Below are 54,705 nucleotides of genomic sequence, written 5' to 3'. Positions count from 1 at the left end.
TGGTGACGATTCGCGGCCGCTGATCAGCGGACGCATTGATATCGAGGGGCTGACCTTTGCTTACCAGCCCGGACGACCGGTGCTGCATGATATCGATTTGCAGGTCGAAGGGCGGCATTTTGTCGCGCTGGTCGGGCATACCGGCAGCGGTAAAAGCACCCTTGCCAGCCTGCTGATGGGCTACTATCCGCTGGAGCAGGGCGACATTCGCCTCGACGGCCGTCCGCTCGCCTCCCTCAGCCACGGCGTGCTGCGCGATGGCGTGGCGATGGTGCAGCAGGATCCGGTGGTGCTGGCGGACACCTTCTTCGCTAACGTTACCCTCGGGCGTGATATCAGTGAGGAGGCGGTGTGGCAGGCGCTGGAAACGGTGCAGCTGGCGACGCTGGCCCGCAGCATGCCCGGGGGGATCCACAGCCGGCTGGGCGAGCAGGGCAACAACCTGTCGGTGGGGCAGAAGCAGCTGCTGGCGCTGGCACGGGTGCTGGTGGCCACCCCTAAAATTCTGATCCTCGATGAAGCCACGGCCAATATTGACTCCGGTACCGAACAGGCGATTCAGAGCGCACTGCGGGCGGTGCGGCGGCACACCACGCTGGTGGTCATCGCCCACCGGCTTTCCACTATCACCGAAGCCGACACCATTCTGGTGCTGCATCGCGGGCAGGCCGTGGAGCGAGGCAGCCATGAGCAGCTGCTGGCTGCCGAAGGACGTTACTGGCAGATGTATCAGCTGCAGCTGGCCGGTGAAGAGCTGGCGGCCGCTAACGCCCTGTGAGGGGGCGTTGGCGTTGCACCATCAGCAGGCGAAAAAATAGCCATTACCCCATCAATGCACTGGTCTAAAGCATAACGCACCGTTCTGGTGCGTTTTTTTTGAGCAACTGACTCAGTGACGCATTCTCTCCGCCGCCATAGACCCTGACCAGGCTGTTTGCTACGCCCAATCCTCCAGATATTTCTGATTTTCAACTGTTGGCATAGCCTTTGCTTAGTTAAAAGCGTGTCTGACAAACAAACAATTTCTAATTGCCGGAGGGGATCGAATGAAACTGGTTACCGTGGTCATCAAACCGTTCAAGCTGGAAGACGTCCGGGAAGCGCTGTCGTCTATCGGCATTCAGGGGCTGACCGTTACCGAAGTAAAAGGGTTTGGCCGTCAGAAAGGGCATGCGGAGCTGTATCGTGGCGCAGAGTACAGCGTGAACTTCCTGCCGAAAGTGAAAATTGACGTGGCGATCGCTGACGATCAGATTGATGAAGTGGTTGATGTGATCAGCAAAGCGGCCTACACCGGCAAAATCGGCGACGGTAAGATCTTCGTTGCCGAGCTGCAGCGGGTGATCCGCATCCGTACCGGTGAAACCGACGAAGCCGCCCTGTAAGTCCTGGCTAAACATTGTGATGGGAAAAGATAAAATGAAAAAACTTGCTCAGTTTGGCCTTGCCGGCATCGCCGCGTTACCGTCGCTGGCCTTCGCCGCCGCTCCGGCGGTTGCGGACAAAGCGGACAACGCCTTTATGATGATTTGCACCGCGCTGGTGCTGTTTATGACTATACCCGGCATTGCGCTGTTTTACGGCGGCCTGATCCGTGCCAAGAACGTACTGTCACTACTGACCCAGGTGGCGATGACTTTTGCTATCGTCTGCGTGCTGTGGCTGGTTTACGGTTACTCCCTCGCCTTCAGCGAAGGGAACGCCTTCTTCGGCAGCTTTAACTGGGCAATGCTGAAAGGCATCACGCCGACGGAAGTGATGGGGTCTTACTATCAGTACATCCACGTGGCTTTCCAGGCTTCATTTGCCTGTATCACCGTGGGCCTGATCGTTGGCGCTATCGCCGAACGTATTCGCTTCTCAGCCCTGCTGATCTTTGTGGTGATCTGGCTGACCTTCGCCTACCTGCCGATTGCGCACATGGTGTGGGCGGGTGGTTACCTGGCGCTGGACGGCGCGCTGGACTTCGCCGGCGGTACCGTCGTGCACATTAACGCCGCGGTGGCTGGTCTGGTTGGTGCCTATCTGCTGGGTAAACGTGCCGGGTTTGGTAAAGAAGCCTTCAAGCCGCACAACCTGCCGATGGTGTTCACCGGTACGGCGATCCTTTACTTTGGCTGGTTCGGTTTCAACGCCGGCTCTGCCGGTACCGCTAACGAAATCGCCGGCCTGGCGTTCCTCAATACCGTTATCGCTACCGCCGGCGCAATGCTGAGCTGGACCTTTGGTGAGTGGGCGCTGCGCGGTAAGCCTTCACTGCTGGGCGTCAGCTCCGGTGTGATTGCGGGTCTGGTGGGCATTACCCCGGCCTGTGGTTATGTCGGCGTGGGCGGTGCGCTGATTATCGGTGTGGTCGCTGGCCTGGGCGGCATCTGGGGCGTCACCACCCTGAAGAAATGGCTGCGCGTGGATGACCCATGCGACGTGTTCGGTGTGCACGGCGTCTGCGGTATTATCGGCTGCCTGCTGACCGGCGTATTCGCCTCCTCCTCTCTGGGCGGCGTCGGTTATGCGGAAGGCGTGACCATGGGCCATCAGGTGTGGGTACAGCTGTTCAGCGTGCTGGTCACCATCGTCTGGACCGCGGTCGTCGCCTTTATCGGTTTCAAAGTGGCAGACATGATTGTTGGATTGCGCGTGCCGGAAGAGCAGGAGCGTGAAGGTCTGGACGTCAACAGCCACGGCGAGAATGCCTACAACCAGTAAGTTTTCTCATGCAGTAACGTGATTGAAAAGAAGGGTAGTGCGCTAAAATAATAAGCATGACGGCGGGCCGAGTGGCCCGCCTTTTTTTTGCTTTACGGCTGGCGCTGGCGGATCACGCCCTCCTGCACGGTTGAGGCAACCAGCGTGCCCTGCTGATTGTAGAATTCTCCGCGCACAAACCCGCGGGCGGCGGAAGCGGAGGTACTCTCAATGCTGTACAGCAGCCAGTCGTTGAGATCGAAAGGCCGGTGGAACCACATTGAGTGATCGATGGTGGCCACCTGCATACCCGGCTCCAGGAAGCCTTTGCCATGCGGCTGGAGGGAAACCGGCAGGAAGTTGGAATCCGACACATAGCCAAGCAGGTATTGATGGATGCGGCTGTCCTGCGGCATCGGGCCGTTGGCGCGGATCCACAGCTGGCGTACCGGTTCATCCACATGCCCCTGCAGCGGATTATGGAAGGTCACCGGACGGATCTCGAACGGCTTCTCCGCGAGGAATTTATCGCGCATGCTGGCCGGGATCAGATGCGCCAGACGGGTAGCAATCTCATGCTCGGAGGGCAGGTTGTCCGGGCCGCTAACCACAGGCATGGTTTTCTGATGCTCGAAACCGCTTTCCGGCCCCTGGAACGAGGCGGTCATATAGAAGATCGGTTTGCCGTTCTGCACGGCTTTCACCCGGCGGGCGCTAAAACTCTGCCCGTCACGCAGGTTTTCCACATCGTAGATTATTGCCTTCTGGCTGTCGCCGGGGCGCAGAAAATAGCTGTGAAACGAGTGGATGCTGCGTTCGGGCGGCACGGTCTGCTTGGCCGCGTACAGCGCCTGTCCGACCACCTGGCCACCGAATACCTGGCGCAGACCCAGATCTTCACTTTGCCCGCGGAACAACCCTTCTTCCAGGCTTTCCAGATTCAGCAGATTTAACAGATTTTGTAACGCCAGGCTCATAGACGGCTTCCTCAGTAGTCGGATCGCTGACAGTTTGCGAGATCCGACCAGTTAGCGTCAACGATTGTTTGTGGCAATTGGCGGTCCTGAGTGAAATGTAACAAACGGGAGGTCTCCAGGAAATTTTCAGCAACTTGTGCCAGAATTAAATTCAGAAGAACAGCTATGATCTGTTTTCACGCGGCAGTATGCGCCGCAGGCATTGATTTAAGGAGAAACTATCAATGAAACTCTGGCATGTAGTTAGCACCGCTGCGCTGGTCGCGGCTATCGCGGGTTGTGCAGATAAAAGTAGGGATATTGCAACACCGACGCTGGGATCTCAGGTTCAGGGACAGCAGACGGCAATTCAACAGCCTAACGTGAGCGGTACGGTGTGGATCCGCCAAAAGATTGCGCTGCCGCCGAACGCGGTGCTTACCGTAACCCTGTCGGACGCGTCGCTGGCGGATGCACCGTCTAAGGTGCTCTCACAGCAGGTTAACCGTACGGATGGCAAACAGGCCCCGTTCCAGTTTGTACTGCCGTTTAACCCGGCGGAGATCCAGCCTAACGCGCGCATTCTGCTGAGTGCTGCGGTCACCGTTGACGGTAAAATGGTATTTATCACCGACAACGTGAAGCAGGTGATCACCAGCGGTGGCACCCGTCAGGATCTGACGCTGGTTCCGGTGCCGTCCGTACCTGTCAACACCCAGAGTGGGGCGACGTCCACCGTGCCAACGACTTCCCCGACCATGCTGACCCCGTCGTCCGCCGTTCCGGCCCCGACATCGCTGTAATCCATCGCGGCTAACGCCTTATTGCAACGCCCCTGATGGGGCGTTTTTTTATGGCTGCCAGCGGAAGCGGTGCAAATCAATAATACCGTCCGCCGATACCTCAACGCCTTCCTCCATTAGTGCCTGGCGCTGCCGGTTGAGGTCGTCACCTGCCAGCGAAATGGCGCCATTGCGGTTAACCACGCGGTACCAGGGGAGTTTACTGCCTGCAGGCAAACGTTTCAGCACGCCACCGACCTGACGCGCAGCGCGCGGGGATCCGGCCAGATGGGCAATCTCACCGTAGGTTGTCACCCGGCCGAAAGGAATAGCGGCCACAATTTGATAGACACGGTGTTGAAAGCTGTCGTGGGGGGCGGTCATGACACGATTCTCATGGTGGAAACAACAGCAACGATAAACCATCGCCTGCGGCTACGCCAGGCTACCCTGAAGTAATAACGCGCAACCTAAGGATGAATCGCGGTTAATTGCGCAAGAAAACAACGGTCATCCGGGGCTGGCTTGCAATTGCCGGGGGTATCATTGATAATGCCTGCGCTTCGGTTATCCGGGGCACTCAATGGGGGCCCTGTTGGTTCTCCCGCAATGCTAATTTGTGAACTCGGTCAGGTCCGGAAGGAAGCAGCCGTAACAGATGACGCGTGTGCCGGGATGTAGCTGGCAGGGCCCCCACCCAATTCTGCCTTGCCAGCCTGTTGTCACTCTCTGCCTGGCGTCCGCCTCAGCGAACAAACTTCCATACCGCGACGGGTATTTTGTCGTACAGCTTATTCATGGTGAGTTCAGCCAGACGATGGTCAGCCGCTGAATAAAATACCGCCAGTTCATCGTCCGTTAATTCGTACTTGTTCTTTTCAATCACGCGTTCCAGCGTATCAATCGAACGGCAGCGTCGCAGACGCATCAGATAATCAGTTTTTGTTAACATTTTGTCAGTCATTATTAAACCGTAAAAAAGAGTAGGGAGTTGCTAGAAAGAGTGGCTAGGTTGTATCTGGCCGGCTGCTGCGTCTTCTGCAAAAATGCTTAACAGTCGTTTAGCCGATTTTTGCCAGCGCTGCAGATCCTGAACATTAATGCCATAGTTGCTGAACAACATAAAGGTATCGTCGAGAAACTCATCAATCTGACTAATCAGAAGATGCTCTTCCACATGCTTGATTTTGTAATTCACTGTAAATGCAGCAATATGTTCAATCAGCTCGTTAAGCTGTAAATTGGTTGCTGAAGTGGGATCATTAACCCAGCCGTGATGACTGTCACCCAATGTTGCCATGCTTTCATCGTACAGGTTTTCACATAAGAATTTCAGCTGGGCAATATCATGCCTTTTCGGTGAGTATTCGTCCATCGTTTTCCCCTCCGCAGCGAGCGAAACATGCCGTTTAACAGAGCTTTTAAACAGGTTATGGCAGGAAGTGATAATTACTGCATTTTTAATGCGGCTGAAACAACAGCATTAAAAGGTTGAACAAAACACGAATCATTACAGTTCTTCAGACATCGTGCTGCGATCGTCGTCGATAAAATCAAAGGTCATCGCATTCGCCTGGCAGGTAACGTTGACCGAAAAGTTGGTCAATTCCTCTGCATCAATATCGAGACAGCCGTTAAACAGGTTCCAGCGAAAGCTGTAATTCATTTTATATCGCGTCTGGTCGATCGGTTCCAGCGAAATAATTTTTATACTATTTGGAACATAATGCGCATCAGATGAATACCATGCAAGTGAACCGATCAAATCGTTCTCAATTTTGGGAATAATCTGTTCGATTTCCTGCTTTAATTCTAGCGGGGTTCTTGGGGTTTGACGATATTCTAATGGTAAAGTTCTGTGCATTTTCCCTCCTGAAGGTTAATTTTTACTAATACCCCTCGACGTTTAATTTGGCAATATCCTGAGCATTGTCGGCTCGGTGCCAGCCTATCTTAATGATTTAACACTCGATTATCGGCTGCGGCCTGGCGATTTTTGTGGGGGATTATTCACTTACTTGAATAGAGTTAATACTACTCCATTCGGCATCGTAGCAGACGCAATGAAATAACTGGATACATTTTTATCTTTCCTCCGCGTCCCACAAGGGCGTACATTATTGTTATGTTATAACATATTAGTCTGACTCTGACATGAACCGACCCCCTTTCTTTATGCGTTTCGGCACGCTACTCAGCGCCCCGGCCTGGGCTCGCGCCGTAATGATGTTGATCGTTGTTCTGGTGCTGGTGCTGGCGACCCGTTGGGCGGGCGCCCAGTGATTCTCTTAAACAGTCTGATGGTGGGCTACCAGCGTCAGGCAGTTGCGCCGGCGTTGAGCGGTGAGTTTATCCGCGGAAGTATGACCGCGCTGGTCGGCGCTAACGGCAGCGGCAAGTCATCGCTGCTGAAAACGCTGTGCGGCATGCTGCCGCCGGTCAGCGGTTCTCTGAACTTTACCGGTTCCCGTCCGCAGATTGCCTGGCTGCCACAGCAGGCCGACATCGAAAAAAGCGTGCCCTTAACCGTTTTCGACCTGGTGGCCATGGGGTTCTGGCATCGCTGCGGCTGGTTTGGCGGCATCAGCCGCGCACAGCGTGAGCAGGTGATGCAGGCGCTGCAGCAGGTCAGAATGACCGCGTTTGCCGGAGCGTCACCGGCGACGCTTTCCGGGGGACAACTGCAGCGGATACTGTTTGCCCGTCTGCTGATCCAGGATGCCGAACTGCTGTTGCTGGATGAACCCTTCAGCGGCGTCGACAGCGACACCGTCGCCCTGCTGCTGACGCTGCTGGCCGAGCGCCACCGCGCGGGATGTACGCTGATCGTGGTGCTGCATGATATGGCAACCGTGGCTGAGCATTTTCCGCAGGTGTTGAGGCTGCATAGCGATCGCGGCGAATGGCGCAGCCGCGATGACGGCAGCAGCGGTGTACGCCCGGTGGCGCGCGGAGGGGCCTGCGCATGATGCTGATCCAGCCGTTCATCGAGTTCGGGTTTATGCGCCGCGCGCTGGTCGCCTGCGTGGCCCTGTCACTCAGCGCCACGCCGCTTGGTGTCTTTCTGCTGCTGCGACGTATGAGCCTGGTCGGCGACGCGTTGTCGCACGCGGTGCTACCCGGTGCCGCTATTGGCTACCTGATCTCCGGGCTGTCGCTGGTGGCGATGGGCGTGGGGGGCGCGATTGCCGGACTGACGGTAGCGCTGCTCTCCGGCGCGGTTAGCCGCTTTACCCCGCTGCGTGAAGATGCCAGCTTTGCCGGGTTTTACCTGGGATCGCTGGCGCTGGGCGTCACCCTGGTCTCGCTACGCGGCTCCAGCGTTGACCTGCTGCACGTGCTGTTTGGTTCCCTGCTGGCGGTTGATACCCCCTCCATCGAACTGGTCAGCGGCATCAGCAGCTTGACGCTGCTGGCGCTGGCGCTGATCTACCGCCCGCTGGTGATTGACGTGTTTGATCCGACCTTTCTGCGGGCGCAGGGGCGCTGGACTCCGGCGCTGGTACACGGCGTTTTTCTGCTGCTGGTGGTGATTAATCTGGTGGCCGGTTTCCAGGTGCTGGGCACCCTGATGAGCGTAGGGCTGATGATGTTACCGGCGGCCAGCGCCCGTTTCTGGAGCCGTCATCTCTCCGGTACCCTGGCCGCCGCCATGATGCTGGCGGTCACCGCCAGCATCGGCGGTCTGTATGCCTCATTCTGGCTCTCTTTACCTGCCGGCCCGGCGGTGGTGCTGGGGGCGGCGCTGCTGTTCTTTATTTCCATTTTATTTGGACCCTGCGGCGGCATTCTGACCGCGCGCGGTATCCTGTTTAAGGCAAAGGAGTAAACATGAAAAAATTACCAATCGTGATGGCGCTGTCTGCAGCGTTAATTGCCCCGGGCGTGATGGCGAAAACCGTGCAGGTGGTCGCCAGCTTTACCGTGCTGGCGGACATCGTAAAAAACGTCGGCGGTGAACACGTGGCGGTGAAGAGCCTGGTCGGCCCGAACGGCGATCCGCACAGCTTCGAACCGACGCCGAAGGACAGCCAGGCGCTGGCGCGCGCTGATTTAGTGGTGGTCAGTGGGCTGGGGCTGGAAGGGTGGATGGATCGCCTGATTAACGCCTCAGGCTATAAAGGCAGGACGCTGGTGGCATCAACCGGGATTGATACGCGAAAAATGGAAGAGGATGGCCAGACCATCACCGATCCCCACGCCTGGAACAGCATGCAAAACGGCGTTGTCTACGCGACTAACGTGATGAACGCCCTGATTGCCGCCGATCCGGACGATGCGGCGGCGATCCGTAAAAGCGGGCAGGCCTATATTCAGCAACTGCAACAGCTGGACAGCTGGGCGCAGCAGACGCTGGCCGCGGTGCCGCAGCAGCAACGTAAGGTGCTGACCAGCCACGATGCGTTTGGCTACTTCGGCCAGCGCTACGGCGTCAGCTTCCTCTCCCCGGTGGGCTTCTCTACTGAATCTGAAGCCAGCGCGTCTGACGTGGCCGGGCTGATTACCCAGCTGAAGAAAGAGCATATTCACACCTACTTTATCGAGAACCAGACCGATCCGCGTCTGGTGCAGCAGATCGCGTCGGCGACCGGGGCGAAGTCCGGCGGCGAGCTCTATCCTGAAGCCCTGAGCGAAAAAGGAGGAAAAGCCGACAGCTATGTGGCGGCGTTTAAGCACAACGTCAATGCTATGGTCGCGGGCATGAAGTAAGCGCAGAGGGCGGCTCAGAAGGCCGCCCCTGTTTGATCGGAAAGCCTCCCCGTTGCCTGAACCTGCCCCGTCTGCCCCATAAAAAAAGGAGGAAGCTTGCGCTTCCCCCTTTGCGATGACGACATGGCTTTGCAATCAACGTTGTTTTTTAACCCTGTACCGCTTTAAAGCGTGGGTTACTTTTGCAGATCACAAATACGCGGCCGTGGCGGCGGACGATTTTGCAATCTTTGTGGCGCTTTTTGGCCGAAGCCAGAGAACTCAGTACCTGCATGATCGGATCCTTATTTTTTCATCGCGCCAAGAAAACCGCCAAACCGCTGGCTGAAGCGTGCGGCGCTGCCTTCTTTAGCAAACTCTTTCTGTTTACCGGTGTAGTAAACATGTGAGGCGGAAGAGACGTCCAGCGGCACGTAGGGCATCTCTTTACCGTCGTGCTGGACGGTACGGTCAGTTTTAATGGTGGAACCCACCACGAAGTAAGCATCGGCGGTGGTGTCATGGAACACCACCTGGCGGTAGGCAGGATGGATACCCTGTTTCATTGGTCACTCCACATTGTGTGTTATGTTATACTATAACAATAGTATGCGCCGCCCGACAGGTAATTGCAACCCCTCGTCATCGGCGTATTTACCCTGCACGACAAAAAAGACCGCTGTTTTCGGGCCAAAAAAAAGAGGCCGCAAAAGCGGCCTCTCAGTCAAAGCGACGGACAACGGTTACGGATGCTTCACCGGATGGCTGTGCTCAATGTCTTCTTTATTCTTGCTAAAGCGGCGGCGAACCACCACAAAGAACACTGGCACGAAGAAGATCGCCAGCACGGTCGCGGTCACCATCCCGCCCATTACGCCAGTACCGACGGCGTTCTGCGCGCCAGATCCGGCGCCGGTGCTGATGGTCAGCGGCAGTACCCCGAGGATAAACGCCAGTGAGGTCATCAGGATCGGACGCAGGCGCATACGCACGGCTTCCAGCGTCGCCTCAACCAGACCTTTACCTTCCTTCTCCATCAGGTCCTTGGCGAACTCGACGATCAGGATGGCGTTCTTCGCCGATAGCCCTATGGTGGTGAGTAGCCCGACCACGAAGTAGACGTCGTTACTCAGGCCACGCAGCGTGGTAAAGATCAGCGCACCAACTACCCCGAGCGGTACCACCAGCATCACCGAGAACGGAATCGACCAGCTCTCGTACAGCGCTGCCAGGCACAGGAATACCACAATCAGCGAGATGGCATACAGCGCCGGAGCCTGGTTACCGGACAGGCGTTCCTGATAGGACATACCGGTCCACTGGTAGCCGATACCGGTAGGCAGTTTGCCGGCCAGTTGCTCCATCAGGTTCATGGCATCGCCGGAGCTCTTGCCCGGGCCCGGCTGGCCTAACAGCTCCATTGAAGGCAGGCCGTTATAGCGTTCCAGACGCGGAGAACCGTAGATCCACTTACCGGTGGCGAAGGTATCGAAGGAGACCATCTCACCGCTGCTGGAGCGGACATACCAGTTACCGATATCTTTCGGCAGCATACGGTACGGCGCTTCACCCATCACGTAGACTTTTTTCACGCGGCCGCGGTCAATAAAGTCATTAACGTACGAACCACCCCAGGTCGAACGCAGCGTGGTGTTAATATCGGACAGTGATACCCCCATCGCCTGCGCTTTTTCCTGATCGATAGTCAGTTTGTACTGTGGCGTATCTTCCAGACCGTTCGGACGCACGCCGACCAGCGTATCCGGATGCTCGGCAATCATGCCCAGCAGCTGGTTACGCGCTGCGGTCAGCTTCTCATGGCCAAGGCCACCCTGGTCGACCAGCTGGAAGTCGAAACCGGTCGCCGTGCCCAGCTCGATAATCGCCGGCAGGTTGAACGGAATCACCATCGCATCGCGGATCGACGACAGCGCACCAAATGCCCGTCCGGCAATCGCCGGGACTTTATTCTCGGCACCTGGTCGGTCTTCCCACGGTTTCAGGCTGACAAAGGCGATACCGGTGTTCTGACCACGACCCGCGAAGCCAAAGCCGTTTACGGTAAACACGGAGTTTACGGTGGCTTTTTCTTTGTTCAGGTAGTAGTCGGTCACCTGATCCAGCACCTTCTGGGTACGCTCCTGCGTCGCACCCGCTGGCAGCTGGGCCATGGTCAGGAACACACCCTGATCTTCTTCCGGCAGGAAGGAGGAGGGCAGGCGCATAAACAGTACCGCCATGCCCACCACGATCAGCAGATAGAGAACCAGGTAGCGGCCGGTGCTGCGAATGATATGGCCCACGCTATCGGTATAGTGATGGGTACTCTTATCAAACATGCGGTTGAACCAGCCGAAGAAACCGGTGGTTTTACCGTGGTCGCCTTTAGCAATCGGCTTCAGCATGGTGGCACAGAGCGCTGGGGTCAGCACCAGGGCGACAATCACCGACAGCACCATCGCTGAAACAATGGTGATCGAGAACTGACGGTAGATAACCCCGGTCGAGCCGCCGAAGAAGGCCATCGGGATAAATACCGCAGACAGCACCAGGGCAATACCGACCAGCGCGCCCTGAATCTGATCCATCGACTTACGGGTAGCTTCTTTTGGCGGCAGGCCCTCTTCGGCCATCACACGCTCAACGTTCTCCACCACCACGATGGCGTCATCAACCAATAGCCCGATTGCCAGCACCATACCAAACATGGTCAGGGTGTTTATCGAGTAACCAAAGGCGCTGATAATGGCAAAGGTGCCCAGCAGTACCACCGGTACCGCAATGGTCGGGATCAGCGTAGCGCGGAAGTTCTGCAGGAACAGATACATTACCAGGAACACCAGCACGATCGCTTCAACGAGGGTTTTCACCACTTCGTTAATGGAGATCTGCACGAATGGCGTGGTGTCGTACGGGTAAACTACCTTCAGCCCTGACGGGAAGAAAGGTTCCAGTTTGGTCAGTTCAGCCTTCACCGCGGCAGCGGTGTCCAGTGCGTTAGCACCGGTAGCCAGCTTGATGCCGAGTCCGGAAGCCGGTTTGCCATTGTAACGGGCAATAATGTCGTAGTTTTCACCCCCCAGCTCAATGTGCGAGACGTCTTTCAGCAACACGCGGGAACCGTCGGTGTTCACCTTCAACAGGATCTTACCGAACTCTTCTGCCGAGGTCAGACGGGTCTGCGCAATGATCGAGGCGTTCAGCTGCTGGCCGGCAACCGGAGGTGACCCACCGAGCTGACCCGCCGCCACCTGGGCGTTCTGAGTATTAATTGCGGCGATCACGTCGACCGGGGTCAGCGAGTAGTTATTAAGCTTGTGCGGATCCATCCAGATACGCATCGCGTACTGCGAACCAAACAGCTGGGTATCACCCACGCCAAGCACGCGGCTGATCGGATCTTTAATGTTCGAACCGACATAGTCCGCGATGTCATTCTGGGTCATGGTACCGTCATCGTTGATGAAGCCGGCCACCATCAGGAAGCTGCTGGAGGATTTTTTAACCTGAATCCCCTGCTGCTGTACTTCCTGCGGCAGCAGCGTCATCGCCAGCTGCAGTTTGTTCTGCACCTGCACCTGGGCGATATCGGCGTTGGTCCCGGACTCGAAGGTCAGCGTAAGCTGCAGCGATCCGCTGGAGTCACTGGCTGAGCTCATGTACATCAGACCGTCGATGCCGTTCATGTTCTGTTCAATAACCTGCGTGACCGAGTCCTGCAGGGTTTTTGCATCGGCACCTGGGTAGTTTGCCGTGACCTCAATCGCCGGTGGAGCAACGTTAGGATATTGCTCGATCGGCAGTTTAAGAATCGACAACGCACCCGCCAGCATAATAATGATGGCGATTACCCAGGCAAAGATGGGGCGATCGATAAAAAACTTAGCCATGAATCAGTGGCTCCTGTTAAGACTTCGGTTGTTCAGACTGCGCCTGAGGCTTGGATGCATCCGCTTTAGCGCCGTCTTCGCTCACTTCCTGTGGCGTGACTGCCGCGCCTGGCTTCACGCGTTGCAGGCCGGAAACGATCACTTTGTCACCGTCTTTCAGCCCGCCGGTCACCAGCCACTTGTCGCCAATCGCCTGGTCAGCGGTCAGGTTACGCACTTCAACCTTGTTATCCGCGCCTACCACCATTGCCGTTGCCTGGCCGGTCGGGGTACGGGTCACGCCCTGCTGTGGAACCAGCAGCGCATTCGGGTTGGTGCCTTCTTCCAGACGCGCACGCACGAACATGCCCGGCAGCAGGCTGTGATCCGGGTTAGGGAACACGGCACGCAGGGTGATAGAACCGGTCGTTTCGTCGACGGTCACATCAGAGAATTCTAATGTACCGCTCTGCGCGAACTCGTTACCATTCTGCATCAACAGTTTGACCTGAGCCTTGCCGTTAGCCTGCTGCAGCGTACCGGCGTTCAGTTCATCACGCAGGCGCATAAATTCTTCGCTGGACTGGGTGACGTCAACGTAGATCGGGTCAAGTTGCTGTACTGTAGCCAGCGCGTTGGTCTGACCGCTCTGCACCAGGGCGCCTTCGGTGACCGATGACTTACCTACGCGTCCGCTAATCGGAGAGGTGACTTTGGTGTACGCAAGGTTAATACGTGCCGTTTCCACAGCGGCCTGTGCGGCCTGAACGGCGGCAGCAGTCTGGCTCTGGGTGGCCGCAGCCGTATCGTAATCCTGCTGGCTGATATATTTGGTGCCCAGCAGCGGCTTGTAGCGTTTGACGGTTAAGGCAGCAATCTGTGCGTTGGCCTGCGCCTGGGCGAGGTCGCCTTTCGCACTGGCGTAGGCGGCCTGATAGGTTGCCGGATCAATCTGATAAAGTGACTGGCCGGCCTGGATATCACTGCCTTCAACGAAGTTACGTTTCAGAATAATACCGGAGACCTGTGGGCGCACTTCCGCGATGCGGAATGACGACGTGCGGCCTGGCAGATCGGTGGTAATAGTAAGTGGAGCACTTTTCAGCGTGACGATACCGACTTCAGGCGCCTGGCCCTGACCGCCTTGTTGTCCCTCATTTTTATTGTCACATCCTGTTAGCATTAAGCTGCCTGAGAGAATCAGAACGGCCGCCAGAGGCGTTAACCCTCTGTTTTTGTTCATAAATAAACCTCGTGTCCGGTATCAAATGTCCAGTGGATCACAAACGCACAAAGCCATGCTGCGTTTAAATTATGGTCGTGCTATGGTACATACATTCGGAAATGTATGTAAATCTGGCATTTTGTAAAAGTCACCCCTATGGCACGAAATACCAAACAGCAGGCGCAGGAAACACGCAATCACATCATCGATGCGGCGATTGAGCGCTTTTCAGAACATGGCGTATCAAAAACGTCACTCGCTGATATCGCGGCAGCCGCTGGGGTTACGCGGGGTGCCATTTACTGGCATTTTAAAAATAAAACCGATTTACTGAATGAAATCTGGGCGCAGTCCGAGTCGGTGATGGCCGAGCTGGAACTTGAGTATTATGCAAAATACCCGGCAGATCCACTGTCTGTTATGCGTTCAATGATTATCTATGTGCTTGATGCCGCAGCCACCGACCCGCGCAGGCGGGCGCTGATGGAAATTATCTATCATAAGTGTGAGTTTGTCGGTGAAATGACCACCCTGCAACTGATGCAGCAGAACCTCTATCTGGAGTGTTATGAGAAGATAGAAGAGGTTTTACAGGCCTGTATTGTCGCCGGGCTGCTGCCCGCCAACCTCAACACCCGGCTGGCGGCGATCGTAATGCGTGGGTACATCAGCGGCATTATGGAAAACTGGTTGTTTATGCCGGACAGCTACGACCTCGCGGCTGAAGTGCCGAAACTTGTGGATACGCTGATTGAGATGCTGATGCATTGCCCGACGCTGCAACTGCCGGGTGGCCGTTAGCATGCCGGGCTGCTCAACGCCCGTTGGCCCCCGGCCACACAGCAAACGTTTTAACAAGCATCCGCCAGCCGGTTGCAGCCCGGCCTGAGTGAGGCCCTGTCATCCACTTAATATGGCTGGTGAACAGGATCTGTACGTAAGCAGTAATCCTGACTGACAGCCCCGGCAGTTATTGGTCACTCGGCAGCAACGGCTGTGTAGCAACCTTACGCTCAAAATCTCTTTTGACAATTTCCAGCGCCGCCAGCACCGTTGCCGGTGCGATCTGGTTTTCTTCCAGCAACATAATCAAATCGACGGCCAGTCTTACCTCTTGAGGTGCGGTTTCCAGTGACATCGCTTCTCCTTTTTTACAGTAATCAGGTGACAGGGGAATGACGCTTCACCCTTATGACTGACGCTCACGGTTTTCGATCGCGCGCTCAATGCGTTTCAGCGCCTGCAGGCAGCGCTGCAGCCGGCCCTCCAGCGCCGCTACCTCACGCTGCAGCTGTTGCTGCTGTGCCAGCGTCTCCTGCGTCGCCAGCAGGCTTTCACGATCGGCGATCATCCCGCGCAGCCGCCGCTCATAGCCCTGGTGTTCAGACAGCTTCTCATACAGGTTCTCTTTAACGTTCACCGGCGCAGTTTCCTTACCGCGCAGGGACATCGTCGCCAGCTCGCGCTGCAGCGCGCTCATCTGCAGCACTACCCGCTCCGCCATCCACGCGACGCGTTCGGCACGACCATCCTGTACGCTCTGCTTCAGCTGTGCCAGCGTCTGACGGATCTCCGCCAGATAATCTCCCAGCCGGGTGGAGTGGCTGTGAAACAGCTGCTCATCAAAGCGCGCCTTGCGGGTACTTTTCGTGGCGTGCGGCGCAACGGCCTGGGCAAGCTGTTCCAGCTTTGCGTCAAGCTGCTGCAGTAAACCAGCACTTTTCATTTTCGTCTCCGTGGCAGTCTGCGGGCTATGATACGCTGGTGGCTCTGCTGATTCAGGTTCGGCCGGCTGATTTTCAGGCCGGATGCCTAAGGCCCAACGATGCAACGTTACATTCTACTGATTATTGGCTGGCTGGCGATAGTGCTGGCAACGCTGGGCGTGATCCTGCCGCTGTTGCCGACCACGCCGTTTCTGCTGCTGGCCGCCTGGTGTTTTGCCCGCTCCTCGCCGCGTTTTCATCACTGGCTGTTGCACCGCTCGCCGTTTGGCCGCTATCTGCGCCACTGGCAGCAGCATCGGGCGATGCCGCCGGGGGCGAAAGGGCGCGCGATTGCGGTGATCCTGGTGAGCTTTGCCTTTTCGCTGTGGATGGTGAAGATACTGTGGGTTCGCCTGCTGCTGCTGGCGATGCTCTGCGTCCTGCTGGTATTTATGATCCGCCTGCCGGTGGTTGATGAATCGCAAGAAAAGCGGTGATTTTGCCTGACATGGTTGCAATTGCCCGACGATTTGCATAGATTTGGTCGTTTTCGTGCGCGGCTTCCCCTCAACGTTTGAATTTCACTCCGCCGGATACCGGTCAGGGTGAAAGAGGCTGCGCGAAATTGATTTGTATTCACCAGGCACAAGATTATGACCGCGACTGCGCAGCAGCTTGAAATTATTGAAAACAGTATCAAAAGCATCCAGGATTACCCTAAGCCGGGTATCCTGTTTCGTGACGTTACCAGCCTGCTGGAAGACCCGAAAGCGTATGCGCTGAGCATTGAACTGTTGGTGGATCGCTACCGTCACGCGGGCATCACCAAAGTGGTGGGCACCGAAGCACGCGGCTTCCTGTTCGGTGCTCCGGTAGCGCTGGCGCTGGGCGTTGGCTTTGTACCGGTGCGTAAGCCGGGTAAACTGCCGCGTAAAACCTTCGCCGAAAGCTACGAGCTGGAGTACGGCACCGACCAGCTGGAGCTGCACTGTGATGCCATCCAGCCGGGCGACGTGGTGCTGGTGGTGGATGACCTGCTGGCCACCGGCGGCACCATTGAAGCGACCGTCAAGCTGATCCGCCGCGCCGGCGGTGAAGTAAAGGACGCCGCCTTCATTATCAACCTGTTTGACCTGACCGGTGAATCGCGCCTGAAGGCGCTGGGCGTAGAGAGCTACAGTCTGGTCAACTTCCCGGGTCACTAAGATCCGTTAACGGGCCTGCTGTGGCTGGCCCGTTTTCCCCGGCGGGCCCGCTGAACGGCCAGCCCGGTACCCCGGTGTTGGATGTGACCTGAACCCAGGGCACTATCATTGACGTCCGGGCAGCGGTGGTTGAGGAGAGGCCATCCCTTCAGGCTGCAGAAAATCGAGCTGCGGTAGCCGCGCAAAGCGAATCTCACGCTGATTGACCGCCTGCAACACCTCTTCTGTACAGTTCTCCTCTCCTGCAGAGGCCAGTGCCAGCTGCGCGGGCAGTACCAGGCCAGCACCGTGCTTTTTCCGCCATTTCTCTGCTTCGTCCAGAATGATTTTTTTAAGATCGTCGCTGACCGTCCGCTCCTCCCGCTCAAACTGCTGATCAAGCATCTGCTCCGCATTAGCGATTACCCGCTGCTGTTCCGCCGCGGGCGACTGCTGATAGTCGTTATGCACCTGTTGCAGCCCCTGACGAAAATGCAGCGCCAGTTTATCCAGATGCGCGCGTCCGGCTTTACCCGGCGTGGAATCTGCGATTACTTTCTCAATGTCCAGCAGGGCGATCGCCGGGGCAGGGTGCCTCTGCTGCCAGAACAGCCAGCCGAGCGCCAGCACCATCAGGCTGATAAGGGTAAAGACAAATTTCATTTGAGGGTCTCATCGTTAAATCAGGCATGAAGCCGGGCGGCAAATCTGGCGGGTTTTTAAGGCGGTTTTGTTGCATTAAATGTGATTTTTCTTCAGATGAATTATTTTAAGAAAATAAAGCAAAAAGATCCCCGATGAGGGGGACCTTTTCATAATTGGTATAAGCACGATGTGATTTTTGTCATCAACCGGTCTGCGACGTTATTTTACGGCAACCTTCAAGCGTGCCGGGCGGCTGCGGCCCGGCTCACCGCCGGTGACAGGAACCGCGACGACCAGGTGGGGTTTCTGTTATAGTATCCGTCTTAAACTGGGTAAAAAAATGATGAAGTCCGAATGAGCTATCAGGTACTGGCCCGCAAGTGGCGTCCACAAGCGTTTACCGATGTTGTCGGTCAGGAACATGTCCTGACCGCACTGGCTAACGGCCTGTCGCTGGGGCGTATCCACCACGCTTATCTGTTTTCCGGCACCCGTGGCGTCGGTAAAACCAGCATTGCCCGCCTGTTGGCAAAAGGGCTGAACTGTGAAACTGGCATCACCGCGACGCCGTGCGGCAAGTGCGATAACTGTCGCGAAATCGAACAGGGGCGCTTCGTTGACCTGATTGAGATCGACGCCGCCTCGCGCACCAAGGTCGAAGACACCCGCGATCTGCTGGATAACGTGCAGTACGCACCGGCGCGCGGCCGATTTAAAGTCTATCTGATCGATGAAGTGCATATGCTGTCGCGTCACAGCTTCAATGCGCTGCTGAAAACCCTGGAAGAGCCGCCGGAACACGTTAAGTTCCTGCTGGCCACCACCGATCCGCAGAAGCTGCCGGTAACCATCCTGTCGCGGTGCCTGCAGTTTCATCTGAAAGCACTCGATCAGGTACAGATCCGCGGCCAGCTGGAGCACGTGCTGCAGGCTGAGCAGATCGCGGCGGAAACCCGCGCGCTGCAGCTGCTGGCCCGCGCCGCGGACGGCAGCATGCGTGACGCGCTGAGCCTGACCGATCAGGCGATCGCCATGGGGCAGGGGCAGGTTACCACCGCCACGGTCAGCGACATGCTCGGTACCCTGGATGATGAGCAGCCGCTGGCGCTGATTGAAGCGCTGACCGCCGCCGACGGCGCGCAGGTGATGGCGCTGCTCAACCAGGCGGCGGCCCGCGGCGTGGAGTGGGAGGCTCTGCTGGTGGAGATGCTGACCCTGCTGCACCGCATTGCCATGGTGCAGCTGCTGCCTTCGGCGCTCGGTGAAGAGATGGCGGCGATTGAGCAACGCCTGCGTGAACTGGCGCGCGTGCTGCCGCCGGCCGACGTGCAGCTGTTCTATCAAACCCTGCTGGTGGGCCGTAAAGAGCTGCCGCTGGCACCGGATCGGCGCATGGGGGTTGAGATGACCCTGCTGCGCGCGCTGGCGTTTCACCCGAAAGCGGTCATCGCCGAACCGGTGGCGCGTCCGCAGCTGGTCGCGCAGGTGGTGCCTGCGCCAGCGGCTGATTCCGCGGCGGCAGCGCCACCTGCGCGTGCGTCCGGCGTCGCTTCAGCACCCGCTGCACCCGCCCGTCCATCCGCTGCGCCGTCGGCCCCCCCGTTAGCGACCCGGCCGGCCGGCCCGGCCGTGGACCAGGCCGATGGCCCGGCGGATTTCGCTCCGCCGCACGGTCAGCCGTCTGCTGCCGCACAGGCCAGACCCGCTGAGCCCGCGCACGGCCAGCCGCCTGCCACCGCGCAGACCAGACCCGCTGAGCCACCGCCCGGCGGGCTGTCGGAGACCACCAGTCAGTTACTGCAGGCGCGCACTCAGCTGCTGCGCCAGCAGGGAGCAAACAAAGCAAAAAAGAGTGAGCCGGCAGCGCAAAGTGCGCGGCCGGCGAGTTCGGCCCTGGAACGGCTGGCTAACGTTACCGAGCGCGGTCAGCAGCGGTTGCAGCAGGCCGCCAGCGAGGCTGCTCCGGTAAAAGAGGAGGCCTACCGCTGGAAGGCCTTAACGCCGACCGAAATCAAAGCCGCGCCGGTCGCCACGCCCAAGGCGCTGCGCACCGCGCTGGAACATGAAAAGACCCCGGAGCTGATCGCCCGGCTGACGGTAGAAGCGCAGCAGCGCGACGCCTGGGCCGCCGAGATCGCCACGCTGCCGATGCCGCGTCTGGTGCAACAGCTGGCGCTGAACGCCTGGAAAGAGGTCACGGAGCAGGGCATCTGCCTGCACCTGCGTTCCAGCCAGCGCCACCTGAACTCGCCGTCGGCGCAAAAGGCGCTGAGCGACGCGTTAAACGCGTCGGGCGCAGCGCCGGTTGAATTAACCGTGGTGGAAGATGATAATCCGGCGGTGCTGACGCCGCTGGAGTGGCGGCAAAAAATTTATGAAGAGAAGCTGGCGCAGGCGCGCCAGTCGATTAGTGCAGATACGCATATTCAGACGCTGCGGCGGTTCTTCGACGCTGACGTTGATGAAGAGAGTATTCGTCCTGTGTAACCCGCCGCAGCAGCATAACGTTGCTGTGGCCTGAGCTTAAGAGAGAGAACCTATGTTTGGTAAAGGCGGATTGGGCAACCTGATGAAGCAGGCCCAGCAGATGCAGGACAAAATGGCGCAGGTGCAGGAAGAGATCGCCGCGATGGAAGTGACCGGCGAGTCCGGTGCCGGTCTGGTTAAGGTCACCATCAACGGTGCGCACAACTGCCGTCGCGTGGAAGTTGACCCGAGCCTGCTGGAAGATGACAAAGATATGCTGGAAGACCTGGTCGCCGCAGCATTTAACGACGCCGCACGCCGCGTAGCCGAAGCGCAGAAAGAGAAGATGGCCGGCGTCTCTTCCGGTATGCAGCTGCCGCCTGGCTTCAAGATGCCGTTCTGATGCAGACCAGCCCGCTCCTTGAAGCCTTAATGGAGTCGCTGCGCTGCCTGCCGGGCGTTGGGCCGAAATCGGCCCAGCGTATGGCGTTCCAGCTGCTGCAGCGGGACCGCAGCGGCGGCATGCGGCTGGCGCAGGCGCTGACCCGCGCCATGTCCGAAATTGGCCACTGCGCCGACTGCCGCACCTTCACCGAACAGGAGATCTGCACCATCTGCGCTAACCCGCGGCGGCAGCAGAACGGCCTGATCTGTGTGGTGGAAACCCCGGCCGACATTCATGCCATTGAGCAGACCGGGCAGTTTGCCGGCCGCTACTTTGTGCTGATGGGGCACCTGTCGCCGCTGGACGGTATCGGTCCGAACGATATCGGCCTGGACAGGCTGGAGCAGCGGCTGGAGCGTGAGTCGATTCAGGAACTGATCCTCGCCACCAACCCGACGGTGGAAGGGGAGGCAACCGCCAACTACATCGCCAGCCTGTGTGAGCAGTATGGCGTGGAAGCCAGCCGCATCGCCCACGGCGTGCCGGTGGGCGGCGAACTGGAGATGGTTGACGGCACCACGCTGTCGCACTCGCTGGCCGGTCGTCGCAAGATGATTTTCTGAACAATCAACGGCACGAGCTCTCGTGCCGCCTTGAAATAGTTTTTTCCCGTCCCCATCTCTGGTCTCAACGTTCATCAACCTGTTTTTAGTTGAGGTAGCAATGACCATGAAAGGACAAGAGACCCGTGGCTTCCAGTCAGAAGTGAAGCAGCTGCTGCACCTGATGATCCACTCGCTCTATTCAAACAAAGAAATCTTCCTGCGTGAGCTGATCTCCAACGCCTCGGACGCCGCCGACAAGCTGCGTTTCCGCGCGTTGTCCACCCCGGATCTCTACGAGGGTGACGGTGAGCTGCGCGTGCGGGTTTCCGTTGATAAGGAAAAACGCACCCTGACGCTGAGCGATAACGGCATCGGTATGCGTCGTGACGAAGTCATTGAAAACCTTGGCACCATCGCCAAATCCGGCACCAAATCCTTCCTCGAATCACTGGGTTCAGACCAGGCGAAAGACAGCCAGCTGATCGGCCAGTTCGGCGTTGGCTTCTACTCGGCGTTTATCGTGGCGGACAAAGTGACCGTGCGTACCCGCGCGGCCGGTGCAGCGGCGGATGAAGGCGTGTTCTGGGAGTCCGCCGGCGAGGGCGAATACACCCTGGCAGAGATTGAAAAAGCCGATCGCGGCACCGAGATCACCCTGCACCTGCGCGAAGGCGAAGACGAGTTCCTCGACGCCTGGCGCGTGCGCAGCATCATCAGCAAATACTCAGACCACATCGCCCTGCCGGTTGAGATCGAATCCCGCAACGAAGAAGAAGACACCACCAGCTGGGAGAAGATCAACAAGGCACAGGCGCTGTGGACGCGTAACAAGTCTGACGTCAGCGAAGACGAGTACAAAGAGTTCTACAAGCACGTGGCACACGACTTCAGCGACCCGCTGACCTGGAGCCATAACCGCGTGGAAGGCAAGCAGGAATACACCAGCCTGCTCTATATCCCGGCCAAAGCGCCGTGGGACATGTGGAACCGCGATCACAAGCACGGCCTGAAGCTCTACGTGCAGCGCGTGTTTATCATGGACGACGCAGAGCAGTTCATGCCGAACTACCTGCGCTTCGTCAAAGGCCTGATCGACTCCAGCGATCTGCCGCTCAACGTCTCCCGCGAAATCCTGCAGGACAGCCGTATCACCCAGACCCTGCGCGGTGCACTGACTAAGCGCTCGCTGCAGATGCTGGAGAAAGTGGCGAAGGATGACGAAGAGAAGTATCAGTCGTTCTGGCAGCAGTTCGGCCTGGCGCTGAAGGAAGGCCCGGCGGAAGACAGCGCTAACATTGAAACTATTGCTAAGCTGCTGCGCTTCGCCTCCACCAGCAGCGACGGTGCGGCGCAGACCGTGTCGCTGGAAGATTACCTGACCCGCATGGTCGAAGGGCAGGAGAAAATCTACTACATCACCGCTGACAGCTACGCCGCCGCCAAGAGCAGCCCGCACCTGGAGCTGTTCCGCAAGAAAGGCATCGAAGTGCTGCTGCTCTCCGATCGCATCGACGAATGGATGATGAGCTATCTGACCGAGTTCGACGGTAAGCCGTTCCAGTCGGTGAGCAAGGCCGACGAGTCGCTGGACAAGCTGGCGGACGACGAAACCGAAGAGCAGAAAGAGGCCGGTAAGGCGCTGGAGCCGTTCGTGGAGCGTGTGAAAACGCTGCTGGGCGAGCGCGTAAAAGAGGTGCGTCTGACCCACCGTCTGACCGACACCCCGGCTATCGTTACCACCGAAGCCAGCGATATGAGCACCCAGATGGCCAAGCTGTTCGCCGCGGCGGGCCAGGACGTCCCTGAGGTGAAATACCTGTTCGAGCTGAATCCGGACCACGCGCTGGTGAAACGCGCGGCCGATACCCAGGATGAAGCGCGCTTCGCCGAGTGGATCGAGCTGCTGCTGGAGCAGGCGCTGTTAGCCGAGAAAGGCACGCTGGATGACCCTAACCAGTTTATCCGCCGCATGAACCAGCTGCTGCTGGGCTAACCGACCGCTACGCTGTCGGCAATAAAAACCGCCGCTGGGGCTGCTCAGCGGCGGTTTTTTTATGCCTTCGCAACCTCCCTGTTTGATGTCAGCAGCGTTTTCCCTGCTGCTCTGGACGCCTCGCGGCGTTGCCGCCTGCATTCCTGCAGTGACTCAGCCCGCCAGCACCGCCTCCTCCAGCAGCCAGCGGCGGAACAGGCCGATCTCCCGCTCCTCGCTGCGCGAGGCTTTCACCATCATCCAGGTAGCGCGATCCACTTCGGCAAAGCCCAGCGGTGCAATCAGCGTGCCTTCCCGGATCTCTTTCTTCACCAGGATCTGCGGCGTCATGATGATGCCCATGCCGTTGCGCGCAGCCTGAATCGCCAGCGTCAGGTTATCAAAGTGGCGTCCGGCCCAGAAATCCCCGCGCGCACCGGTCTTTTTCGCCCACTCGGCCCACGCATGCGGTTTGGTATCGGCATGCAGCAGCGGCAGGGTGGAGAAGTCGGTTTCAACGGTAAAGCCTTTAACCAGGGAGGGGGCGCACACCGGGCCGATGCTATCGACGGCGATCGGCGTGGCGGCAATATCCTCCTGCAACGCCTGCTCGTGGCTGAGGATCAGCACGTCGGTGTGTTCGCTGCGTACCTTATCGATATCGACGTGGGTTTGAAAGGTCAGCGCGATCTCACCGTGGCGCTCGCTGAAGCGGCTGATGCGCGGGATCAGCCACTGCGCCAGAAAACTCGGCGCGCAGGATACGGTCAGGCTGTGCAGATTGCGCGCGCGGATCTTCTCACAGGTGGTCTCAATCTGGCTGAAGGTCTGCATGCAGCACACCTTCAGGCGCTCCCCGTCCGACGTCAGCTGCACCCGGCCACTGGTTCGTAAAAACACCGGTTTACCCAGCCACTCCTCCAGCAGCTTGATCTGATGGCTGACCGCGCTGTGCGTCACGTTGAGCGACTGCGCCGCCAGGCTGAAACTTTGATGCAGCGCTGCCTGGTGAAAATAGCGCAGCGCGCGCAGTGATGGAAGTCCTGGCATAGGCCTGCCCTGTTAGAAAAATTCACAGTAAGTGTCTGTTTATATCATTTTAAAGTCCAGCCCGTTTTCCCTACTCTCAACTGGTTATCATCACGTTCACAGGAGAATCACGGGTAGCACTGTGTCAGTCTGTTATCTGAAGTTACAGGGGGGTCCTGTGTATCTCCGCTCAGTACAGCGGAGGTTCACTGCACAATAACGTAGCCTGCTGTCCCTTCGGCCGTTTCACGGCCGTGCCGGGAATGGAAATCGGGAGAATTTTGGGAGATGAAAAATGAGCAATATGCTGCCGTTGAACGGCAATATGATCGGTATTCTGGGTGGGATCATCCTCAGCACCGATTCGGTGTTTATCCGCATGATGGGTATTGCCGACTCCTGGCTGATCGTCGCCCTCAGAGGCGTGCTGATGTGGGGGACCTGCCTGCTGGTGTGGTGCTGCTGGCGGCAGAGCCGTAGCATGCTTGGCTCGCCCTGGCTGACCAGGGACAACGTGCTCTCCACGCTGTTTTTTTGCGTCTCATCGGCCTGCTTTGTTAACGCGCTGAACCGCGGCAACGTGGCAACCGTGCTGGTGATTATCTCCGCCACGCCGTTTATCTCTGCGCTTATTTCCCGGCTGTTTTTCGGCATAAAAAGCGACCGCAGCGTCATGCTGGCCGCGCTGGCGGCAATGACTGGGGTGACGATCGTAATGTCCGGCCGCGGCGTTGATGACAGCGCCGTCGCCAACCTGTTTGCGCTGGGTACGGCGGTCTCAATGGCGCTGGCCTTTATCTTCAGCTCGCGGGTCAGCGGCGGAACGCTGGTGCTGCCTTCGCTGGGTGCGGTACTGGCTTCGGTCCTGATCGCACTGTGGTCCGGCGGCACGCTGGTCAGCGGCCTGGAACAGCTCAGCCCGGCGCAGGTTGGCTGGGTAGTGGCCGAAGGTGCGCTGGTTATGCCGCTGGCGATGGGATTAATTACGCTGTCGACGCGATTTGTTTCACCGGCCAACGCCGGGCTGTTCCTGCTGCTGGAAACCGCGCTGGCACCGTTATGGATGTTTCTGTTCCTTGGTGAAGTGCCGACGATTCAGGCAGTTATTGGCGGTGGCATCATTATCATCGCGGTGATCTCACAGAGCCTGCATGTTCGCCGACAGGGCGCGCCGGCGGGCCTGGCCGATGCGGGATAAGTTCCTGTTACCTTGTGATGCGCGGGGCATGATGGTATGTTCTTGCCCTCAGATATCATGAACTTTAAAGCAATTCGCAAGGGGATTTACGCAATGCGTATTATTCTGCTCGGGGCTCCGGGTGCAGGAAAGGGGACTCAGGCCCAGTTTATTATGGAGAAATACGGTATTCCGCAAATCTCCACCGGTGACATGCTGCGTGCTGCAGTGAAAGCAGGCTCAGAACTGGGGCTGCAGGCCAAAGAGATTATGGATGCCGGTAAACTGGTGACTGACGAACTGGTGATTGCGCTGGTCAAAGAGCGCATCGCTCAGGAAGACTGCCGCAACGGTTTCCTGCTGGACGGCTTCCCGCGCACCATCCCTCAGGCGGATGCCATGAAGGACGCCGGTATCAGGGTCGACAACGTGCTGGAATTCGCGGTACCTGACGAACTGATCGTTGAGCGTATTATTGGCCGCCGTGTGCACACACCTTCTGGCCGCGTCTACCACGTCACCTTCAATCCACCGAAGGTTGAAGGTAAAGACGATGCGACCGGCGAAGAGCTGACCACCCGTAAGGACGATCAGGAAGAGACCGTGCGTAAGCGCCTGGTGGAATACCATCAGATGACCGCACCGCTGATTGCTTACTACAGCAAAGAAGCGGCCGCCGGTAACACCGCGTACCACAAGATCGACGGCACCCGTAAGGTAGCCGAAGTCAGCGCCGAGCTGGCTAAAATCCTCGGTTAATCCGTTCCGGGGCCGACGATTGTCGGCCCCTGTTACAGCAACAGCTACATCCCCCGCCATTTTCCGCTAGAATAAGCCTCGTTTTCATTTCCTCCGTTTGCCATGAAAGGATGAACCATGCGGCAAGATAAGCCCGGTGTACTGCTGGTGAATTTAGGCACGCCTGATGCCCCCACCACGCCCGCCGTCAAACGCTACCTGAAACAGTTCCTCAGTGACCCGCGCGTGGTGGATTCGCCCCGCTGGCTGTGGTGGCCGATTCTGAATCTCGGTATTTTGCCGATTCGCTCACCGCGCGTAGCGAAGCTCTACGCCTCGGTGTGGACGGAAGAAGGTTCGCCACTGCTGGTTTACAGCAAGCGCCAGCGCGATGCGCTGGCCGCCCGGCTGGACATGCCGGTGGCGCTGGGGATGTCTTACGGCAACCCGAGCCTGAAAAGCGCGCTGGATCAGCTGATGGCGCAGGGCGTAAACCGGCTGATCGTGCTGCCGCTTTACCCGCAGTTCTCCTGTTCCACCGTTGCCGCGGTCTGGGACGGTATTACAAAAGTCTTTGCCGGCTATCGTAGCCTGCCGACCGTGCAGTTTATCCGCGACTACGCCGAGCATCCGGCCTATATCGCCGCGCTGGCCGCTTCAGTGCAACGTTCGTTTACGCAACACGGCAAGCCGGACCTGCTGGTGGGTTCCTTCCACGGCATACCGCAGCGTTTTGCCGACGAGGGTGATGATTATCCGCAGCGCTGCTATGACACCTTCGACGCGCTTAAGGCCGCGCTTGGCCTCGGTGAAAGCGAAGCGATGCTCACCTTCCAGTCGCGCTTTGGCCGCGAACCCTGGCTGATGCCGTACACCGACGAAACCATGAAGGGGCTGCCGGCCAAAGGCATTAAGCACGTGCAGATTATGAGCCCGGGCTTCTCCTCTGACTGTCTGGAAACGCTGGAAGAGATCAACGGAGAAAACCGCGAGATCTTCCTGCACGCGGGCGGCACGCGCTTTGAATATATTCCGGCGCTGAACGACGACGAAGAACACATCACCATGATGCTGGAGCTGGTTAACGCTTACCGTTGACGGCCCCCGCCGGTGAACGGCAGCTGATAAGCCAGTCTGTGCTGAGTCAGGCTTTTCACCGGCGATAAGCGTTAACGGCCCTGTTGCCGTTACCGCTGTGCCAGAGGCATTAATCAGACCTGGCAGACCTGCCAAATCCCCGAGGCCTGCTTACGGCCCGCGAAACGCCACCGGATTGCGCAAATCCGCCCGACCGGTTGCTGAGACGGTCAACGCGTTGCGCAACTGTGCTATCATCGCCCTCTGTTTCCCTGCCCGTAGTCAGCAATTATGAAATTCCCCGGCAAACGTAAGTCCAAACACTATTTCCCCGTCAGCGCGCGCGACCCGCTGCTGCAACCGGTCCAGCCGGAAAACGAGTCGGCCAGCAGCTGGATCGTCGGTATTGACCAGATCCTCGTGGATATTGAAGCGAAGGTGGACGATGACTTCGTCACCCGCTACGGCCTCAGCTTCGGCCACTCGCTGGTGATTGAAGATGACGTGGCCGAGGCGCTGTACGCCGAGCTGGTGCGCGAAAACCTGATTGCCCACCAGTTTGCCGGCGGCACCATCGGTAACACCCTGCATAACTACTCGGTGCTGGCGGACGACCGCTCGGTGCTGCTCGGCGTGATGTGCAATAACGTGCAGATCGGCGGCTATGCTTACCGTTACCTGTGCAACACCTCCAGCCGTACCGATCTTAACTACCTTCAGGGCGTGGACGGCGCTATCGGCCGCTGCTTTACGCTGATTGGCGATAACGGCGAACGCACCTTCGCCATCAGTCCGGGGATGATGAACCAGCTGCGGGCGGAGAGCGTGCCGGAAGCGGTGATCGCCGGCGCATCGGCGCTGGTGCTGACCTCCTATTTAGTGCGCTGCAAACCGGGCGAACCGATGCCCGCCGCCACCATGCAGGCGATTAGCTATGCCAAAAAGCATAACGTGCCGGTGGTGCTGACGCTGGGCACCAAATACGTGATTGCCGACAACCCGCAGTTCTGGCGTGATTTCCTGCGCGACCACGTTTCGATCGTGGCGATGAATGAGGATGAAGCCTTTGAGCTGACCGGCGAGCGCGATCCGCTGCAGGCGGCCAATATCGCCCTCGACTGGGTTGACCTGGTGCTCTGTACCGCCGGGCCGAACGGGCTGTATATGGCGGGCTTTACCGAAGAGTCCGGCAAACGCACCACCCAGCACCCGCTGCTGCCGGGGGCGATTGCCGAGTTTAACCAGTATGAGTTCAGCCGCGCGATGCGCCACCAGGACTGTGAGCAGCCGCTGCGCATCTACTCGCACATTGCGCCGTACATGGGCGGGCCGGAGAAGATCATGAACACCAACGGGGCAGGGGACGGTGCGCTGGCGGCGTTATTACACGACATCACCGCCAATAACTTTCACCGCAGCAACGTGCCCAACTCGAGCAAGCATGGCCGCAGCTACCTGACCTACTCGTCGCTGGCCCAGGTGTGTAAATACGCCAACCGCGTCAGCTATCAGGTGCTGAACCAGCACTCCCCGCGCCTGACCCGCGGCCTGCCGGAGCGCGAAGACAGCCTGGAAGAGTCTTACTGGGAACGGTAAGCATCGACATGGGGATCAACGAAGCCTGTAAAGCGCGCCGTTTTTCCCTGTAAGCGTGTTAATCGCAGAGGCCCGCCCGTCTGAATTGCACCCTAAAGGTTGGACACCCAACCGACGAAGGTACTGTTCACGTTTCCCGGGCGGGCATCAGATAACGGCTAAACACAGGGGCGCGTTTAACCGTTATCCGGCGACTGTCAGATCGGGCACTCGCTGGCTTTAGTCTCTTCCGGCTCGACCAGAATCAGATTGAGCATATTGTTGGCAATTTCCCGCTCGCCCATCACCACGCGGTCGGCACCGCGTTCCATAATATAGTCGACCTCGTCGTCGTAATGGGCGCGGGCAATAATCTCAATGTTGGGGCGTTTTTGCCGGGCGGCGGTGACGATCTCCCCGGCTTCGTAGCCGTTAGGAATGGTCAGCAGCAGCCAGCGCGCGCAGTCGAGTCGCGCCAGGTCCATCGTATCTTCGCGAGCGGCATTGCCCAGCACCGCCCGGATACCCTGCTCACGCAGCGCTTCCACGCGCGGGCGGCTGTTCTCCACCACCACCATTGGGATCCCGGCTTCCGTCAGCCGCTTGCCCAGCAGGCTGCCGACGCGGCCGTAGCCGACCAGCACCGCATGGTTGCACAGGTCAACCGGGATCTGCTTCTCTTCCTCGATCGCTTCTTCCTGGGTTTGCTCTTCGACGGTTTCGGCTTTCTGCAGATAGCGTTCCAGCAGGGCAAACAGAATCGGATTCAGCATGATCGACAGGATGGCGCTGGCCAGCACCAGGTTACGGCCGGTTTCCGGCAGCAGATTAAGGCTGACGCCGAGCCCGGCAAGAATAAATGCAAACTCACCGATCTGCGCCAGGCTGACGGAGATGGTCAACGCTGTGCGCCTGGAGTGGCCAAACAGCCGTACCAGGAACAGGGCAATCAGTGACTTACCCAGCACGATAATCGCCAGCGCGCCCAGCACCGCCAGCGGCTCCTGCACCAGGATCATCGGGTCGAACAGCATGCCGACCGACACAAAGAACAGCACGGCAAACGCATCGCGCAGCGGCAGCGTATCGTGCGCCGCCCGGTGGCTTAGCTCAGACTCGTTCAGCACCATACCCGCGAAGAAGGCACCTAATGCAAAGGAAACATCGAAGAACTCCACCGCGCCAAAAGCGATACCCAGCGCTAGGGCCAGCACCGCCAGGGTAAACAGCTCACGCGAGCCGGTGGCGGCGCTGCGCGCCAGGATCCACGGTACCACCCGGCGGCCCACCACCATCATCAGCACCATAAAGGCCACCACCTTGCCGATGGTCAGCAGCAGGTCCCACAGCACCAGCGTCACGCTGGCCTTGCCCTCTTCGAACATCCCGGCGATGGCAGGCAGCAGCACTAACGCCAGCACCATCACCAGGTCTTCAACAATCAGCCAGCCGATGGCGATCTGTCCGCGCTGGCTGTCAATAAGCTGCCGTTCTTCCAGCGCACGTAGCAGCACCACGGTACTGGCGGTGGACAGGCACAGCCCGAACACCAGCCCGGTCATTATCGACCAACCCAGCGCCCATGACAGCCCCATTCCCAGCACCGTGGCACCCGCAATCTGGGCGACAGCACCGGGAATGGCAATCGACTTTACCGCCATCAGATCTTTTAGCGAGAAGTGCAGACCAACGCCAAACATCAGCAGGATCACGCCCAGCTCGGCCAGTTCGGGGGCCAGATTGGTATCGGCGACAAAACCCGGCGTAAACGGGCCGGCCAGCACGCCGGCCAGCAGATAACCGACTAGAGGAGAGATGCGCAGGCGGTGAGCCAGCATACCGAAGAGGAAGGCGAGAACTAAGCCTCCGACAATGGTGGTGATAAGCGGGGTAGTATGGTGCATGCCTGTCTCCTTTAAATGCCTGGTCGTCATACTTCGCGTTGCAGATACGCTGGCGGTACCTGGCGAATCAGCCCCATCCGGGAGCTGAATATGACAGGCACTGGCGAGTGCCCGCGGGACTGACGGGCTTGCCGTTTTCCTGCAACTGGAATTAATCGGAGCAAAAATTGTGTCCAGTTGTAAGTTTTCAGTGTATGGCATAATCGGGTGAGGCGCTTGTAATAATTGGCCATAATCGAAAAAAATATCAGCCACAGCGGTAAACCAGGCAGAACGTGCGATTTCTCCCACTTATCGGCGAACAGGACTGATGTTACCGCCGTATGAACCGGTGCAAACTTCACTCATTTGCACCGGTAAGGGACTATTTATGGCGGTTATCAGGCAGGAAAGCGGTGAGAATGCCGAGAAGCGGCAGATAAGCGCAGATTTGATAGACCCGTTCGATACCGGTGTGGTCGGCTACCAGGCCAAGCACCGCCGCCCCGATGCCGCCCATACCAAAGGCAAAACCGAAAAACAGCCCTGAAACCATACCGATACGCGCCGGCATCAGCTCCTGGGCGTAGACCAGAATCGCCGAGAAGGCCGACGCCAGCACAAAGCCGATAATTACCGACAGCGCGCCGGTCCACCACAATCCGACGTGCGGCAGCAGCAGGGTAAACGGGGCGACGCCGAGAATCGACGCCCAGATCACCCGCTTACGGCCAATCTTATCGCCGATCGGCCCACCGATCACCGTACCGGCCGCCACGGCGAACAGAAACACGAACAGGTGCAGCTGGGCGCTCTGCACCGACAGGCTGAATTTCTGCATCAGGTAGAAAGTGTAATAGCTGCTCAGGCTGGTGAGGTAGAAGTACTTGGAGAATACCAGCAGCAGCAGGATGCTAATCGCCTGTGCTACCTTGCGGCGCGGCAGCGGGCTGACGGCCGGTGCCGGCTGGCTCTTCACCGCGCGGTGCTGCGCCTGATACCAGCGGCTGATTTGCAGCAGCAGCACAATCGCCAGCAGCGCGGCCAGCGTAAACCAGCCGACGTTACCGCGGCCGTAAGGGGCAATCACCAGCGCGGCCAGCAGCGGGCCGAGCGCGCTGCCGGCGTTACCGCCGACCTGGAACAGCGACTGGGCCAGCCCGTGACGCCCGCCGGAGGCCATACGGGCCACCCGCGACGACTCCGGGTGGAACACCGACGAACCGGTGCCGACCAGTGCTGCCGCCAGCAGGATCATAGGGAAGCTGCCGGCGGTGGCCAGCAGCGCCAGCCCGGCCAGGGTAAAGCCCATGCCAATCGGCAGTGACCACGGCTGCGGGTGTTTATCGGTGTACCAGCCAATCACCGGTTGCAGCAGCGAGGCCGTGACCTGAAAGGTCAGGGTGATCAGGCCGATCTGTACAAAGCTCAGCGAAAAGTCGGCGCGCAGCAGCGGGTAGATCGCCAGGATCAGCGCCTGCAACATATCGTTCAGCAGGTGGGCAACGCTGATAGCGCCAAGAATGCCAAAGGCGGTACGCCGCGCCGGTGCGGCGGGCGGGGAGGAGAGAGTACGTTCGCTTGCCATAAAATTAACCTGTCATCGTTATCTGTTTTAATGGGTGAACTGCAGGGAATCTTCCTTTATAACCAACTATCTTGTGCGTGATAATGACTTTTTTGATCTATGCCTGCGGCATAATTACACCCTTGATGAACGGCGCGGCCGTTTGTCTGATTTTTCATCACTGCCCGGTCAGGGCAATCGCGGTTATTCAACAAGGAGAGGCAGATGGCGGCAGTAAAAAAACAGATCCTCAGCGTGCTGGCGTTGGCACTGGTGAGCGCCCCGCTAATGGCGCAGGCGTGGGTCAAAGATCGCACCTATAAATTTACCGTATTGCACACCAACGATCACCACGGTCGTTTCTGGAACAACGAACGCGACGAGTACGGCCTGGCCGCGCAGAAAACCATGATGGACCAGATCCGCATGGAGGTGCAGGCGCACGGTGGGGCCACGCTGATCCTCTCCGGCGGCGATATCAATACCGGGGTGCCGGAATCAGACCTGCAGGACGCCGAGCCGGATTTCCGCGGCATGAACCTGATCGGTTATGACGCGATGGCGATCGGCAACCATGAGTTTGATAACCCGCTGTCGGTGCTGCGCCAGCAGCAGAAATGGGCGAAGTTTCCACTGCTCTCGGCCAATATCTATGAAAAAAGTACCGGCAAGCGCCTGTTCCAGCCCTATGCGCTGTTTAACCGCATGGGGCTGAAAATTGCGGTGATCGGCCTGACCACCGACGACACCGCCAAAATCGGCAATCCGGAAAACTTCACCGACATCGTATTCCATAAGCCGGCGGATGAGGCGAAAAAGGTGGTGGAGGCGTTACGTAAAAAAGAGAAGCCGGACGTGATTATCGCCGCCACCCATATGGGCCACTACGATAACGGCAACCATGGCTCTAACGCACCGGGTGACGTTGAAATGGCACGTGCCCTGCCCGCAGGTTACCTGGATATGATCGTCGGCGGCCACTCGCAGGACCCGGTCTGCATGGCAAAAGAGAATGTGAAACAGGCCGACTACGTGCCGGGTACCCCGTGTGTGCCGGACCGGCAGAACGGCACCTGGATCGTACAGGCGCACGAGTGGGGCAAATACATTGGCCGTGCGGACTTCACCTTCCGCAACGGCAAGCTCAGTCTTGAACACTACGAGCTGGTGCCGATCAACCTCAGGCATAAGGTCACCAACGCTGACGGCAGCACCACCTGGGTGAACTACACGCCGGAAATTGCCAAAAATCCAGCGATGATGAAGCTGCTGACCCCGTTCCAGAAAAAGGGTGAAGCGCAGCTGGGGGTAAAAATCGGCAGCACCGACGGGCGGCTGGAGGGGGATCGCAGCAAAGTGCGCTTTGTGCAGACCAACATGGCGCGGCTGATCCTTGAGGGGCAGATTGAACGGACCAACGCCGATTTTGCGGCGATGAGCGGCGGCGGCGTGCGTGATTCCATTGACGAAGGGAATATCACCTACAAAGACGTGCTTAAGGTGCAGCCGTTTGGTAATACGCTGGTGTACGTGGAGATGACCGGCCGCGAGGTTGAGCAGTATCTGGCGGTGGTGGCCAACAAGCAGGTGGATTCCGGTGCTTACGCCCAGTTTGCCCGTGTCAGCCTGGTGGCCGATGGCAAGGGGGTCAGCGAAGTGAAGATTAACGGTGAGCCGCTGCAGGCGGATAAAACCTATCGCATGGCGACGCTGAGCTTTAACGCCACCGGCGGTGACGGCTGGCCGGCGGTCGACAAACAGCCCAGCTACGTTAATACCGGTTTTGTTGATGCCGAAGTGCTGAAGCAGTACATCGCGGGCCACTCGCCGCTGAAGGCGGCCGACTACCAGCCGCACGGGGAGATTGTCTATCGTCAGGCAGAGAGTGCGGCATCCGGGCAGGACGCAACGGCGAAAAGCGATCTGCCTGCTACCTCCTCACCGCCGGTGAATGGTCCGGCCAACGCCGCGACGGCATCCGCAAAATAACAGGCGGATTAGGATGCGGAACAGGCCGCAATGACCGGCTGCTAAGGGCATAAAAAAACGGGTTCTCTTCACCATGACGAGAACCCGTTTTTGATTACGCCACGCGGGCGTTATGACCGACAGGCGGCGCGCTTCTGACGCGCGCCGATCAGACGGTCGCGCAGTTTGTCATACACCCAGTTGTACACCACGGTATACGGCAGGAAGAACAGGAAGAAACCGATCTCAATCATAAACGCCTGCAGCAGGCCGATATCCAGCATCCACGCGGCCAGCGGCAGGCCGATCAGAATAAAACCGCCCTCAAAGCCCAGCGCATGGGCCACGCGCAGCTTCAGGCCGCGGGTAACGCGCTCGCGCGGCCACAGGCGATCGAAACCGGCGTTGTAAATAATGTTCCACAGCATTGCCACCGTGGACAGCATAATCGCCAGCGCACCCATCTGAAACAGGGGCTTATCCATCAGCCAGGCGGCGGTGGGGGCAACGATCGCCAGCGCGACGGCTTCAAAACCGACCGCGTGTAAAATTCGCTCTTTCAGCGTGCGTACAGACATGGTAACTCCTTAAGGTTTAACGGCAGACGGCGACGTTCCTGTCTGTTAACTCTCACTTCGCCTGCCTGGGCGGGCCCGCTTCCGGCCCGTGACAGCGGCTATTTTCTGTGATTTTTCTGCTAAGATAAAATGAATATCCATCGATAAAAGCGATACATTAATGCGCTACTCCCCGGAATCTCTCGAAGCCTTTGTGCAAACCGTTGAAAGCGGTTCCTTTTCGGCCGCGGCCCGCGCGCTGCGTAAAAGCCAGTCGACCATCAGCACCGCCATCGCCAACCTGGAAAGCGATCTCGGCTACGCGCTGTTTAACCGTGAGGCGCGCACGCCGGTGCTGACCGAAAACGGCCAGCGCACGCTGGCCCAGGTGCAGGCGATCCTCGCGGCGTCGGCAAAGCTGGATGACCTGGCGATAAGGCTGGCCGGCGAGGTGGAGCCGCACCTGCGGCTGGCGATTTCTGATTTCTGGCAGGCCGATCACCACGAACGGCTGCTGCAGCGGCTGGCCAGCCGCTACCCGGAGATTGAGTTCGAGTGCATGATTGCCGAAGACGACGATGTGATTGACCTGCTGCAGAGCGGGCGGGCGCACGTTGGCGTGATACGGGTGCAGCCGCGCTATCCGGCCGATATCAGCGTGCAGCGCCTGCAGGTTGAAGCGCAGATGGCGATCTACCTGCACCGCGACCACCCGCTGGCGCAACAGCCGCTGGTCAGCGAAGCGGATCTGCAGCGCGAACGGCAGCTCAGGCTGCGGCTGATGACCGCGCCGGTGCCGGTATCCGGTGGAAAGGTCTGGCTGGCAGATTCCTACCTGCTGCTGCTGGAGATGGCCGAGCAGGGATTTGGCTGGACGGTATTGCCGCGCTGGATGGACGAACAGTTTGGTCATCAGAAGCTGCGCGAGCTGCCGGTGGCGGGCTGGCCGCAGCGCATCCAGGTGGACGTTGCCTGGTCCCGGCGCGCACCGCCAGGCCCGGCCGGGCGCTGGATGATCGACCAGCTGATTGCGCAGACTGCTGACTAATCGTGTTTAGCGATATCCGCAAAGCGCGCATCGAGCAGCGCCGCCAGATCGCCGGGGGCCAGTTCGAGATCCAGCCCGCGTTTGCCGCCGGAGATAAACAGGGTGGCAAACGCCTGCGCCGGCTGGTCAATCACCGTCGGCAGCCGTTTTTTCTGCCCCAGCGGGCTGATGCCCCCCAGCAGGTAGCCGGTGCTGCGCTGCGCCGCCTGCGGATCGGCCATCTCGGCCTTTTTCGCGCCCAGCGCCTTCGCCACCTTTTTCAGGTCCAGCTGCCCGGCAACCGGCGTCACCGCCACTGCGAGGGTTTTGTTGTCACCGTTCAGCGCCACCAACAGGGTTTTGTACACCTGCGCGGCGTCCAGATTGAGTTTCCGTACCGCCTCTTCACCAAAATGGGTTTCGTTACTGTCGTGCTCATACGCGTGGATGGTGAAATTAATTTTATGTTTTTCGAGAAGTTTTACTGCCGGCGTCATCGCGGTCATCCCTCTTTTATGCTGGTGAGTCACAAGTCTTGATTTGATGAATAAAAGTACTGGCGAAAAAGTGCACTTTGCGCGACAATCTGCCCCGCGTCAGCACCCGTGCTGGCTGACAACCAAAATCATAAAAATTTCCTTATTGACTGGCCGGTAGTGATACCGGCCATTTTTTTTATTTTTCCTGCAGCAGGTCGGGCAGATTGCCGTCCCCGTAAAGATGCAGCGCCCCGACCGCCACCACATAATGCCCCGGCGGCAGCTGGCGCAGCGTCTGTTGCCACTGGCGGTTGCGCTGGTGCATCAGCAGCTCGTTAAGCCCGCTGCTGAACGTATCCGGCAGGGCGAAGCGGTCGCGGTGCCGCGGCGGCGTAGCCAGCCACCAGCCGATCATAGTTTGTAGCAGGCGGGCGTTCACCTGCCAGTGCTGCAGGGTATCCAGCAGCAGCGGTAAGCCGTTATCCGACAGTGATTTCAGCAGCGCCAGCTGGGTTTCTGCTCCTTCCAGCTCGATAATCGGTTTTTGCTGTTGCCGGGCAGCCCGCAGCAGCTGGTAGTCAATTCCGCAGTCGGCATGCAGCCCGAGACGTTGCGCCTGTTGCGCCTGCAGCATCAGCGCCACCTGCCAGGCGGGCAGCGTCTCCACGCGGGCCGCGTCGATCCCCAGCTCTTCACAACGCTGCTGCAGATCGCTGAACGCCTGCGGCGTCAGCCGCTCCGCGAGCGGCGCGCAGACCTCGGCTTCAGAAAACGGCGAGGCGGCGTGGGTGATATCGGCTTCCACAATCAGCGCATCGGCCTGCGCCAGCCGGGCCAGCAGCGCCTCAGGCAGCGGCTGCATGGTGCGGGTGCCCATATGGATGCTGCCGACCAGATGCAGCTGGCAGTGGGGCAGGGTAATATCCAGCGCAGGGTAACCACAGGGTTCCTGCCAGATCCTGCGCCAGCACGCCCGCAGGTCGCGGATAAATTTGCCCATCGCTTCTCTTCCACCTTATAGCCCCGGAACCCCCATGCTAGCCTGATAAGTGACTGATGGACAGATTACAACCGCGTGATTTTACACCTTATCCTGCGGCGGCCGGAAGCGCAGCAGGCGGTTGGCGTTGCTGACCACGGTAATCGACGACAGCGCCATCGCCGCCCCGGCCACCACCGGGCTGAGCAGGGTGCCGGTCAGTGGATAGAGCACGCCGGCGGCGATCGGGATGCCGCAGGCGTTATAGATAAAGGCGCCCAGCAGATTCTGTTTCATATTACGCAGCGTGGCATTAGCGATCGCCAGCGCATCCACCACCGCATTCAGATCCTGGCGCATCAGCGTGATCGCCGCGGTTTCAATTGCCACGTCGCTGCCGCCGCCCATGGCGATGCCGACGTCGGCCTGCGCCAGCGCCGGGGCATCGTTGATACCGTCGCCGATCATCGCCACCCGCTGGCCCTGCTGCTGCAGTTCGCGAATCGCCTGCGCTTTACCGTCCGGCAGCACCCCGGCAATCACCCGATCGATGCCGGCTTCACGGGCCACCGCCTGCGCGGTCAGCTGATTGTCGCCGGTCAGCATTACCAGCTGATAGCCACGCTGGTGCAGGCGTCGCAGCGCGTTAACGCTCTCACTGCGCAGCGGGTCGCGGATGGCGAACAGCGCCACGATGCGCCCTGCGGCGGCCAGCAGCACCGGCGTCGCGCCCAGGCTGGCCTGCTGCTCCAGCGCGGCCGCAACCGGTGCGGTGTCTATCTGCTGCTGCTCCATCAGCGCCCGGTTGCCCAGCAGCAGCGGCACACCGTCAAGTAAGCCGCTGACGCCCAGGCCCGCCAGGGTACGGAACTGAGCGACCTCCGGCAGCGTCGCCAGCCCGGCGTGGCTGAGAATAGCCCGGGCCAGCGGGTGGCCGGAGCCCTGCTCCAGCGCTGCGGCCTGAAGCTGCACCTGCGACAGCTCCGCACCGTTAAACAGCAGCACCTCGGCCACTTTAGGTGCCCCTTCGGTCAGGGTGCCGGTTTTATCAAACACCAGCGTGGTCAGCGTACTGGCCTGCTGCAATGCGTCGGCATCGCGCACCAGCACGCCAAACTCGGCGGCGCGGCCGACGCCGGCGATAATCGACATCGGCGTGGCCAGGCCGAGTGCACAGGGGCAGGCGATGATCAGCACGGTGGTGGCAACCACCAGGGTGTAGACCAGCTGGGGTGCCGGGCCAGACAGGTACCAGACCGCCGCGCTGACCAGCGCAATGGCCACCACCACCGGCACAAACACCGCCGAGATGCGGTCCGCCAGCCTGCCGATTTCCGGCTTGCTGCTCTGTGCCTGGCGTACCAGCTGAATAATTCGCGCCAGGGTGGTGTTCTTACCTACGGCATCGGCGGTAAACAGCACGCTGCCGTCCTGCATCACCGTTCCCGCGTGCAGCGTATCGCCCGCCGCCTTCTGCTGCGGTAGCGCTTCGCCGGTCAGCATCGCCTCATCCAGCCACGCCTCGCCCTGCACGATGGTGCCGTCCACCGGCACGCGATCGCCGGTATTGACCCGCAGCGTCATCCCCGGCTGCACCTCGCTCAGCGGCAGGCTGCGTTCACCGTTTTCCGTCACCACGCGGGCGACAGGCGGGGTCAGATCCAGCAGCCGCTCCAGCGCCCTGGAGGAGCGCTGCCGTGCCCGCTGTTCGAGCATATGGCCAAGATTAATCAGCCCGATAATCATCGCGCTGGCTTCGTAATAAAGGTTTTGCGCCGCCATCGGGAACCACTGCGGCCACAGGTTAACGCTGAAGGAGTAGAGCCAGGCCGCGCCCGTGCCCAGTGCTACCAGCGTATCCATGGTCGCCACGCCGTTGCGCAGGCTACGCCAGGCGCTGCGGTAGAAATGGCCACCGGCTACCACCATCACCATTAACGTCAGGACGCCGAGCCCCAGCCACAGGCTGCGGTTGTCGGCGGTCAGCATCATATTGTCGCCGAGCATCCCCCAGATCATCAGTGGAATACCCAGCGCTAACGCGAGGGCCGCCTGCCAGCGGAAACGGCGCATCGCCGCCAGCGCGCTCTGCTGCTGCTTCTCGCGGCGCTCGCCTTCATCTTCAATAATTTCCGCGCCGTAGCCGGCGCGGCTCACGGCCTCAGTCAGCATGGCCGGCGTGGCCGTACCCTGCACCAGGGCGCTGCGTTCGGCCAGATTGACGCGTGCCTGACGGACGCCGGGCACGTTTGTTAACGCCTTCTCCACCCGGCTGACGCAACTGGCGCAGCTCATTCCCTCGATCAGCAGCTGGTGGCTGTCGTCGGGCATCGCCGACTTAGCCTGGCTGCTGCTGTCGGTTATCCCCGCCGCCGGGGCCTGAATGCTCTCTTCGGTTTTGCCTGCTTTGGCAGAAAGCGCATCCCGACCAGCCTGCTTCGCGCGCACGGCGGGCTGGATGCCGACAACGCGCAGCGGTTGCGTTGCAGCGCTGTGCATGCCGGTCATTTTCGCCGGAAGCTTCGACGCCGCCGCTGTCAGCGCTTCCGGCTGAGATTCTGATTCTGTCAGCGGGTCAGCCTTTGGGCGCGCGGCCTCCGTGGCCAGCGTGGCGTGATAACCCGCGGATTCAACCGCGGCGATCAGCGCTTCACCGCTGGCACTGCCGGTTACCTGCGCTGCATCGACCGTAACGTCTGCATGCTGCACGTCATCGCGTTTTTCCAGCGCCTCTTTTACGCGTTTTACGCAGTGGCCGCAGGTCAGGCCATCCAGCGCAAGATGAATGGTATCGGTCATAATTCTCTCCTGTGAGTGGGACATCACAGACAAGGTTAAACCTTCCCGCAAGGGGAAGGTCAAATGTTAACGTGAAGAACAGGATCCACACGCTATGCCGCGGGTTTGCCTGCACTGCTGCGGGCATCGGGTCTGCCAGCGGCGAGTGTTGCTGAGTAACCGGGTAAGCAACGTGTGCGTCTGGTTTTTTTCGGCGTGGCAGCGGCTATCAGGCCTGCGTCTGCCAGCGGCGGCAGCAGGCGTGCGTGATACCTGAGGATATGTAGAATAAGAGTGATGACAGAGATACGGCCAGCCTGTGGAGAAGCGATGAATATCAGCGATGTGGCGAAAAAGACCGGATTAACCAGTAAAGCGATCCGTTTCTACGAAGAGAAGGGGCTGGTCACGCCGCCGCTGCGCGGCGACAACGGCTACCGTACCTATGGGCCGAAACATCTGGAAGAGCTGACGCTGCTGCGCCAGGCGCGCCAGGTGGGGTTCAACCTTGACGAGTGCCGCGAAATGGTCGGGCTGTTTAACGATCCCGCCCGGCACAGCGCCGACGTTAAGGCACGCACCCTGGAGAAAGTCAGCGAAATTGAGAACCATATCCAACAGCTAACAGAGATGCGCCAGCGCCTGCTGGATCTCGCCGCCAGCTGCCCCGGCGATGACAGCGCCGACTGCCCGATCATCAATCATCTGGCAGGCTGCTGCCAGAAAGCAACGTGACGAACGTCAGGCCGAACCGAACGCCGGCTATTTTTGGATATTTTACGACGATTACTGGAATCTTAAAGGCGGTATAATCAGCGCGGCGCTTGAGGCTTCTGCCTCAGGCTGCTGGCAGCAGTGCCGGTTGGTGTGAGGCAGAATGCAGAAAAGCCCCGAAGTTAATCTATCCCATTAACCCCGAGGCCCCTGTATGACCAAACACCATCAGGATAGCCTCTTACCTGCCGCAAGGCAAGGAGAAGCCTGCCATGAAACTGCCACGCAGTACCCTGTTATGGTGCGTATTAATGGTGTGTTTAACGCTGTTAATATTCACCGGCCTGATGCGGAAGTCGCTGTGCGAAATCCGCTATAAAGATGGCTTCAGGGACGGCATCCATGGCCTGTGGATCCGGTAAGTAGCCACCCGGAGGCGGGGGAAACCCCGCCTTTTCAGGAAACTGATGATGCCAGGGCGTCACAAGCGTCTTTATAAAGGGCTTCTCTTAACATCGGGAAGCCCTTTTTCTGTCTTCCAGATTACCGATTGAAGTCAATGACCTCTCAATCATCAGTCGGCCTCGCTTTCCTTAGTCGTATTGCTGGTGTAGATAAACCACAGCGCCAGCACCAGACAGAGCACCGCCAGCCCGCGACTGCCAGAGAACGGGATCTGCGCGTTACCCAGCCAGCCAAAGCTGTCAATCATCAGGCTCATGGCAATCTGCCCGGTAATCACCGCCACGGTCGCCACCGCTGAGCCGATGCGCGGCACCGCAAACGCCATAATTGCCACATAGGGTACGCCGAACAGCGCACCGAGCAGCTGCCATTTCGGCACATCCAGCAACGTCACCGTCTGTTTGGGCTCAAAGAAGACGATTAACAGCGCGGTGATCAGCGCACCTATAGCAAAGGTCAGAAACGCGCTGCGGAAGGTGCCTACCGCGCTGCCCAGCCTGCCGTTGATCGCGGCCTGAATACTCAGCAGCGCACCGCCCACCAGGCTCAGTAAGATCATCAGTAAAATCATGCTTTACCTCCGGCAATCAGCCCCAGCGCAACAACAATCAGCAGCAGAGCAACCAGCCTTCTGGCGTTAACCGGCCTGCGCGGGCTGCCGAACCAGCCAAAATGATCGATGGCCAGGCTCTTAAAAATCTGCCCGGCAAGAATGCCGATCATGGTCATCGCCAGTCCGATCACCGGTGAGGCGAGAGTCAGGATCACCACATACCCCGGGCCTAAAATCCCCCCGGTAAGTTGCCAGCCGGGTCGGGAGAAGAAGGAGGGCGCGTCGCGCGGGCCGAAAAACAGCATCAGCAAAAACGCCAGCGCGGTGCCGATGCCAAAAATGCTGAAGGTCGCCCACAGATGCCCGACCTCCCCACCCAGCGGGCCAAGCAGGCCGCCTTCTACCGACAAACCCATGCCGGCCAGTACCACCAGAATAATTAACAGTATTTGCATCAGGACAATGTCTTCGCTCAAAAAGGAGCAGTAGGGTAGCCGAACTGGTTATGTTGAAAAACGCTATAATGCAGAAAATACTTTTTCATATTCCGATGAGATGAACATGCTAAACCAGATCGACTTCCGCGCGCTGCGCCTGTTTGTCGCCGTTTTCGACCTGCAAAGTTTTTCACTGGTTGCCCGCAGGGAAGACGTTTCCGCGTCGCTGGTGACGCGTACCATCAACCAGCTGGAAAGCTCACTGGGCCAGCAGTTGTTCCACCGTAACACCCGCGCGGTGGTGCCGACGGAAGCTGGGAGTATCTTTGCAGCCCATGCCCGCACCCTGCTGGCACAACTCGCTGACGCCCAGGCCGAACTGCAGGAGAAAGAGAGCGAACCGTCTGGTCTGGTGCGCATTAACGCGCCGGTGGTGTTTGGTCAGCGGCATATTGCGCCGTGGCTGGCCGAGCTTTATCAGCGCTATCCGCGCATCCGCGTCGATCTGACCCAGACCGACAGCTATATCGAGCCGCATCGTGAAGGGGCCGATCTGATTTTTCGCATTGGCGTGCTGGCCGACTCCGGCCTGCAGGCGAGGATCTTTGGCCCGCAGATCAACTCGCTGCTGGCGTCACCCGCTTACGTAGCGCGCTACGGCAGGCCGGAAACGCCTGAGGATCTCGCCGCTCACCGCAGCCTGGCCTTTAACGGCCCGCAGGGGCTGAACCGCTGGTACTTCCGCCGTGGACAGGAAAGCTGGCGGCACTATCCCCTGAATCCGGTGTTGACCTCGAACAATGCCGACACGTTGCTGACGGCGGCGTTGAACGGCATGGGAATGGTGCTGTTCCCCGACTGGATGTGTGGTGAACACCTGAGCAGCGGCAGGCTGATTAATCTGCTGGAGGGCTTTGAGTGTGCGACTACCCTGGAGCAGCCGCAGATCGCCGCCGTCTGGCCCAAATCGCGACGCCTGCCGCTAAAGGTACGGGCAACGGTGGATTTTTTTGTCGAGAAGTTTGGCTCACCGCTCAACTGGCGGAACCGCTGATTTTTGGATTTTTTACGACAATTACTGGAATTATAAAGGCGGTATAATCAGCGCGGCGCTTGAGGCTTCTGCCTCAGGTTGCTGGCAACAGTGTCAGTGGATGTGAGGCAGAATGCAGAAAGCCCCGACGTTAATTTTCCAATTAACCCCGAGGCCCCTGTATGACCACACATCATCAGGATAGCCTCTTACCTGCCGCAAGGCAAGGAGATGCCGACCATGAAACTGCCACGCAGTACCCTGTTCTGGTGCGTGTTAACGGTGTGTTTAACGCTGTTGATATTCACTGCCCTGACGCGGAAATCGCTGTGCGAAATCCGTTACCGGGATGAAACCAGGGAGGTGGCAGCCTTTATGGTCTGCGGATCCGGTAAGTAGCAACCTGGAGGCGGGGGAAACCCCGCCTTTTCAGGCAGCTGATGATATTGGTTCAGCACAAGCGCTTTTACAGAGGGCTTCCCGGGCAACTGGGGAGCCCTTTTTTCAGCTTAGCCGGTGCAGATAAGGCGGCAGCTGCGGGACCGGCAGTACTGACAGCACCTTAAGTTTTTGCAGCGTTCGCGCCTGCGCGCGCTCCAGATGCTCACGCAGGCTCATCGCCGCCAGGTCCCAGCTGCCCTTCAGCAGCATTTCATACACCAGCCGGTGTTCATCGATCACCGTTTGCTCCAGCGGCAGCGCCAGCACTTCGTAGAAGATCCTCGTCACGATCAGCGGGGACTGACTCTGCCGCAGCATCTCCAGCATCGGTCGGTTGCCCGCCGGCTGCAGGCAGGCAAAGTGCAGGTCGTCTTCCACCTGTTCCAGCGTGGCGGCGGTAATCTGGTGCCCTTTCAACTGCGACAGCCGCTGTAAATTATCGAGCAGCTGCCGTTGCGGGATCAGCGGCGCGGCTTTGCGCAGGGCGAAAGGCTCCAGGCTGGCGCGGATCTCATAGTGGTCAGCGATCTCGCGGGCGGTCAGCGGGCCGGACAGCCACTGCGCGTAGGGTTCTTTCTCGACCAGCCCCTTGTCACGCAGGCGCATCAGGCTTTCGCGGATGCTGCTGCGGCTGATGTTGTAAAACTCAGCGGCCAGCCCCTCGTTGAGCTGATAGTGGCCAAACACCATGCAGGTCGACAGCGCCTGCTGCAGGCTCTCCAGCACCTGCTCCCCGGCGCTGCGGGTGTCAACCAGCTCGCGCTCCTGGTCGAGTCCCAGCACGCTGCGGGTCAGGGCGATGCGCTGCGGCTCCACGTCCTGCCCGTCTGCGGCGACAATAAAGCCGCGCCCCTCAAAACGGGCAATTAACCCCTGCTCGTGCAGCAGCCCCAGCGCGCGACGCACCGGCACCCGGCTGGTGCCAAACAGCTGCGCCAGCGGCCCTTCCAGTAAAACCAGCCCGTCCGGTACCGCCTGCGAGACGATGGCCTGCTGCAGTACCTGGCGGATCACCTCATAGCGTGCGGCCGCACGCGCTTCTGTCTGAGTTCCGTCGCTGTCGTTAAGCATCCTGGGGATCGCCGCTCCTGCTGGTTGATAACGCGCAGTATGACATATCGTGCCGCTCGCCGGGGCGGGGTACGATCAATTCACCCGCCTGCCTGTCGATGGTGCAGCATTGCACGGTATTGGATCATTAAATCAAAAATTCATTATAAACAGACAAAAAAACCAGTCACTCAGCGAAATTATGCCAGTGCATGCGGGCATTTCATTACGCTTCTCCGTCGGTATTTGCCGGTATCTTCACAATTTCGAGCGATCCTTTCGCGCTAACCGTGATCAACCTGGCATCTCTATTGCAATGCCTAAATGTACATTTAAAAAAAAGATACATTTTATGGGTGAGATAATAACCGATTATCTGCTGGCACCGGCCAGCGTTACCCAGACGGACGGAGAGAAGATCATGGCTAAAGAAATTCTGTGTGCATTTGGCGTCGATGTGGATGCGGTGGCGGGCTGGCTGGGCTCGTACGGCGGTGAGGATTCACCGGACGATATTTCGCGCGGGCTGTTCGCTGGTGAGGTCGGATCGCCTCGCCTGCTGAAGATGTTTGCCGAGCATAACCTGCGCACCACCTGGTTTATTCCGGGCCACTCCATCGAGACCTTCCCGGAGCAGATGAAGGCGGTGGCGGCGGCCGGCCATGAAATCGGCATTCATGGCTACAGCCATGAAAATCCGATCGCCATGACCCCGGCGCAGGAAGAGGCGATCCTCGATCGCAGCATCGAACTGGTCACCGAGCTGGCTGGTAAACGGCCGACCGGCTACGTGGCCCCCTGGTGGGAGTTCAGCAACGTCACCAACGAGCTGCTGCTGAAAAAAGGCATCAAGTACGATCACAGCCTGATGCACAACGACTTCCACCCTTACTACGTTCGCGTTGGCGACAGCTGGACCAAAATCGACTACAGCCAGCACCCGGACAGCTGGATGAAGCCGCTGGTGCGCGGAGAGGAGACGGATCTGGTGGAGATCCCCGCCAACTGGTATCTCGACGATCTGCCGCCGATGATGTTTATCAAAAAATCCCCCAACAGCCACGGCTTCGTTAACCCGCGCCATCTGGAAGAGATGTGGCGCGATCAGTTTGACTGGGTGTATCGCGAAAATGATTTCGCGGTGTTCACCATGACCATTCACCCCGACGTCTCCGGCCGCCCGCAGGTGCTGCTGATGCTGGAACGCCTGATTAAGCACATCCAGAGCCACGAAGGGGTGCGTTTTGTCACCTTCGATGAGATCGCCGACGACCACCTGAAGCGCTACCCGCGCCACGGCTGACCGCCCCCTAACCCGGAACAGTGAGAGCAATATGAGCATCTTTAAACGCCGCAGTGTCAACGGCTGGCAGCCGCAGCAGCTGACCCGCAGGGACGTAACATTCGCAACCTGGATTGCTTTCTTCGCGTGGGTCTTTGCCGTCTATGACTTTATTCTGTTTGGTACGCTGCTGCCGGAGATCGGCGCACACTTTGGCTGGAGCGAAGTGGAGCAGTCGGAGATCGCCACCCTGGTGGCGGTGGGCGGGGCGGTGATCGCGCTGGCCGTGGGTCCGCTGGTTGACCGGCTTGGCCGACGGATGGGCATTGTGATCACCGTGGGCGGCGCGGCGCTCTGTTCGCTGCTGACAGCCGTCGGCGGTGCCTGGGGCAAAGGCGCGCTGACCGCCATTCGTTCAGTGGCCGGCCTCGGCTATGCCGAGCAGACCGTCAACGCCACCTACCTGTCCGAGCTGTATACCGCGCTGGACGATCCGAAGCTCAACAAGCGTAAAGGCTTTATCTACAGTCTGGTGCAGGGCGGCTGGCCGGTGGGGGCGCTGGTGGCCTCGGCGCTGACTGCGGTCCTGATGCCGCTGATCGGCTGGCAGGGCAGCTTTGTTTTTGCCGCGCTGCCGTCGCTGGTGATTGCCTTTCTGGCGCTGAAGCTGAAAGAGACGCCGCAGTTCGAGGTGCACCGGCATATTCGCCAGCTGCGTGAAGCCGGTAACGAGAACGACGCCCGTCAGGTGGCCAGCGATTATGCGGTGGAGTATGACGAGCATAAAAGCGCTGGCCTGGCGGCCGCATTCCGCGGGCCTGCGCTGCGCGCCACGCTGGTACTCGGCGGTGCGGTGCTCCTCAACTGGTTTGCAATTCAGATCTTCAGCGTGCTGGGCACCACGGTGATCACCAAAACCCACGCCATCTCGTTCAACAACTCGCTGCTGATCCTGATCATGTCTAACCTGGTCGGCTACTGTGGCTACCTGGCGCACGGCTGGCTGGGCGACCGTATTGGCCGCCGCAACACTATCGCGGTCGGCTGGATGCTCGGCGGCGTAGCCTTTACCGGCATGCTGTTCTGCCCGGACAACTTTGCCACCATTGTGGTGCTCTACAGCCTCGGCCTGTTCTTCCTGATTGGCCCGTACGCGGCGGCGCTGCTGTTTATCAGCGAAAGCTTCCCGACCGCCATCCGCGCCACCGCCGGTTCGCTGATTGGCGCGATGGGTCCGGTCGGCGCGATCATTGCCGGCATCGGCACCACCACCATTCTGAGCAAAGGCGGCAACTGGCAGGACGCGGCGCTGTGGTTCGGCGCGCTGCCGTGCTTTATCTCCGGGATGGTGATCCTGCTGGCGCGCCAGCTACCGCAAACCACCGCCGCGGTGACGCCGCCGGTTAATGCCCAACTGCAAGGAGCTCCTCATGAATAAAGGTTCAGCCAGCGCCCCGGTGGCGTTGATTAGCGGCGCGGCCAGCGGTATTGGCCTGGCGCTGGCAACGGTCTACGCCCGGCGTGGCGTACGGGTGGTCGCCGGTTACTACCCGGCCGACCCGCACGACCCGCAGCAGGCGGCGGCAGAGGTTGAAGCCGCAGGCGGTGACGCGCTGTGGCTGCCGCTCGACGTGGCGAACACGGCATCGGTGGAGCAGTGGGTCAGCGCCGGGCTGGCTCATTACGGCCGGCTGGATTACGTGGTGGCCAACGCCGGGGTACTGCGCCGCGCGCCGATTGCGGAGATGAGCGACGCGCGCTGGGACGAGATGCTGAACGTCGACCTCAGCGGCGTCATGCGCTGCTTCCGCGCCGCTGCACCGCACCTGACGGAGGGGGCCAGCCTGGTGGCGGTCTCCTCCATCGCCGGTGGCGTTTACGGCTGGCAGGATCACGCGCATTACGCCGCGGCCAAAGCGGCGATCCCCGGTCTGTGCCGTTCGCTGGCGGTGGAGCTGGCGGCGCGTGGCGTGCGCTGTAACGCGGTGATCCCTGGCCTGATCGAAACGCCGCAGTCGCTGGATAAACAGAACTCGCTGGGGCCGGAAGGACTGGCCAAAGCCGCACGGGCAATCCCGCTCGGGCGGGTCGGGCGGGCGGAAGAAGTGGCGGAGGTGATTAGCTTCCTCACCAGTCCGCAGAGCAGTTATCTCACCGGGCAAAGCCTGGTCATCGACGGCGGCCTGACGGTACGCTGGCCGGATTAGGGAGGTCATCATGCAGTTAGAGCAAAAACGGGTAGCGATCAGCGGAGCGGGCAGCGGTATCGGCGCGGCGATTGCGCTGCTGTTTGCCCGTGAAGGGGCGCGGCTGCTGTTAAGCGATCGCAACGCAGAGACGCTGCAACGGCAGGTTAGCGCCTGCCGTGAGCAGGGCGTCGAGTGTTACGGCGTGGTCGCTGACGTGGCTGAGGTGGCGGGCGCACGGGCCGGCGTGGACGCCTGCGTCGCGCGCTTCGGCGGTATCGACGTGCTGGTCAACAATGCCGGCATGCTCAGCCAGGCGCGCTGCGAGGAGATTACGCTGGCGATGTGGGATCAGATGCTGGCGGTGGATCTGCGCAGCGTGTTTCTCGCTTCGCAGCGGGCGCTGCCGCTGATGCGCCAGCAGCGCTGGGGGCGCATTATCAATATTGCCTCACAGCTGGGTATCAAGGGTGGGGCAGAACTCTGCCACTACGCCGCTGCCAAGGCCGGGGTGATCGGCTTTACCAAATCACTGGCGCTGGAGGTCTCGGCCGACAACGTGCTGGTCAACGCCATCGCCCCAGGCCCTGTCGCCACGCCGTTGATCGACGGCCTCAATCCGCAGTGGCAGCGGGCCAAAGCCGCTGAACTGCCGCTCGGCCGCTTTGGCCTGGCGGAGGAGGTTGCGCCGGTGGCGCTGCTGCTGGCCAGCGAGCCGGGCGGCAACCTGTTTGCCGGCCAGACGCTGGGGCCGAATTCCGGCGACGTCATGCCTTAGGAGATTTGCCATGTGTGGCGTATGCGGTTTACTTGATGACGGCCCGCAGTGGAGCGATCCGCTGCAGCAGACCCTGCCGCGCCGCCAGCTGCGGCTGCAACAGCTGGCGATGCTTAACCGGGCGCTGGCCCCGTACCGGCTGAAGCTGAGCGATTTCCACAGCAGCTGGCTGCTGGCCGGGCCGACCGGGCAGCAGGCGCTGGTCAGTAACCTGCAGCAGATCTGGCAGGAGGCGGAAAAAATGCTCAGGCGGCCAGTCGATCCACTCGACGAAGCTTATCTGGCGGCGCTGGATGGGGGGAGCGGGCGATGAACGGCGATAGCCGGCTGCCGGTGCAGGTGCTGAGCGGTTTTCTCGGCAGCGGCAAAACCACGCTGCTCAAACGCTGGCTGCAGGGCCAGGTGCTGAGCGACGTGGCGCTGCTGGTTAACGAGTTTGGCGAGGTGGGCATCGACCATCTGCTGTTAAATGAGGTGGCGCCGGACACGGTGCTGCTGCCCGGTGGCTGCGTCTGCTGCCAGATCCGCGGCGAGCTGAAACAGGCGCTGCTGGATCTGTGGGAGCGGCGCGAGCGCGGTGAGCTGCCGCCGTTCAGCCAGGTGATCCTCGAAACCACCGGGCTGGCCGATCCGGCACCGATCCTCTCCACCCTGCTGCACGACCGCCAGCTGCAGTTCCACTTTAAGCAGGGCGCGCTGGTCACGCTGGTGGATGCCGAGCACGGGCTCAGCGAGGGGCAGCAGCACCCGGAGTGGCTGGCGCAGGTGACGGCCGCCGACCGGCTGCTGATTAGCAAGCGTGACCGGGTCAGCGCCACGCAGACAGAGGCGCTGGCAGACCGCCTGTGCCAGCTGAATCCGCTGGCAGAGCTGCTGCCAGCCGGGGCTGAACTGGCTGACCTGTTCCGGCTGAGCTATACGCACGGCAGCGCCAGCCAGCGTTTTCGCTGGCTGGGACCGGCCCCGGCCGTGGCGGCAGCGCGTGCCGTTGCGAAAAGTGGCGACGTCAGCGCCGGGGGGCATCCGCAGCTGCCACACCTGCAGCACCCGCTGACCGAAACCTGCGTCATCACGCTGCAGGATAAAATAAACTGGCCGGCTTTTGCCGTCTGGCTGTCGATGCTGTTACATTGCCACGGGGCCAGCATTTTACGTATGAAAGGCATTCTGCGGGTCAGCGAAAGCCAGACGCCGGTCGCGATCCACGGCGTGCAGCACAGCCTGCACCCGCCGGTGCACCTTAACGACTGGCCGGGGGAACTGCAGCAGTCACAGCTGGTGTTCATTCTGCGCGGCGTGTCGGCCTCGCGGCTGAAACAGGCGTTTCTGCGCTTCCAGCAGCCATTTTTAACCGGGGACACAGCACCATGACTTCAGCGGCGGTTGCCACCAGTAACATTACCCTGCGCGTGCTTGGCACCTCGGTCACCCTGCTGGAGCTGCTGCGTGAGCGCGCCGAGCAGGACCTGGGGATAAAAATCGACTACCTGCTGCGCAGCGTCGAGGATGCGCAGCGCATCGCGGTGATGGAGCCGGAAAGCTACGATCTCTACGATCAGTGGTTCCACAATATCGATTTTGTCTGGCCGGCGCGGGCGATCCAGCCGCTGGAGATCGCCCGCCTGAGCTACTGGGATGAGATCAACAGCCTGCCGAAAACCGGTACCCTGCGTCCCGGCGGCCGGCTGGGAGATGGCAGCGTGCCGGTCAACCGGCTTTACGTGCAGCGCGACAACAGCCTCGGCTGCCTGCCGGGCGAGCTGATCAGCATGCTGCCGCTAACCCACAACGCCGACAGCTTTGCCTATCACGCCGACCGGCTGCCGCGCGGCCTGCAGGGTGAGGAGGAGAGCTGGGGCTGGCTGCTGCACCCGGCTTACTCGGGGCAGGCGGCGTTTCAGGACGATGCGGCGATGGGGGGGCTGGACGCGGCGCTGGCGGTGCAGGGGGCCGGGCTACAGCGCTTTGCCAACGTGGGGAATCTGACGCTGGAGGAGATCGACAGCCTGACCGGCGAGCTGGCGCGGCTGCGGCGGCAGGGGCACTTTGCCGCCTTCTGGTCGACCCAGGATCAGGCCTGCAAGCTGATCGAAAATCAGCAGGTCGGCGTGCAGAGCCTGTGGGCACCGACCTATTTTCGCCATCATTTCCGCCAGCACGGTTATAAGCTGGCTACGCCGCGTGAAGGTTATCGTGCCTGGTACGGCGGCATGTCGCTGTCGCGCTGCGCCAGCGGTAAAATTCGTGATGCGGCCTATGACTACCTGAACTGGTGGCAGTCCGGCTGGCCGGGGGCGGTAATGGCGCGGCAGGGGTATTACATCTCCAACCCGCAGCGCAGCAGGCCGTATATGTCCGCCGCCGAGTGGGACTTCTGGTACGGCGGATTGCCGGCGCGGGAAACGTTGCCCAACGCCTGGGGCGAGCCGCTGATTGCCAAAGGCGAACTTCGCGACGGCGGCAGCTATGAACAGCGTATGAGCCATATTGCGGTATGGAACTCGGTGATGGACGAACACAACTATCTGGTCAGGCGCTGGCAGGACTGCCTGCGCGCCTGAGGATGCCGATCGTGTCTGGCAGGGGTGCCAGCGTGTCTGAGGCTGCACATGCTGCCTGGCAGGAGTGCGGAAGAAGGCTATGGCTGGCTGCGAACGATACGCAGCGTAATCCCTTCCACCGCCACCACGGTCACCAGGCTACCGGCAGGCAGACCCTCATCCGCCTGCACCCGCCAGTTGCCATCGCCGACGCGCACGTGGCCGAAGCCGTTCACCAGCGGTGCGTCCAGCGTCAGCTGGCGGCCAATCAGCTGCTGGCCGCGCTGGTTAAGCTGGGAAGGGGGGTGACGGCGGTCGCGGTGCTTCAGCCAGCGGTGCCACCACAGCGCCGCCAGCACGGTAAGGACGGCAAAACTCAGCCCCTGCCACTCCCACGCCAGCGGTACCAGCCACACCAGCAGCCCGACCAGCACCGCCGCCACGCCGCTCCACAGCAGGTAGCCGCTGGTGCCGAGCATCTCGGCGGCCAGCAGCAGTCCGCCCAGCGTCAGCCACAGCCACCAGGGGTGAGAGAGCAGCTCACCAATCATCCCTTGTTACGCTCGCGCTTGCTGTCGCCCAGCAGTTCGCTGATGCCGGCAATCGAGCCCATCAGGCTGCTGGCCTCCAGCGGCATCATCACCACCTTGCTGTTGCTGGCCGAGCCGATCTGCTGCAGCGCATCGGTGTACTTCTGCGCCACAAAGTAGTTAATTGCCTGAATATCGCCGGCGGCAATCGCCTCAGAGACCATTTTCGTCGCCCGCGCTTCCGCTTCTGCCCCGCGCTCGCGCGCCTCAGCGGCCAGAAACGCCGACTGACGTTCACCCTCCGCCTTAAGGATCTGCGACTGCTTCTCGCCCTCTGCACGCAGGATCGCCGCCTGGCGCACCCCTTCCGCTTCCAGAATATCGGCGCGCTTGGTGCGTTCGGCCTTCATCTGCGCGTTCATTGAGGCGATCAGCTCGGCCGGCGGCCGCACGTCGCGGATCTCAATACGGGTGATCTTCACCCCCCACGGATTAGTCGCTTCATCGACGATGTGCAGCAGGCGGGTATTGATGTTGTCGCGCTGCGACAGCATCTCGTCCAGCTCCATAGAGCCGAGTACGGTACGCATGTTGGTCATGGTCAGGTTGATGATCGCCAGCTGCAGATTGCTGACCTCATAGGCGGCACGCGCCGGGTCGACCACCTGAATAAAGCACACCGCATCGATGGTGACGCTGGCGTTATCCTTGGAGATGATCTCCTGGGAAGGGATATCGACTACCTGCTCCATCATATTAATTTTGCGGCCGACGCGGTCCATAAACGGCACCACCAGGTTCAGGCCCGGCTGCAGCGTCGTGGTATAGCGGCCAAAGCGCTCCACCGTCCACTGATAGCCCTGCGGTACGATCTTGATGCCCGACCAGACCAGAATAAGCGCCAGGACGACAATGACGGGAATGACAGCCAGCATACAACCTCCGGATTGTTATATGGGAGAGCAAGGGCCCGCTCACGCGGCCGGCGGCCAACTGAGCGGACAGGGGCGATAGTTAATTTTAGTACAGCAGCGAATAGAGCTGACGACGATATTTAGCCGCCAGCGCGTCGCCGGTGCCCAGCGCCGCGAGGATCTCCTGCAGGGTTTTACGTGCCTGGCCGTCGGCAGCGCCAAGATCTTTCTTCAGGTAGCTGAACAGCAGCTCCAGCGCCTCTTCGTTACGGCCCACCTGCTGCAGCTGGATCGCCAGCTGGGTGGCCAGCGCCGCGTTGTCCGGATCGGCTTCATGCTGCTGCTGAAGCTGCTGGATCTCCGGGCTGTCCGCTGCCTGCTTCAGCAGGTCGATCTGCGCCACCAGCCCCTGATAGCGGGTATCCTGATCCTGCAGCGGCACCACCTTCAGCACCGCTTCGGCCTCGTCGCTGCGGTTCAGGCCAATCAGCACTTCCGCCAGCAGGAAGCCGATATCGCTGCGCTGCTTGCTCAGCTGCCAGGCATCTTTCAGCAGCGGTAGTGCCTCAATCAGCTTGCCTTCGTCCATCAGCTGCATCGCCTGCTGTGCTTTCAGCTCCTCTTCCTTCGGCAACACTTTTTCCAGCAGGGCACGGACCGCCTCTTCCGGCTGTGGCCCCTGGAAGCCATCGACCGGCTGACCGTTCTGGAACAGATAGACGGTCGGGATCGAGCGCAGGCCAAACTGCTGGGCGACCGCCGGTTCGGCGTCGCAGTCCAGTTTTGCCAGAATAAACTGCCCGGCATACTCCTGCGCCAGGCGGTCAAGGAGCGGGGTCAGCTGCTGACAATGCTGGCTGCGGGCAGACCAGCAGTAAAACAGCACCGGTACCTGCATCGACTGTTCCAGCGTGGCGTGCAGGTTGGTTTCGTTAATATCAACAATGACAGCTTGTGGTGACATGAATTCGTCTCTTTTTCACGTGAGTTTCTCACTGTATTGGGGCAGCGGCGTCAGCTTCAAGCCCTGCCGGCTATTTCTGGCGTAAAATACGATCCAGTATCCGGCCCGGCAGCAGGCGTTTCAGCACGCTCATCAGATGTGCGACCAGCGTCACCGGATAACGCAGCCGCGGACGGCGGCTCTCCAGCGCATGGCGCAGCTTAGGCAGCACCGCCTCCGGCGGCAGGGTAAAGCGTGCGGCGATGCCGGGATTTTTCACCGGCTTATCCTGCTCGGCCTGGCTGACATTATCGGTAAAACGGCTGGCGATCGGCCCCGGTTCGATCAGGCTGACGCGTACGCCGCTGCCGTGCAGCTCCATGCGCAACGCATCGGACCAGGCTTCCAGCGCGTATTTACTGGCCGCATAGGCACCGCGACCGGGGGTGGAGACCAGTCCGAGCACCGAGCTGGTATTGATAATGCGCCCGTCGCCGCTGGCGATCAGCGCGGGCAACAGCAGGGTGGTCAGCTGGTGGGTGCCAAACAGGTTGGTGGAGAACTGCTGCTCCAGCTGCTGGCGGGTAATCAGCTGCAATGGCCCGTAAATACCAAAGCCGCCGTTGTTAAAAAGCCCGAACAGCCGCCCGTCGCACAGCGTAAGGATCTCTGCGGCAGCCCGCGCCACGCTCTGCTCATCATCCAGATCCAGCTGCACGCCGCTAAAGCCCAGCTCAGCCATCCGTTCCACATCCTGCGGTTTCCGGCACGCGGCGATGACATGATAGCCACGGCGCAGCAGGTCATTGGCAGCCGCCAGACCGATACCGCTGGAA

The 54,705-nt window shown here is 59.8% G+C and carries 58 protein-coding genes, 1 other RNA gene, 2 pseudogenes and 1 other annotated feature (2 of these 62 running past the window's edge); of the genes and pseudogenes, 35 read left to right on the top strand and 26 right to left on the bottom strand.

The features are described from left to right. The 3 genes from ASF13_RS19770 to amtB form a co-directional block, all read left to right on the top strand. On the top strand, window positions 1-778 hold the 3' end of the coding sequence (locus tag ASF13_RS19770) for a SmdB family multidrug efflux ABC transporter permease/ATP-binding protein (protein WP_056240504.1). Its footprint begins 986 nt before the window's first position; only the last 778 of its 1,764 coding nucleotides appear in the window; the start codon falls outside the window, past its left edge; it ends in the stop codon at window positions 776-778. A 268-nt stretch (window positions 779-1,046) separates the two neighbouring features. Next, window positions 1,047-1,385, top strand: a complete 339-nt coding sequence (gene glnK, locus ASF13_RS19765) for a P-II family nitrogen regulator (RefSeq protein ID WP_056240502.1) — start codon at window positions 1,047-1,049, stop codon at window positions 1,383-1,385. A 34-nt stretch (window positions 1,386-1,419) separates the two neighbouring features. Then, on the top strand, window positions 1,420-2,706 hold the full coding sequence (amtB, locus tag ASF13_RS19760) for an ammonium transporter AmtB (RefSeq protein ID WP_056240580.1): 1,287 nt from the start codon (window positions 1,420-1,422) through the stop codon (window positions 2,704-2,706). 92 nt (window positions 2,707-2,798) lie between these two features. Here amtB and tesB read toward each other — a convergent pair whose 3' ends face one another. Beyond that, window positions 2,799-3,662: an acyl-CoA thioesterase II gene (gene tesB / locus ASF13_RS19755; protein WP_056240499.1), complete on the bottom strand. Its 864-nt coding sequence runs from the start codon at window positions 3,660-3,662 to the stop codon at window positions 2,799-2,801. Window positions 3,663-3,886: 224 nt separating this feature from the next. Here tesB and ASF13_RS19750 point away from each other — a divergent pair, with 224 nt between their 5' ends. Then, window positions 3,887-4,444, top strand: coding sequence for a YbaY family lipoprotein (locus ASF13_RS19750; RefSeq protein WP_056240487.1), 558 nt, complete (start codon window positions 3,887-3,889; stop codon window positions 4,442-4,444). A 48-nt stretch (window positions 4,445-4,492) separates the two neighbouring features. Here the strand turns inward: ASF13_RS19750 and ASF13_RS19745 are convergent, their stop codons facing one another. Next, window positions 4,493-4,807 carry an MGMT family protein gene (locus ASF13_RS19745; protein WP_056240485.1) on the bottom strand — a complete coding sequence of 105 codons (315 nt, stop codon included), beginning with the start codon at window positions 4,805-4,807 and terminating at the stop codon, window positions 4,493-4,495. A gap of 209 nt (window positions 4,808-5,016) precedes the next feature. Between ASF13_RS19745 and ffs the strand changes: the two genes are divergently transcribed. After that, window positions 5,017-5,113: signal recognition particle sRNA small type (gene ffs / locus ASF13_RS23810), an RNA gene on the top strand. A 55-nt stretch (window positions 5,114-5,168) separates the two neighbouring features. Here the strand turns inward: ffs and ASF13_RS19740 are convergent. From ASF13_RS19740 to ASF13_RS19730, 3 genes are all read right to left on the bottom strand, one after another. Continuing rightward, entirely contained in the window at window positions 5,169-5,387 is a 219-nt protein-coding gene (locus ASF13_RS19740; protein ID WP_056240482.1) for an HHA domain-containing protein, read from the bottom strand. A 30-nt stretch (window positions 5,388-5,417) separates the two neighbouring features. After that, a complete protein-coding gene (gene tomB, locus ASF13_RS19735) occupies window positions 5,418-5,798 on the bottom strand; it encodes an Hha toxicity modulator TomB (protein ID WP_056240478.1) in 381 nt (126 codons plus the stop codon). A 135-nt stretch (window positions 5,799-5,933) separates the two neighbouring features. Beyond that, window positions 5,934-6,287 (bottom strand): hypothetical protein, encoded by a 354-nt coding sequence (locus ASF13_RS19730; RefSeq protein WP_056240476.1) that lies wholly within the window; start codon window positions 6,285-6,287, stop codon window positions 5,934-5,936. 290 nt (window positions 6,288-6,577) lie between these two features. On the opposite strand from ASF13_RS19730, the gene ASF13_RS25210 reads away from it, so the two are divergent. The 4 genes from ASF13_RS25210 to ASF13_RS19715 are packed head-to-tail and all read left to right on the top strand — an operon-like array spanning window position 6,578 to window position 9,133. Continuing rightward, on the top strand, window positions 6,578-6,706 hold the full coding sequence (locus tag ASF13_RS25210; protein WP_255354469.1) for a hypothetical protein: 129 nt from the start codon (window positions 6,578-6,580) through the stop codon (window positions 6,704-6,706). Further along, window positions 6,703-7,392, top strand: coding sequence for a metal ABC transporter ATP-binding protein (locus ASF13_RS19725; protein ID WP_082502388.1), 690 nt, complete (start codon window positions 6,703-6,705; stop codon window positions 7,390-7,392). Before ASF13_RS25210 ends, ASF13_RS19725 begins: the two co-directional genes overlap by 4 nt. Beyond that, window positions 7,389-8,252: a metal ABC transporter permease gene (locus ASF13_RS19720; protein WP_056240473.1), complete on the top strand. Its 864-nt coding sequence runs from the start codon at window positions 7,389-7,391 to the stop codon at window positions 8,250-8,252. Before ASF13_RS19725 ends, ASF13_RS19720 begins: the two co-directional genes overlap by 4 nt. 2 nt (window positions 8,253-8,254) lie before the next feature. Beyond that, window positions 8,255-9,133, top strand: coding sequence for a metal ABC transporter substrate-binding protein (locus ASF13_RS19715; RefSeq protein ID WP_056240471.1), 879 nt, complete (start codon window positions 8,255-8,257; stop codon window positions 9,131-9,133). A 148-nt stretch (window positions 9,134-9,281) separates the two neighbouring features. Here the strand turns inward: ASF13_RS19715 and ykgO are convergent, their stop codons facing one another. The 4 genes from ykgO to ASF13_RS19695 form a co-directional block, all read right to left on the bottom strand. After that, on the bottom strand, window positions 9,282-9,407 hold the full coding sequence (ykgO, locus tag ASF13_RS19710) for a type B 50S ribosomal protein L36 (RefSeq protein ID WP_056240468.1): 126 nt from the start codon (window positions 9,405-9,407) through the stop codon (window positions 9,282-9,284). A 10-nt stretch (window positions 9,408-9,417) separates the two neighbouring features. Continuing rightward, on the bottom strand, window positions 9,418-9,678 hold the full coding sequence (locus tag ASF13_RS19705) for a type B 50S ribosomal protein L31 (RefSeq protein WP_056240465.1): 261 nt from the start codon (window positions 9,676-9,678) through the stop codon (window positions 9,418-9,420). A 177-nt stretch (window positions 9,679-9,855) separates the two neighbouring features. Continuing rightward, entirely contained in the window at window positions 9,856-13,002 is a 3,147-nt protein-coding gene (gene acrB / locus ASF13_RS19700) for a multidrug efflux RND transporter permease subunit AcrB (RefSeq protein ID WP_056240462.1), read from the bottom strand. Between the two features lie 16 nt (window positions 13,003-13,018). Further along, window positions 13,019-14,224, bottom strand: coding sequence for an efflux RND transporter periplasmic adaptor subunit (locus ASF13_RS19695; RefSeq protein WP_056240456.1), 1,206 nt, complete (start codon window positions 14,222-14,224; stop codon window positions 13,019-13,021). 138 nt (window positions 14,225-14,362) lie between these two features. Here ASF13_RS19695 and acrR point away from each other — a divergent pair, with 138 nt between their 5' ends. Further along, window positions 14,363-15,007, top strand: a complete 645-nt coding sequence (gene acrR, locus ASF13_RS19690) for a multidrug efflux transporter transcriptional repressor AcrR (RefSeq protein WP_056240453.1) — start codon at window positions 14,363-14,365, stop codon at window positions 15,005-15,007. Window positions 15,008-15,176: 169 nt separating this feature from the next. Here the strand turns inward: acrR and rsmS are convergent, their stop codons facing one another. Beyond that, window positions 15,177-15,344, bottom strand: a complete 168-nt coding sequence (gene rsmS, locus ASF13_RS23805) for a pleiotropic regulatory protein RsmS (RefSeq protein WP_072166442.1) — start codon at window positions 15,342-15,344, stop codon at window positions 15,177-15,179. 51 nt (window positions 15,345-15,395) lie between these two features. After that, the gene (priC, locus tag ASF13_RS19685) at window positions 15,396-15,932 is read right to left on the bottom strand and encodes a primosomal replication protein PriC (protein WP_056240449.1); all 537 of its coding nucleotides are present in this window, start codon (window positions 15,930-15,932) and stop codon (window positions 15,396-15,398) included. Window positions 15,933-16,031: 99 nt separating this feature from the next. Here priC and ASF13_RS19680 point away from each other — a divergent pair, with 99 nt between their 5' ends. Then, complete coding sequence (locus ASF13_RS19680) at window positions 16,032-16,409, top strand: DUF454 family protein (protein WP_056240444.1); 378 nt, start codon at window positions 16,032-16,034, stop codon at window positions 16,407-16,409. Between the two features lie 156 nt (window positions 16,410-16,565). Continuing rightward, window positions 16,566-17,117 (top strand): adenine phosphoribosyltransferase, encoded by a 552-nt coding sequence (gene apt / locus ASF13_RS19675; RefSeq protein ID WP_056240440.1) that lies wholly within the window; start codon window positions 16,566-16,568, stop codon window positions 17,115-17,117. 105 nt (window positions 17,118-17,222) lie between these two features. Here the strand turns inward: apt and ASF13_RS19670 are convergent, their stop codons facing one another. Further along, a complete protein-coding gene (locus ASF13_RS19670) occupies window positions 17,223-17,759 on the bottom strand; it encodes a hypothetical protein (RefSeq protein WP_056240437.1) in 537 nt (178 codons plus the stop codon). Window positions 17,760-18,095: 336 nt separating this feature from the next. On the opposite strand from ASF13_RS19670, the gene dnaX reads away from it, so the two are divergent. From dnaX to htpG, 4 genes are all read left to right on the top strand, one after another. After that, window positions 18,096-20,228 (top strand): DNA polymerase III subunit gamma/tau, encoded by a 2,133-nt coding sequence (gene dnaX, locus ASF13_RS19665; RefSeq protein ID WP_056240432.1) that lies wholly within the window; start codon window positions 18,096-18,098, stop codon window positions 20,226-20,228. Continuing rightward, window positions 19,567-19,628 (top strand) — a sequence feature (DnaX frameshifting element). (Overlaps the previous gene by 62 nt.) A 52-nt stretch (window positions 20,229-20,280) precedes the next feature. Continuing rightward, complete coding sequence (locus tag ASF13_RS19660) at window positions 20,281-20,610, top strand: YbaB/EbfC family nucleoid-associated protein (RefSeq protein WP_056240426.1); 330 nt, start codon at window positions 20,281-20,283, stop codon at window positions 20,608-20,610. After that, window positions 20,610-21,215, top strand: a complete 606-nt coding sequence (gene recR, locus ASF13_RS19655) for a recombination mediator RecR (protein ID WP_056240423.1) — start codon at window positions 20,610-20,612, stop codon at window positions 21,213-21,215. Before ASF13_RS19660 ends, recR begins: the two co-directional genes overlap by 1 nt. 100 nt (window positions 21,216-21,315) lie before the next feature. Next, complete coding sequence (gene htpG / locus ASF13_RS19650) at window positions 21,316-23,190, top strand: molecular chaperone HtpG (protein WP_056240420.1); 1,875 nt, start codon at window positions 21,316-21,318, stop codon at window positions 23,188-23,190. 153 nt (window positions 23,191-23,343) lie between these two features. Here the strand turns inward: htpG and ASF13_RS19645 are convergent, their stop codons facing one another. Next, window positions 23,344-24,219: a LysR substrate-binding domain-containing protein gene (locus tag ASF13_RS19645; RefSeq protein WP_056240418.1), complete on the bottom strand. Its 876-nt coding sequence runs from the start codon at window positions 24,217-24,219 to the stop codon at window positions 23,344-23,346. Window positions 24,220-24,493: 274 nt separating this feature from the next. Between ASF13_RS19645 and ASF13_RS19640 the strand changes: the two genes are divergently transcribed. From ASF13_RS19640 to ASF13_RS19625, 4 genes are all read left to right on the top strand, one after another. Then, window positions 24,494-25,396 (top strand): DMT family transporter, encoded by a 903-nt coding sequence (locus ASF13_RS19640; protein ID WP_056240413.1) that lies wholly within the window; start codon window positions 24,494-24,496, stop codon window positions 25,394-25,396. 93 nt (window positions 25,397-25,489) lie between these two features. Continuing rightward, window positions 25,490-26,134 (top strand): adenylate kinase, encoded by a 645-nt coding sequence (gene adk, locus ASF13_RS19635; protein WP_056240573.1) that lies wholly within the window; start codon window positions 25,490-25,492, stop codon window positions 26,132-26,134. A gap of 117 nt (window positions 26,135-26,251) precedes the next feature. Beyond that, window positions 26,252-27,211, top strand: a complete 960-nt coding sequence (gene hemH / locus ASF13_RS19630; protein ID WP_056240410.1) for a ferrochelatase — start codon at window positions 26,252-26,254, stop codon at window positions 27,209-27,211. 270 nt (window positions 27,212-27,481) lie between these two features. Beyond that, entirely contained in the window at window positions 27,482-28,786 is a 1,305-nt protein-coding gene (locus ASF13_RS19625; RefSeq protein ID WP_056240404.1) for an inosine/guanosine kinase, read from the top strand. A gap of 197 nt (window positions 28,787-28,983) precedes the next feature. On the opposite strand, the gene ybaL is transcribed toward ASF13_RS19625, so the two are convergent. Both ybaL and ASF13_RS19615 read right to left on the bottom strand, forming a co-directional pair. Continuing rightward, window positions 28,984-30,669, bottom strand: a complete 1,686-nt coding sequence (gene ybaL / locus ASF13_RS19620) for a YbaL family putative K(+) efflux transporter (RefSeq protein WP_056240398.1) — start codon at window positions 30,667-30,669, stop codon at window positions 28,984-28,986. Between the two features lie 364 nt (window positions 30,670-31,033). Further along, on the bottom strand, window positions 31,034-32,236 hold the full coding sequence (locus ASF13_RS19615; protein ID WP_056240396.1) for an MFS transporter: 1,203 nt from the start codon (window positions 32,234-32,236) through the stop codon (window positions 31,034-31,036). Between the two features lie 204 nt (window positions 32,237-32,440). Between ASF13_RS19615 and ushA the strand changes: the two genes are divergently transcribed. Continuing rightward, the gene (gene ushA, locus ASF13_RS19610) at window positions 32,441-34,204 is read left to right on the top strand and encodes a bifunctional UDP-sugar hydrolase/5'-nucleotidase UshA (RefSeq protein ID WP_056240394.1); all 1,764 of its coding nucleotides are present in this window, start codon (window positions 32,441-32,443) and stop codon (window positions 34,202-34,204) included. Window positions 34,205-34,314: 110 nt separating this feature from the next. Here ushA and ASF13_RS19605 read toward each other — a convergent pair whose 3' ends face one another. Beyond that, entirely contained in the window at window positions 34,315-34,761 is a 447-nt protein-coding gene (locus tag ASF13_RS19605; RefSeq protein ID WP_056240392.1) for a multidrug/biocide efflux PACE transporter, read from the bottom strand. 160 nt (window positions 34,762-34,921) lie between these two features. Here ASF13_RS19605 and ASF13_RS19600 point away from each other — a divergent pair, with 160 nt between their 5' ends. Continuing rightward, window positions 34,922-35,788, top strand: a complete 867-nt coding sequence (locus ASF13_RS19600; protein WP_056240388.1) for a LysR family transcriptional regulator — start codon at window positions 34,922-34,924, stop codon at window positions 35,786-35,788. On the opposite strand, the gene ybaK is transcribed toward ASF13_RS19600, so the two are convergent. The 3 genes from ybaK to copA form a co-directional block, all read right to left on the bottom strand. Continuing rightward, entirely contained in the window at window positions 35,785-36,264 is a 480-nt protein-coding gene (gene ybaK / locus ASF13_RS19595; protein ID WP_056240570.1) for a Cys-tRNA(Pro)/Cys-tRNA(Cys) deacylase YbaK, read from the bottom strand. The genes ASF13_RS19600 and ybaK overlap by 4 nt on opposite strands. Window positions 36,265-36,442: 178 nt before the next feature. Further along, a complete protein-coding gene (locus tag ASF13_RS19590) occupies window positions 36,443-37,246 on the bottom strand; it encodes a TraB/GumN family protein (RefSeq protein WP_056240385.1) in 804 nt (267 codons plus the stop codon). An 81-nt stretch (window positions 37,247-37,327) separates the two neighbouring features. Further along, entirely contained in the window at window positions 37,328-40,024 is a 2,697-nt protein-coding gene (gene copA, locus ASF13_RS19585) for a copper-exporting P-type ATPase CopA (RefSeq protein WP_056240382.1), read from the bottom strand. 309 nt (window positions 40,025-40,333) lie between these two features. Here copA and cueR point away from each other — a divergent pair, with 309 nt between their 5' ends. The 3 genes and pseudogenes from cueR (at window position 40,334) to ASF13_RS19575 (ending at window position 41,139) form a co-directional block, all read left to right on the top strand. Beyond that, window positions 40,334-40,738, top strand: coding sequence for a Cu(I)-responsive transcriptional regulator (gene cueR, locus ASF13_RS19580; RefSeq protein ID WP_056240379.1), 405 nt, complete (start codon window positions 40,334-40,336; stop codon window positions 40,736-40,738). A gap of 193 nt (window positions 40,739-40,931) precedes the next feature. Then, window positions 40,932-41,033, top strand: a pseudogene (locus ASF13_RS25080) (DUF5431 family protein); the annotation flags it as partial. Further along, window positions 40,990-41,139, top strand: coding sequence for a type I toxin-antitoxin system Hok family toxin (locus tag ASF13_RS19575; RefSeq protein ID WP_056240376.1), 150 nt, complete (start codon window positions 40,990-40,992; stop codon window positions 41,137-41,139). The pseudogene ASF13_RS25080 and the gene ASF13_RS19575, both read left to right, overlap by 44 nt. A gap of 152 nt (window positions 41,140-41,291) precedes the next feature. Here the strand turns inward: ASF13_RS19575 and ASF13_RS19570 are convergent, their stop codons facing one another. Together ASF13_RS19570 and ASF13_RS19565 are read right to left on the bottom strand one after the other, a co-directional pair. Further along, window positions 41,292-41,753 carry a DMT family transporter gene (locus tag ASF13_RS19570; RefSeq protein WP_056240374.1) on the bottom strand — a complete coding sequence of 154 codons (462 nt, stop codon included), beginning with the start codon at window positions 41,751-41,753 and terminating at the stop codon, window positions 41,292-41,294. Next, window positions 41,750-42,190 carry a DMT family transporter gene (locus ASF13_RS19565; RefSeq protein WP_056240371.1) on the bottom strand — a complete coding sequence of 147 codons (441 nt, stop codon included), beginning with the start codon at window positions 42,188-42,190 and terminating at the stop codon, window positions 41,750-41,752. The genes ASF13_RS19570 and ASF13_RS19565 overlap by 4 nt, the downstream gene beginning before the upstream one ends. Before the next feature lie 100 nt (window positions 42,191-42,290). Between ASF13_RS19565 and ASF13_RS19560 the strand changes: the two genes are divergently transcribed. The 3 genes and pseudogenes from ASF13_RS19560 to ASF13_RS19555 all read left to right on the top strand — a co-directional run bounded on the left by ASF13_RS19560 (window position 42,291) and on the right by ASF13_RS19555 (window position 43,604). Continuing rightward, complete coding sequence (locus tag ASF13_RS19560) at window positions 42,291-43,226, top strand: LysR family transcriptional regulator (protein WP_056240368.1); 936 nt, start codon at window positions 42,291-42,293, stop codon at window positions 43,224-43,226. A gap of 161 nt (window positions 43,227-43,387) precedes the next feature. Next, window positions 43,388-43,489: pseudogene (locus ASF13_RS25075) on the top strand (DUF5431 family protein); the annotation flags it as partial. After that, entirely contained in the window at window positions 43,446-43,604 is a 159-nt protein-coding gene (locus tag ASF13_RS19555; RefSeq protein ID WP_056240364.1) for a type I toxin-antitoxin system Hok family toxin, read from the top strand. The pseudogene ASF13_RS25075 and the gene ASF13_RS19555, both read left to right, overlap by 44 nt. Before the next feature lie 105 nt (window positions 43,605-43,709). On the opposite strand, the gene ASF13_RS19550 is transcribed toward ASF13_RS19555, so the two are convergent. Beyond that, on the bottom strand, window positions 43,710-44,717 hold the full coding sequence (locus ASF13_RS19550) for a GntR family transcriptional regulator (RefSeq protein ID WP_056240361.1): 1,008 nt from the start codon (window positions 44,715-44,717) through the stop codon (window positions 43,710-43,712). Window positions 44,718-45,117: 400 nt separating this feature from the next. Here ASF13_RS19550 and ASF13_RS19545 point away from each other — a divergent pair, with 400 nt between their 5' ends. From ASF13_RS19545 to ASF13_RS19515, 7 genes are read left to right on the top strand one after another with little or no spacing between them, the layout of a single operon-like run. After that, window positions 45,118-45,999, top strand: coding sequence for a polysaccharide deacetylase (locus tag ASF13_RS19545; protein ID WP_056240567.1), 882 nt, complete (start codon window positions 45,118-45,120; stop codon window positions 45,997-45,999). Between the two features lie 31 nt (window positions 46,000-46,030). Continuing rightward, complete coding sequence (locus ASF13_RS19540) at window positions 46,031-47,416, top strand: MFS transporter (RefSeq protein ID WP_056240358.1); 1,386 nt, start codon at window positions 46,031-46,033, stop codon at window positions 47,414-47,416. Further along, window positions 47,409-48,185 (top strand): SDR family NAD(P)-dependent oxidoreductase, encoded by a 777-nt coding sequence (locus ASF13_RS19535; RefSeq protein WP_056240354.1) that lies wholly within the window; start codon window positions 47,409-47,411, stop codon window positions 48,183-48,185. The genes ASF13_RS19540 and ASF13_RS19535 overlap by 8 nt, the downstream gene beginning before the upstream one ends. Window positions 48,186-48,195: 10 nt before the next feature. Continuing rightward, window positions 48,196-48,942, top strand: coding sequence for an SDR family NAD(P)-dependent oxidoreductase (locus tag ASF13_RS19530; protein ID WP_082502387.1), 747 nt, complete (start codon window positions 48,196-48,198; stop codon window positions 48,940-48,942). Between the two features lie 10 nt (window positions 48,943-48,952). Continuing rightward, a complete protein-coding gene (locus tag ASF13_RS19525; protein ID WP_056240347.1) occupies window positions 48,953-49,255 on the top strand; it encodes a hypothetical protein in 303 nt (100 codons plus the stop codon). Next, the gene (locus ASF13_RS19520; protein ID WP_056240344.1) at window positions 49,252-50,313 is read left to right on the top strand and encodes a GTP-binding protein; all 1,062 of its coding nucleotides are present in this window, start codon (window positions 49,252-49,254) and stop codon (window positions 50,311-50,313) included. Before ASF13_RS19525 ends, ASF13_RS19520 begins: the two co-directional genes overlap by 4 nt. After that, the gene (locus ASF13_RS19515; RefSeq protein WP_056240340.1) at window positions 50,310-51,503 is read left to right on the top strand and encodes a PotD/PotF family extracellular solute-binding protein; all 1,194 of its coding nucleotides are present in this window, start codon (window positions 50,310-50,312) and stop codon (window positions 51,501-51,503) included. The genes ASF13_RS19520 and ASF13_RS19515 overlap by 4 nt, the downstream gene beginning before the upstream one ends. A 77-nt stretch (window positions 51,504-51,580) precedes the next feature. Here ASF13_RS19515 and ASF13_RS19510 read toward each other — a convergent pair whose 3' ends face one another. The 4 genes from ASF13_RS19510 to ASF13_RS19495 form a co-directional block, all read right to left on the bottom strand. Further along, window positions 51,581-52,033, bottom strand: a complete 453-nt coding sequence (locus ASF13_RS19510) for an NfeD family protein (RefSeq protein ID WP_056240337.1) — start codon at window positions 52,031-52,033, stop codon at window positions 51,581-51,583. Next, a complete protein-coding gene (locus ASF13_RS19505; RefSeq protein WP_056240333.1) occupies window positions 52,030-52,947 on the bottom strand; it encodes an SPFH domain-containing protein in 918 nt (305 codons plus the stop codon). The genes ASF13_RS19510 and ASF13_RS19505 overlap by 4 nt, the downstream gene beginning before the upstream one ends. Window positions 52,948-53,032: 85 nt before the next feature. Next, window positions 53,033-53,890: a co-chaperone YbbN gene (locus ASF13_RS19500; RefSeq protein WP_056240330.1), complete on the bottom strand. Its 858-nt coding sequence runs from the start codon at window positions 53,888-53,890 to the stop codon at window positions 53,033-53,035. A gap of 70 nt (window positions 53,891-53,960) precedes the next feature. After that, window positions 53,961-54,705, bottom strand: the 3' portion of a protein-coding gene (locus tag ASF13_RS19495; protein ID WP_056240564.1) for an SDR family oxidoreductase. It continues 29 nt past the right edge of the window; only the last 745 of its 774 coding nucleotides appear in the window; the start codon falls outside the window, past its right edge; the stop codon is at window positions 53,961-53,963.

Origin of the sequence: Erwinia sp. Leaf53, from assembly GCF_001422605.1 — a bacterium.
Taxonomy (GTDB): domain Bacteria; phylum Pseudomonadota; class Gammaproteobacteria; order Enterobacterales; family Enterobacteriaceae; genus Erwinia.
This window is presented reverse-complemented; position numbering and strand designations above follow the sequence as displayed.

Bases quoted from the DNA above. Each gene is read 5' to 3' on its own strand.
- glnK (WP_056240502.1), top strand. From the start codon at position 1,047: ATGAAACTGGTTACCGTGGTCATCAAACCGTTCAAGCTGGAAGACGTC.
- amtB (WP_056240580.1), top strand. From the start codon at position 1,420: ATGAAAAAACTTGCTCAGTTTGGCCTTGCCGGCATCGCCGCGTTACCG.
- tesB (WP_056240499.1), bottom strand. From the start codon at position 3,662: ATGAGCCTGGCGTTACAAAATCTGTTAAATCTGCTGAATCTGGAAAGC.
- ASF13_RS19750 (WP_056240487.1), top strand. From the start codon at position 3,887: ATGAAACTCTGGCATGTAGTTAGCACCGCTGCGCTGGTCGCGGCTATC.
- ASF13_RS19745 (WP_056240485.1), bottom strand. From the start codon at position 4,807: ATGACCGCCCCCCACGACAGCTTTCAACACCGTGTCTATCAAATTGTG.
- ASF13_RS19740 (WP_056240482.1), bottom strand. From the start codon at position 5,387: ATGACTGACAAAATGTTAACAAAAACTGATTATCTGATGCGTCTGCGA.
- tomB (WP_056240478.1), bottom strand. From the start codon at position 5,798: ATGGACGAATACTCACCGAAAAGGCATGATATTGCCCAGCTGAAATTC.
- ASF13_RS19730 (WP_056240476.1), bottom strand. From the start codon at position 6,287: ATGCACAGAACTTTACCATTAGAATATCGTCAAACCCCAAGAACCCCG.
- ASF13_RS25210 (WP_255354469.1), top strand. From the start codon at position 6,578: ATGAACCGACCCCCTTTCTTTATGCGTTTCGGCACGCTACTCAGCGCC.
- ASF13_RS19720 (WP_056240473.1), top strand. From the start codon at position 7,389: ATGATGCTGATCCAGCCGTTCATCGAGTTCGGGTTTATGCGCCGCGCG.
- ASF13_RS19715 (WP_056240471.1), top strand. From the start codon at position 8,255: ATGAAAAAATTACCAATCGTGATGGCGCTGTCTGCAGCGTTAATTGCC.
- ykgO (WP_056240468.1), bottom strand. From the start codon at position 9,407: ATGCAGGTACTGAGTTCTCTGGCTTCGGCCAAAAAGCGCCACAAAGAT.
- ASF13_RS19705 (WP_056240465.1), bottom strand. From the start codon at position 9,678: ATGAAACAGGGTATCCATCCTGCCTACCGCCAGGTGGTGTTCCATGAC.
- acrB (WP_056240462.1), bottom strand. From the start codon at position 13,002: ATGGCTAAGTTTTTTATCGATCGCCCCATCTTTGCCTGGGTAATCGCC.
- ASF13_RS19695 (WP_056240456.1), bottom strand. From the start codon at position 14,224: ATGAACAAAAACAGAGGGTTAACGCCTCTGGCGGCCGTTCTGATTCTC.
- acrR (WP_056240453.1), top strand. From the start codon at position 14,363: ATGGCACGAAATACCAAACAGCAGGCGCAGGAAACACGCAATCACATC.
- rsmS (WP_072166442.1), bottom strand. From the start codon at position 15,344: ATGTCACTGGAAACCGCACCTCAAGAGGTAAGACTGGCCGTCGATTTG.
- priC (WP_056240449.1), bottom strand. From the start codon at position 15,932: ATGAAAAGTGCTGGTTTACTGCAGCAGCTTGACGCAAAGCTGGAACAG.
- ASF13_RS19680 (WP_056240444.1), top strand. From the start codon at position 16,032: ATGCAACGTTACATTCTACTGATTATTGGCTGGCTGGCGATAGTGCTG.
- apt (WP_056240440.1), top strand. From the start codon at position 16,566: ATGACCGCGACTGCGCAGCAGCTTGAAATTATTGAAAACAGTATCAAA.
- ASF13_RS19670 (WP_056240437.1), bottom strand. From the start codon at position 17,759: ATGAAATTTGTCTTTACCCTTATCAGCCTGATGGTGCTGGCGCTCGGC.
- dnaX (WP_056240432.1), top strand. From the start codon at position 18,096: ATGAGCTATCAGGTACTGGCCCGCAAGTGGCGTCCACAAGCGTTTACC.
- ASF13_RS19660 (WP_056240426.1), top strand. From the start codon at position 20,281: ATGTTTGGTAAAGGCGGATTGGGCAACCTGATGAAGCAGGCCCAGCAG.
- recR (WP_056240423.1), top strand. From the start codon at position 20,610: ATGCAGACCAGCCCGCTCCTTGAAGCCTTAATGGAGTCGCTGCGCTGC.
- htpG (WP_056240420.1), top strand. From the start codon at position 21,316: ATGACCATGAAAGGACAAGAGACCCGTGGCTTCCAGTCAGAAGTGAAG.
- ASF13_RS19645 (WP_056240418.1), bottom strand. From the start codon at position 24,219: ATGCCAGGACTTCCATCACTGCGCGCGCTGCGCTATTTTCACCAGGCA.
- ASF13_RS19640 (WP_056240413.1), top strand. From the start codon at position 24,494: ATGAGCAATATGCTGCCGTTGAACGGCAATATGATCGGTATTCTGGGT.
- adk (WP_056240573.1), top strand. From the start codon at position 25,490: ATGCGTATTATTCTGCTCGGGGCTCCGGGTGCAGGAAAGGGGACTCAG.
- hemH (WP_056240410.1), top strand. From the start codon at position 26,252: ATGCGGCAAGATAAGCCCGGTGTACTGCTGGTGAATTTAGGCACGCCT.
- ASF13_RS19625 (WP_056240404.1), top strand. From the start codon at position 27,482: ATGAAATTCCCCGGCAAACGTAAGTCCAAACACTATTTCCCCGTCAGC.
- ybaL (WP_056240398.1), bottom strand. From the start codon at position 30,669: ATGCACCATACTACCCCGCTTATCACCACCATTGTCGGAGGCTTAGTT.
- ASF13_RS19615 (WP_056240396.1), bottom strand. From the start codon at position 32,236: ATGGCAAGCGAACGTACTCTCTCCTCCCCGCCCGCCGCACCGGCGCGG.
- ushA (WP_056240394.1), top strand. From the start codon at position 32,441: ATGGCGGCAGTAAAAAAACAGATCCTCAGCGTGCTGGCGTTGGCACTG.
- ASF13_RS19605 (WP_056240392.1), bottom strand. From the start codon at position 34,761: ATGTCTGTACGCACGCTGAAAGAGCGAATTTTACACGCGGTCGGTTTT.
- ASF13_RS19600 (WP_056240388.1), top strand. From the start codon at position 34,922: ATGCGCTACTCCCCGGAATCTCTCGAAGCCTTTGTGCAAACCGTTGAA.
- ybaK (WP_056240570.1), bottom strand. From the start codon at position 36,264: ATGACGCCGGCAGTAAAACTTCTCGAAAAACATAAAATTAATTTCACC.
- ASF13_RS19590 (WP_056240385.1), bottom strand. From the start codon at position 37,246: ATGGGCAAATTTATCCGCGACCTGCGGGCGTGCTGGCGCAGGATCTGG.
- copA (WP_056240382.1), bottom strand. From the start codon at position 40,024: ATGACCGATACCATTCATCTTGCGCTGGATGGCCTGACCTGCGGCCAC.
- cueR (WP_056240379.1), top strand. From the start codon at position 40,334: ATGAATATCAGCGATGTGGCGAAAAAGACCGGATTAACCAGTAAAGCG.
- ASF13_RS19575 (WP_056240376.1), top strand. From the start codon at position 40,990: ATGAAACTGCCACGCAGTACCCTGTTATGGTGCGTATTAATGGTGTGT.
- ASF13_RS19570 (WP_056240374.1), bottom strand. From the start codon at position 41,753: ATGATTTTACTGATGATCTTACTGAGCCTGGTGGGCGGTGCGCTGCTG.
- ASF13_RS19565 (WP_056240371.1), bottom strand. From the start codon at position 42,190: ATGCAAATACTGTTAATTATTCTGGTGGTACTGGCCGGCATGGGTTTG.
- ASF13_RS19560 (WP_056240368.1), top strand. From the start codon at position 42,291: ATGAACATGCTAAACCAGATCGACTTCCGCGCGCTGCGCCTGTTTGTC.
- ASF13_RS19555 (WP_056240364.1), top strand. From the start codon at position 43,446: ATGAAACTGCCACGCAGTACCCTGTTCTGGTGCGTGTTAACGGTGTGT.
- ASF13_RS19550 (WP_056240361.1), bottom strand. From the start codon at position 44,717: ATGCTTAACGACAGCGACGGAACTCAGACAGAAGCGCGTGCGGCCGCA.
- ASF13_RS19545 (WP_056240567.1), top strand. From the start codon at position 45,118: ATGGCTAAAGAAATTCTGTGTGCATTTGGCGTCGATGTGGATGCGGTG.
- ASF13_RS19540 (WP_056240358.1), top strand. From the start codon at position 46,031: ATGAGCATCTTTAAACGCCGCAGTGTCAACGGCTGGCAGCCGCAGCAG.
- ASF13_RS19535 (WP_056240354.1), top strand. From the start codon at position 47,409: ATGAATAAAGGTTCAGCCAGCGCCCCGGTGGCGTTGATTAGCGGCGCG.
- ASF13_RS19530 (WP_082502387.1), top strand. From the start codon at position 48,196: ATGCAGTTAGAGCAAAAACGGGTAGCGATCAGCGGAGCGGGCAGCGGT.
- ASF13_RS19525 (WP_056240347.1), top strand. From the start codon at position 48,953: ATGTGTGGCGTATGCGGTTTACTTGATGACGGCCCGCAGTGGAGCGAT.
- ASF13_RS19520 (WP_056240344.1), top strand. From the start codon at position 49,252: ATGAACGGCGATAGCCGGCTGCCGGTGCAGGTGCTGAGCGGTTTTCTC.
- ASF13_RS19515 (WP_056240340.1), top strand. From the start codon at position 50,310: ATGACTTCAGCGGCGGTTGCCACCAGTAACATTACCCTGCGCGTGCTT.
- ASF13_RS19510 (WP_056240337.1), bottom strand. From the start codon at position 52,033: ATGATTGGTGAGCTGCTCTCTCACCCCTGGTGGCTGTGGCTGACGCTG.
- ASF13_RS19505 (WP_056240333.1), bottom strand. From the start codon at position 52,947: ATGCTGGCTGTCATTCCCGTCATTGTCGTCCTGGCGCTTATTCTGGTC.
- ASF13_RS19500 (WP_056240330.1), bottom strand. From the start codon at position 53,890: ATGTCACCACAAGCTGTCATTGTTGATATTAACGAAACCAACCTGCAC.